The sequence below is a fragment of the Flammeovirga sp. SubArs3 genome (genome assembly GCF_947387565.1).
GTDB classification, from domain to species: domain Bacteria; phylum Bacteroidota; class Bacteroidia; order Cytophagales; family Flammeovirgaceae; genus Flammeovirga; species Flammeovirga agarivorans.
In genome coordinates, this window is record NZ_CANDOA010000008.1 from 173,014 (window position 1) to 220,539 (window position 47,526).

Below are 47,526 nucleotides of genomic sequence, written 5' to 3' on the forward strand. Positions count from 1 at the left end.
ACCAAAATTAATGGACAACCTAATCATCTGTGCTACCAATGCTAGACATTCTGCATGGGGTATCGCTTTCAATGAAGCACAGAGAATGGCTATCGAAGCAGATCCTACATGGGGAGATAATGATGAAAATGCTGGTATTAACGGCCTAAAAGCGGCTAGAGCTGTTGCTATGCTTTCATACAGAAATTATAGCACTTACGAGGCTACTCAGACAGATAAAGACGATAACATTACTGATAATTATAGAGCCTCTACTTACCAACAATATCAGGGAGACAAGCTGACCAAACGATTTAATGCCTACTCATACTGGACACTTTCCAAAGCCATGGATTCTCATAACATGGGTAGAAATCGAAAGTCTTTAGAAGAAGCATTACAATCTATTGAAGCTTACACTCAAGTAATCGGAATTACAAGCGATGTTTTATTCCCAGTTTCGGAGCAAAGATACATCACTCAACACATTCCAAATGTAACTTACGAAGAGATTACATCCCTGTATGGACATGATGGTTTTTTAGTAGAAACACATAAAATTGCTGGTGCAATTAGCTCATTCTTTAAGCAAAAGAGTAAAAAAAGAATTCTGTTATCAAATTAGGCACGCCTTTTGTTTTTTAGTAAATTGTAATAATCGAACTCCGATTTAACATTCTACTTAAAAGACAGAAGCAAAATGAACAATATTAAGAATAGATTCTTCACGACATTAGCATTGATCACTTTGGGTGCATTAGTTTTTTCATGTTCAAGCAGCTCAGGAAATGCATCTTCTTCTTACTTCCAAAAAGAAAGAAAAAAATACGAGGTGATGGATATGCACTCAGATTGCCCACAACTTGTAAAATCTAGAAGATAAGCTAGAACAAATACTTTATATTCAATCCTTTTTTCGTATTTAAATGAAAAAAGGATTTTTTCGTATTTATCATCAGGCTTTATTTAAACAAGAAATTTTTTTATCTAACACTTTTTATAGAAATCCCATTACGTATTTTCAATATGCAAAGAGACATTGAAATCGCAGAGCTAAGAAGGCTAACCCAATATATTGATGATAATTTTGACTATGATTTCAAAAACTACGCAATGTCTTCTTTTACAAGAAGAGTAAGAAGAGTTGTGGAGTTATATAAATTCAGTTCAGTAGATGCATTAATCCGTAAGTTCAAAGACAACCCTGGATTCTTTCAAGATTTTGTCTCAGAAATTACCGTCAATGTTACTGAGATGTTTAGAGATCCTACATTTTGGATTTCACTTCGTGATGAAATCATTCCTGAAATCTTAAACGAGCATCAAAAGATCAATATTTGGCATGCTGGATGTTCTTCTGGGGAAGAAGTTATTTCTATGTGTATTATGCTAGAGGAAATGGGAACTCTAGACAAAGCTACCATCATTGCTACAGACATAGATAAATCAATAATTAGTAAAGCCAAGAAAGCTGCTTTCAACGCAAAAAATATGGAACTTAACCAATCCAACTATGAAAGGTTTGGTGGAAAAAGTTCTATTTATGACTATTTCATCGAAAGGGACGGTTTTTACCATGTAAAACCAGAACTACTTGATAGAGTCTCATTCAGAGTGCAAGATTTAGTCAAAGGAAACCCCTTCTCAAAGTTCGATCTCATTCTATGTAGAAATGTAATGATATACTTCAATCAGACATTACAAAACGAAGTATTGAAAAAACTACACGGAAGTTTATTCAAATATGGCAATCTAGCTATTGGCTCAAAGGAGTCATTAATTTGGTGTGATATCGCTAATAAATTCGTTGTAGTTAATAACGAGGAGAAGGTTTATAAAAAAATTAAAGAGTAAAACAGAACCGGATGAGCAATTTAATTGACAAATCTGTTTTCGAGAAAAAATACAAATGTATTGTCATCGGGGGTTCTGCAGGAAGTTTTAAGCCAATTACTCAACTTTTAGCTGACATACCAAAGGATTTTCCGATACCAATAATTTTATGTCTACATCGTTTAAAACATGTTAGGCATGGTTTTATCGAAGCATTATCTATAAGAAGTTCTAAAACAATTGTAGAACCTCAAGATAAAGAAACGATCCGACCAGGAATGGTCTACCTCGCTCCTGCCAATTATCATTTATGTGTAGAGCTTGGTAATTCAATTTCACTTTCTACTGAAGGTTTAATTAATAATTCCAGGCCGGCCATTGATTTAACATTTCAAACTGCTGCATATACTTTTAAAGAAAAACTCATTGGTATTTTATATTCAGGAGCCAATAAGGATGGAGCACTTGGAATGAAATCAGTCAAAGACAAAGGTGGTGTAACCATCATTCAAGACCCTGAAGAGAGTATGATGAACACGATGCCAATGTCTGCGAAAAATGTAACTGAGATTGATTTTTGCCTTGAAGCAGAAAAAATTAAAAATTTTCTACTCCAATTATACAAGGCTTATCAAAAATAAACGTTAGTTAATAAACTCTTGTCTTTTTTCAAGCAACCTTCATAATATTTTGAAAACAACGCAGAAAAAAACAAATATTCGAAGAAAAGGCTCACGCTCTGATGTACGTAAATATGGAATCATATTTAACGGGGTTTTTACAGCCATTTTTACAACAATTATTTTGTTGGAAATTCAATTCCCGAATATTTTATCTCTTGTAGGTATCTTAGATACCAAGGAGTTTAATAGAGAAACATATCTATTAACGCTAAGATTTTTGGATCTAATATTTATTACTGGTACGGTTTACTTCTATCTAGATAAATCTAAACCTTTCAATATTTATTTAGGTATTCTATTCCTTTTCTTGTGTATTTATTCCATTTGGGGTATTCATGACCTTCCAAATGTAATTCTTACTAGCTTGGAAATCACCGATGATAAAATCATTGGACAGATTAGAGAAGTGAGTAACCCAACATTTTATTCGATTGGATTTACATTTGCCATATTAATTTTCTTCTTATTCCGCTTGATCTCAGACTTAATGAAAGACCCTGAGGATCAAATCATTTATGTTCCTAAATATTACAACAAGGAAAATAAAAGCAACGAAGAAGAACGTATCGATGCTATTAAGGAAAGAGCTCAGCTTATTAGAAAAAACATTCGATCTTCTGTTCTAACGGTAGAAGACCAAGAAGATAGAGAACAAAAATTACTCAATGCTATCTGTAAAGAGTTCAAAGTCTGTACAGGTATTTATTATAAGGTAAATAAGAAAGAAAATATTGATATCATTCAGTATTCAAAAGGTTTCTCTTTCTTCTTACCTGATTCACAGGTTTTAACTTATGAATTTGGCGAAGGGCTTCCAGGACAGGTAGCAAAAACGAAAACTTCGATTATTTCAAATTCAATTCCTGAAAGATACATTAATGTAGTTTCAGGACTAGGTGACGCCTCTCCTAACTCCCTAATGATATCTCCAATCCTTAATGATGACGATGTTTTAACCGGAGTAGTCGAACTAGCATCTTTCAATAATTTCACTAAAGATGATAGAGAAATCCTTGACAATGTAACCAAATGGTTCACTGAAAATTAATTGATGAGCTCTTGAAGTAAATTATAATATATGTTCTTCCAAGATTTAAAGATACGTACCAAAATTACAATCATAATGCTACTCGTAGTAACAATTACGGTAGCCATTATATCATTCCTTTCCTATATTCAGACAGAGGATTCTGTTGAACGTAGATACTCGGAAACTTTTGACGTTATCAGTACTCTGAAGTCTGAACAGATTGATCAGAAGTTCAAGTATATCGAACAAAACTTAAAGTATATGGCCAAATCAGCTTTGATTGTATCCAATACTACAAAGTTGAAATACTTGTTCAAGACAAAATCAAGATCATATAAAGACTCAACATACTACGCGATCAAGAGAACACTTGATAATGAACTTTTCCCTAAACAAATTGTAAATGGTTATTCCAATATCATTATTACAGACAACAAGGGTAATGTTTTGTATACTTCCTATACTTTTCCTGCATCAGTAATTGTTGGTGATAGAAACAAGAAGTTCGAGAAAATAATCAAGCAAGCGAAAACAAAAACATATTTCTCTGAGCCATTTAATACTGAGAAAGGTGTTCATATGTACATTGTTTCTCCAAGAATGAAATCAAGGTATGGAGAACTTGGGCATGTCATTATTCTATATTCACTTCAGAAAAACATCTACCCTATTGTTGAAAATAGGACTGGATTAGGAGACACCGGTGAAATTTTATTATCTAGGATGTCTGAAGGAGCATCTAAAAATGTCACTATTATCTCACCTCTAAAAGGCTCACAAAACCTTCTAACTGAAGTAATTTCCGAAGGAGACCCAAAAAATGTTGCCATACAAAAAGCAGCAAAAGGCGACTCTAAGGATTTTGGTTATGATACAGACTGGAGAGACAAGAAAACAATATCCTACTGGAACTACATTCCAACAACTAAATGGGGTCTCGTTGTAAAAATTGATTACGATGAGATTAAAAGTGGCCTTAATGGCTTAATCTTAACCTTCGTATATACAGCCATCATTATCATTCTTATAGTAATGTTGATTGCTGTCATCTTCTCAAAATTCTTAACTAGTCCTATCATCCGACTAAAGAACCGATTAAATTATATCGCAAAAGGTATCCTGCCGCATGAAGTAGCTGACGATATCCAGAACGATGAAATTGGTGAAATGTCGATGGCTGTTCAAGAAGTAGTAAATGGTATGAAGAGAACTGCCAACTTTGCTGAGCAGATTGGTGAAGGGAATTATGATGCTGTATACTCTGCCTTATCAGAAGATGATACACTAGGTAATGCACTTCTTTCAATGAGAGATAGTATCCAAAAAGCGGAGAAAAGAGATCATGAAAGAAACTGGATTATTACGGGTGAAGCTGAGATAGGTCAAATCCTTCGTAACCACAACGATCTAATTGAATTAGGAGACGAAGTAGTAGCATATACAACTGAGAAAATCAACGCCGTACAAGGTGCTTTCTATGTAGTTGAGGGTGCTACAGATGAACTTCCAATAGAAGAACAAAGTATTGAGCTTATCAGTACTTATGCATATAACAAAAAGCGTTTCTTAAAAAAGAAATTCCATTTTACAGAAGGTCTTGTAGGACAAGCTGCTATTGAAATGGAGATGATATTAAGAACAGAGATTCCAAGTAATTATCTTTCAATTACTTCTGGTTTATTAGGTGAAACAAAACCAAAATCAATCCTTATCATGCCATTGATTGCCAATGAAAAGGTATACGGTTTATTAGAGTTCGCCTCATTAGAAGACTTCTCTACTATGACTCTAGAGTTTGTTAAGGAGATTTCACAAATCATTGCCAGAACGATCTTCAACATTAAGATTAACGAAAGAACAGTTCGATTACTGAAGGAGTCTCAACAAATGTCTTCTGAACTTTCTGTCCAACAAGAAATCTTAAGACAGAACGCTGAAGAAATGGAGTCTACACAAGAAGAATTACAACGCACTAACCACAGACTGGAAGAGCAAGTGGAAGAAGTGAAAAATTCTCAAAACAGACTTCAATCATTATTAGAAAACGCTTCTGAGGTGATTACAATTTTTGATAGTAACGCAAAAATCAAATTTGTATCTCCATCATCTAAACGAATTTTAGGATATAAACCAACTGATTTAATTGACTCATCTTACCTTTCAAACTTACATAAAGAAAGTATTGAACCAGTTAAGAAGTTTATCAATGATTTAGTCGAGTCTGAAGATAAAGCGACATTACAATTAGAGTATCGCTACAAACTTCAAGATGGTAGATATATTTGGTTGGAAGCTACAGGTATTAACCTTAGTCATGTTCCTGCAATAGAAGGTATTGTAATAAACGCACAAGATATTACGGAAAGAAGAAGAGCAGAGACGGAAAGACGTATGAGAACGCAAATGCAAGCACTTTCTGAAAACTCACTTGATCTTATCCAAAGGTTAAACACTGAAGGACAAATCTTCTACACCAACCCTATAATTGAAGAATTGACAGGTCTATCCGCTGATCTTTTCGTGAATCAGAAACTTGACGACACCTCTCTTCCAAAAACAATAATTGATGAATGGAAGAACTTATTGATTGAGGTATCTTCTACTTCAGAAAAGTCTACGAAAGAAGTCGAATTCCCAACGGCAAGTGGAAATAGATTTATGACCGTAACTGCAATCCCTGAATTCAATGAATCGAATGAGTTCGAAAGTGCTCTGTTTGTTTCACATGATATCACTGAAAGGAAAAAGGTTGAACTTGACATCTTATTAAAGAACAAGAAAATTACAGAGTCTATTAATTATGCCAAACGTATCCAAGGTGCAATCATCCCAGATACTGACCTAATTAAGAGAGACTTAACAGATTGCTTTATCTTCTACAAACCTAGAGATGTTGTTAGTGGCGACTTCCCTTGGTATTTCAAAAAAGGTAAAGACATATATATTGCAGCCGTTGACTGTACAGGTCATGGTGTACCAGGTGCATTAATTTCATTAATTGGTTACTTTATCTTAAACGATATCGTTCAGAACAATGAACACATTACTCCTGGCAATATGCTTGACCTTCTACACCAAGGTGTTACTAAAACTTTAAGACAGGATTCAAACAGTAGTACAAGAGATGGAATGGATATTGCACTAGCAAAAATAGATCTTGAAAGTAAGGTCGTTGAATATGCAGGTGCTCATCGTCCATTGTATGTCTACAAGACTGCTACCGAAGAATTTACCCAAGTTAAAGGTGACAAATTCCCTGTAGGAGGAGAATACAAGACTAGAACTTCATTTACGACACATCAGATTACCTTAGATGAAGGTGACGAAATTTTCATGTTCTCAGATGGATACCCTGATCAATTTGGTGGTGATGAGAACAGAAAATTCGGTGCAAAACGTATTCGTGAATTAATTATGAATACAGAACATTCATCTATGCAAGAGATTGCCAAAACATTTAGTGAAACATTTATTAACTGGAAAGGCAATGCAAAGCAGACTGATGACGTTATTATGATAGGCATCAGATTCTAAGTTCAGAATTTGTTGTTAGTTATAAAGGTTTGATTATATTTGAAAAACATTTTTTTAACTCTATTTTTTTCCTAGGGTTAAAAGAACATCTCGGTAGTATGACTACTGAATTAAATTGTGTTCGGAAATATGAAATACATCTACGAACTCCATAGGACTATGCTAGACAAAGATCTCATTCTAATTTATGAAGGTGAGATCACCCAAGACATTACTAAATCTGTACTATCCATGGCAGAAAGAAACATGGATTCTTACGGAGAACAATCCAAAATCAAAAGGAAAGTTTTTAATGTTATGGTAGAGTGTCTTCAAAACATAAGCAAGTACGCTGTACCTATGGAGGAAACTTCTGACAAGAAAAACAGTGCTGTTTTTATGATTGGTAAAGAGGACAACTCTTACTTTATCACTTCTGGCAACCCCATTCTTTCTAAAAATGTGAAAGATATTGCTGGCAGATTAGACAGAATTAATGATTTAGACAAAGACGGTCTAAAGAATTTATATAAGGACATTATCAAAAATGGCAAGATTTCCGCGAAAGGTGGAGCAGGTCTTGGATTTATTGATATGGCCAGAAAATCAGGCGAAAAACTTCGCTTTGATTTTGAACCCATCAATGATGAGTTCACATTTTTTTCTCTTAAAACGACAATTCCAAGGAAACTAAAATAACTTTTTTACATGAAAATCCTTAATCTAGCCGGAACGGAGGATACACCGAAAGTCATCTTAGATAAAGAAAATGAACTATTCGAAATCTCGGGTAGATCACTTCCTGAAGATTCAGCAGAATTCTTTGCCCCAATTCTTAATTGGATTGAAGAATACGCTGATGACAAAAATGATGAGACAAGATTTCTTTTTAAACTTGAATACTTCAACACTGCTTCTTCTAAATTAATCTTAGATGTATTATCTAAACTTGAAGAAATTGAAGGTGTAACAGTTGTATGGTACTATCATGAAGATGATGAGGACATGCAGGAAGCTGGAGAAGAATTTGAAGAATTAGTTGAATTAGAATTTGAATTCGAAACTTACTAATTCATGGTTTATCACCACCACAAGCACTTGATTTAGAGAAAATAAATCAAGTGTTTTTCATTTACATGCAGAAATAATCATTGCTACACAATATTTTATTATTTAAATGCATTAAATAAATGTATACTTTTTGCTAGATATAGGTTTATTTAGAAGAATTGAATTTCCGTACTATTTGACGGTCATCTATGAGTGAAGAAATATTAAAAGCACTGACGCAACTATTTGCCATAATTTCTACACAAGACGAAGGGCTAACAGAAACTGAAAGAAACTTTGTAATTAAATTTCTTAAACAGGAACTTGAAAAGCGCTCAGTAGAAGAATATATCCAACTTTACGATCAATTAGTAAAGGATGAAGAAGAACGTATTGCGAAACGTAAGGCTAAAGCTGCTAAGAAAAGAGCTGCCAAAGGAGAAGTAGAACAAGCAGATACCCCACTTGCTGACGCTGTTTCTGTCCGTAACTCAGTACGTACACTTTCTATTTGTAGAAAAATCAACAAAACGCTAGACCAAAAGCAGAAAACCATTGTGATGGTAAAACTGCTAGAAGTTGTAGCATCAGATAAATCATATACACCTCAGCGTATGGATATTATTCATACAGTTGCTGATGTATTTAATATCCCATCAAACGAATACAAATTATTAGAGCGTTTCATTATTGAACAGCATTCTTCTAAAATTGATAATGAAGACATTCTAATATTTGATGATGAAATGCCTCCAGAAGGATCTAAAATCAAATTTATTGATTCAGGTCTATTAGACGGAGAAATCATTTTCATCAGAATGAAAAGTGTTTCATTGTATTTCACTAAATACACTGGAAACGAAATGGTTTATCTTAACGGTCAACCAGTTCAGGCACATAATGTCTATTTATTTAGCCCTGGTAGTATTTTCAAAACACCGAAAGGTGCACCACTTTACTACTCAGATTTAGTAAATAAATATAACTCTGATGAAATTGGCGGAAACATTTCATTTGTTGTTGAAGACCTTGAATTTAAATTCCCTAATGGTCAATTAGGCTTAAGAGATATCAATTTCGGTGAAAACACTGGTCAATTAATTGGTATTATGGGTGCTTCAGGTGCAGGTAAAACTACTTTACTAAATGTACTTGCAGGTTTAGAAAAGCCATCTCAAGGTGAAGTAAGAATTAATGGATATAATATCCATACAGAAAAAGATAAAATAGAAGGTGTTATTGGTTATATCGCCCAAGATGACCTTCTTATCGAAGAGCTTACTGTTTTCCAAAACTTATACTACAATGCAAAGCTCTGTTTTAAAGATATGAACGAAGAAGAACTCACTTCAAAAGTAAATGAAGTTCTTCAAAGTTTAGGTCTAGACAGAATTGCAAACCTAGTTGTTGGTAATGTTCTTAATAAAAAGATTTCCGGTGGTCAACGTAAACGTCTAAACATTGCTTTAGAATTAATTCGTGAACCAGCAGTAATGTTTGTTGATGAGCCAACATCAGGTTTATCATCAAGAGATTCAGAAAACGTAATTGACCTTTTAAAAGAACTTTCATTAAAAGGTAAATTAATTTTCGTAGTAATTCACCAGCCTTCTTCAGATATATATAAGATGTTTGATAAAATGTGGTTACTAGACACTGGTGGATATCCTGTCTTCTATGGCAACCCTATTGAAGCAATTACACACTTTAAAGGAGCAGCTGGACAAGTAGACAGTGATCAAGGACAATGTAATACCTGTGGTAACGTCAATCCAGAACAACTTTTCAATATAATTGAAGCTCAAGTTGTGGATGAATACGGTGAATTTACCAATAAGCGTAAAGCTACACCAGAAGACTGGCACAGAGTATATAAAGATACTTTCACTAAACCTGAAGTTGAAGAAGTACATGTAGATCCGCCGAAAACATTGAATATTCCTTCGATGTTTAAACAAACTGTCATCTTTACAATACGTGACTTCTTAGCTAAATTCAGTAATAAGCAATATTTATCCATCAACCTTTTAGAAGCTCCTTTCTTGGCACTTCTACTTTCATGGGTAATTTATTACATCAAAGATGGTGACGGTGAATATGTTTTCAGACACAATGAGAATGTACCTCCATATATCCTAATTGCTATTTTAGTAGCACTATTTATGGGTATGACGGTGAGTGCTGAGGAAATTATAAAAGATAGAAAGATCAAAAAAAGGGAATCCTTCCTAAACTTGAGTCGAAGTAGTTACCTCTACTCAAAACTTTTAATTCTATTTGGCTTCTCTGCTGTACAGACATTAACATTTGTGTTTATAGGTAATACAATTCTTGAAATACATGATATGACATGGCAATATTGGTTAGTTCTATTTACCGTTTCTTGTCATGCTAACTTGATAGGATTAAATATTTCATCTGCATTTAACTCTGCGATTACTGTATATATTTTGATTCCGATTCTATTAATTCCTCAAATGATTTTGAGTGGATTGATCTTTGACTTTTCAAAATTAAACAACACTATTAGTCAACATGGTAAAACGCCACTAATCGCTGATATTATGGCCTCACGTTGGGCATATGAAGGATTATCGGTAGAGCAATTCAAAAACAACAAGTTTGAAAAGCCATTCTTTGACATTGATATGGTGTTAAGCCAAAGTAATTATAAGAGTGCATATTGGGAACCAAGAATGGAAGAGATTTTATTCAGTGCCCAAATGAATAGTAAAAATACTAATGATAGTACAGGTTTAATTTTAGCGAATGATATCCTTACACTTCAAAATGAGATCAATTCTGACGAATACTTCTCTACTCATGAAGACAAAAAGAATGAAGCTTTAGCTTTCCTAAGTGATGGAAAGGTTTCTTCTCAAGAAGGAAATCAGTTAAGAAAAATCTTATACGAATCTTCTATATTCTACAACGACAAGTTGATCAAGGCAGAAGAAGAAAGAGATAAAAGAATCTATGCTATGAAAAAAGAAGTTGGAGACAGCTTCAACTTATCAGAAGCAAGAGATTTATACTATAATGACCAACTTGAAATCTTTGTAAAAAATAAAAATGTATTAAATAGAACTGTAGTTGACCATAACAGAATCATTCAATTAATAGACCCTATTTTCTATGTAAAAGAAAATACTTCCGGTCCATTAGACTACAGAACTCATTTATTTGCTCCAAAGAAGAAAGTATTTGGCACATATATTGACACGTTTACATTTAATGTGTTGATGATTTGGATGATGTCGGTTTTACTATATTTTTCACTTTATTTTGAATGGTTAAAGAAAATCATCGAAGGAACGGAATCAATTGTAAGTAAAATCTTCTCCAAAGAACAATAAAATATATTTTCAACATCGTAATAAAAGCGATCAAAACTATCTTTGAAAACCAAAGTAAGATGAAGACCAAATATCTGAATACATTGGCGGCGTCAGTTTTGCTAGCATCATCTGCAGCAGTGGCAAGTGATTTACCAAAAAATAATGATCCTGCAACTCATACAGTTACCATAGCCCCGGATAAAGTTACTCAAGAAGTATTACCAGTTAGTGAAGTTTTGGAATCGATTCCTTCACCGTTGGAGATATCAGTACTTATTAAGGAAAGTGGTACAATCTATAATAAAGCAGATTTAAATGCTCCTGAAGCTGTATCGCGCTATAATACAACCTTCCAAAAAGCCATTAACTTAGGTATTTACGGAACAGACTTAGGGTTCGCAAATATTTATGGCAAAAATCAAGATGCCATTTCATACCTAAATTCAGTGAAAGATTTAGCTGATGGTTTAGGAATTGGTGCATTCTTTGATTATGAAACAATAAAAGAATTAGCTGAAAGTTCAAATCGTTTGGATGAATTGATTCAACAGACTACATTGAACTTTGAGAAAATTAATAACAACCTTAGAGAAAGAAAGCGTGAAAATGTTTCCGTTTTAATTCTTACAGGGGGTTGGATTGAAGCTGTATACCTAACTACTGTAATCAACCAAAGAGAACCTAACGATTTATTGAAAGATAAAATTGGTGATCAAAAAGTTGTATTAGACCAACTATTGTTAGTATTGGATATCTATAAGTCTTCTCCAGGTTTTGAAGATCTTATTAATGACTTAACTGCTTTACAAGAGATCTATGATCAAATTGAAGTAGAAGTTATTGTAGGTGAACCTACTATGGAAGAGATTGATGGTGTTCTAGTGGTAACTGACGGTACTCGTAGTGTTGTTCATGTTACGGACAGTGATATCCAGAAAATTACAAGTTTATTAAAATCAATCAGAAACAAGGTTATTAGATAATAGCTCATTTTTCTAAGGACTTAAATCTCAGAACGATGAAAAAAATATTCTTAGCATTCACAATTATATTCGCTCTTTTCGCTATCAATGAAGAAGCATCTGCTCAATGTAACGCTGAACTTTATGTTACAAAAAGTATGAAGGAGCTGAATCCAGGTTTTCAATTCTCTAAAAGTTATAGAATTGACGGACGTAATGGTACAAGACGTAAAATTGAGTACACTTGCGTATTAGCAAAAGACACTAGTTACCAAATTACTATCTCTGGTAAAGATGGTGGTGCTCAAGGTCTAATCAGTACTCTATATAATGCAAAGAGACGTAAAATCATCTCTAGCTTTTATAACAATAGATTCTTAAATACTTGGACGTACAAGTGTACTTCTACTGGTATTTACTATTTGAGCTTTACTTTTAAAGATTCAAAAAGCTATTGTGGAGCAGCCGTTTTAGGCTTCAAGAGATAACAAATTATATTTCTTATTAAAAAAAGGACAGTTGTTTCATACTTCTGTCCTTTTTTTATTCTCCCCTCCAAAAAAAACAATAGTTTTGTAAATCAGGAACACTACTCCTGAATAAAATTATTTGCAACAATACTAATGTGCGCGGTTTAAAATGGACTTACTATCACTTAGAAATCAAATAGACGCGATAGATAATCAATTATTAAGATTACTCAACGAACGTATGAACGTTGTTAAAAATGTTGGTGAACTTAAAAAACATGAGAAATCAGTTATTTATCGTCCAGAAAGGGAAAAATCAATTATTGATAGACTTACTGTATTATCACAAGATGATAAGGGTACGCTAAATCATTCTGCAATTGAAGCCATCTTTTTGGAAATATTTGCTGTAAGTCGTAACCTAGAATTACCTGAAAAAGTAGCTTTTCTTGGCCCTGAAGGAAGTTATACTCACCAAGCTGCCGAAAACAGGTTTGGTGCGATGAGTGAATATATTCCATTAAAAACAATCAAATCAGTATTCGATAATGTAGAAACTGAAAGGGTTCGTTTTGGAGTTGTTCCTATCGAAAACAATCAAGAAGGTACTGTAGCAGAAACAATTGATCAATTGTGCTATAGAGATGTAAAAATTGTTGCTGAACTTCCCCTATCTATTAGCTTCAGTTTAGCATCAAACCATGATGATCTCACAAAAATCAAAAAGATTTATTCTAAAGATATTGCGTTTAGACAATGTCGTAATTTCATTGAAGATTACTTTGATGAGGACATTCGTTTAATCCAAGTTTCATCAACTTCACGAGCAGCAGAAATGGCTGCAAATGAAGAGGGTGCTGCTGCTATTTGTTCTCATATTGCTGCAAAATTATTCCAATTACCTATCCGTTACAATAATATTGAAGATAGCCAAGACAATACTACAAGGTTCTTGATTATTGCAAAAGACTTCATTAACCAAACAAGCGGTAAAGATAAAACGTCCATTTTAGCGAAAATTGGTAATCATCCTGGTGATTTGGCAAACTTCTTGGAAGAATTTAGACAAAGGGACATTAACCTCACTAAAATTGAAAGTAGACCAGCAAAAATGAAAGATAATTTCAATTACTGGTTTGTAATCGATTTTGACGGACATTACAAAGACGACAAAGTACAAGATGTTATGCGTGTTTATAAAGACACAATTACTTTCCTTGGAAGCTATGTAAAAATGGTTTGATAAAATAACTTTCAATTTTGGTCGTTCAATAATTAGATAACACTATTCGACCTATATATAAAAGGAATGAAGCAATTTTTTTTCACAGCACTTTTATGTGTGATTAATCTTTTCGTTTACGCAGACAACTCACCTGCAAAAGTTTTATCCACTTTTAATAAAAAATTAGGAGGTGGTAAATATGACATTGGCAAGTCAATTGTCAAAGCGCATGATGGTGGGTATGTCATTGCAGGAAGATCTGTTGGCACTAGCGGAAACATGGACATGAGTCTATGGAAAGTTGACGAAAGTGGTAATGTGAAGTGGAATTTCAAATTTGGGGACACCGAAACTGAAGAAGTTTATCAAATCATTGCAACAAAAGATGGAGGTTATATAACCGTAGGAAGTTCTGATTCTTATGGCCTAAGTAGAGATATTAAAGATACTTGGGTTGTAAAAGTAAATGCACAAGGCAAGCAACTTTGGATGCAAAACTATGGTGACGAACTTTCTATTGAGGAAGGCACTTGTATCTCTCAGACAGCTGATGGTGGTTTTCTAATTGGTGGTGGTATTATCCATCTAGACAAAGAAGACCCTTCAGAAATGGGTTTCCTTTTTAAAATTGATGAAAAGGGGACTGTTCTTTGGAGAAAAGATTATGGTGGAGCAAAAAATGATAAAATTATCGATTTAATTGTTAATGAAGATAGCTATATCGTTGTAGGTAACACTGAATCATTAGGAAAAGGAAAATGGGATATCTGGATGTTCAAAACAGACCTAAATGGAAATAAACTTTGGGAAAGAACATACGGAGGCGGTGATACTGAAAAAGTAAATAAATTCGTTAAAACCAACGATGGAGGTTACTGTATTGCTGGATACTCATATACATTTGCTGAAGCTAGTTTAGATGCATGGATTGTTAGGACTGATGCTGATGGTCAACAATTATGGCATAAATCTTTTGGCGGACTTAGTTATGATGAAGCCTGTGGAATCACTAAAACAAAAGATGGTGGATATGCTGTTGTAGGTTACACAGAAGTATATGTTCCTGATGAATATGGTGATAACACTAGTATCGAAGGATTTAATATGTTACTTGTCAAAATCAATGATAAGGGACAAAAACAATGGGAGAAATCTATTGGTGGAACAAAAGAACAAAGAGGCCAAGCTGTACTAGAGACAGAAAATGGTGATTTCCTAATTGTTGGTTCTATTCAGACTAGTGAACAAAATAACTTTGGTATATTGTTAGTCAGAACAAATTCACAAGGTTCAATCTAACCTAAAATTAAATTTCAACTGAACTACACAAAATATTATATAGCCTATTTACTAATTATCGTACTTTCTATATCAGTTAAGTCTTACGCTCAACAAGGCCTAACAGATATAGAAAGCGGTGATTTAGCCTTCCAAAAAGGGAATTACCTTGAAGCACTTAATTATTATCAAAAAGCAGAACTTAAAGACATTGACGCTTGCGATATTAAATATAAGGTAGCTCTATGCTATTTACATTCTCCTTTTAAAGTTAAAGAAGCTTTACCCTACCTTAAATTTGTCATCAAACATGAATGTCCTGCAGTTGGCAATGATGCACTTTATCACTATGCGTCACTTTTACAACTCAAAGGAAAGTTTATTGAAGCAATCAATTATTACAATGAATATCTAGAATACACAGAAGGAACATCTAGAAGTTTTAGTAATGTCAATCTTAAAATTCGTCAATGTGAAAATGGGACTAAACTAGGTGGTCATTCCAAAACATCAACAGAGACTACTGCGATTTTAGAGATTCCTATCAATACTTCATATGACGAGTATGCTCCAATAATTTCTAAGTTAGATAACTTCCTTGTTTTCAGCTCTCAACGACAAATTAATAGCTTTAATTATGTCTATGGGGATCAATATGCTTTCTTACCTGAAAACTTAAAAAGCAACGAAAAAGATGTTTACCTTTCTTATAGAAAAGGTGTACAATTCTCACATCCCTACCCGCAATTTGATGGTGAATACAAAGAAATATATCCTCTTTATGTACAAGATGGATCATATATGCTTTTGTATATAGAATATCCAAATGATGAAAGTGGCAAAGGAAATATTTATGAAACTAAAGTCAAAAAAGGGCGCTGGCAAAAACCCAAGAAATTAAATAGCAAAATAAACTCCTCATACGAAGAAAAAGGAGCATTTATAGCTAATAATGGAACGACTATCTATTTTGCATCCAACAGACCAGGTGGATATGGTGGTTTTGATATTTACAAAGCTATTAGAGTTGGAAAAGATGATTGGTCAAAACCTATTAATTTAGGTTCAACAATTAATAGTGAAAATGATGAAATCTTCCCATTCTTACATAACGACAATAAGACCCTGTATTACAGTACAAATGGAGAACTTTCCATGGGTGGTTATGATATTGTCGTTTCTTTAAAAGAAGGAGCTTCATGGGTAACACCTACTAATTTAGGCACCGACGTTAATAGCCCATTCAATGAATATCAATTTTCACAGATACCAAGTAAGCGTTATTCATATTTCACATCAGATCGCCAAGATGCACACTCTGTAGGTGGAAAAGATATTTACACGGTGTTCAAACCTGTTCATAAAATGAAAAGAGCCATTGTTACTGGTAATTTCAAAGTAATGAAAAATGATGTCAGTGTTCCTATTTCTTTAGTCGTAAAAGACAATTCCAATACTACTTACAAGAAATACGTTTATGATCCATCTCCTGAACAAGGTAAGTTCTTTATGATACTTCCTCCAGGAAAAAACTATACCATTACAATAGTTTATGATGATGTAGAATTATACAATGTAACCATAGACCTTCCAAAAGATACTTACAGATATCAACTAGACAAAGAACTCACTTTAGAAGATATCTCAGTATTTAATAAAGTAGTTGGCTTTGACATTGTCCCTTCAGAAACTCACTTTGAAATCACCACTTTTGATGATCTAAAAGAGAAAAAAGAAGAAGAAGCAACAGATGCTCGTTATGATGCATTATTGATGCTGATGGAAATGATTGTAGACCGAACAGACAAAGAAGGATTGGCATCATTAAACGCACTTGATGACCCTACCTTTGATGTTATTGCGTTGGACAATAGTTCTTCTTCGAATAGTCCTGACCCCTATTACACACCTTTATTAGATCTTATTGAGAAAGCATTTAATGAGGCAAATCCTGATCTTCTAACATCTTTAGATAGTGTTAGAGGTGATATAGGTGATAAAATCGTAAAACTACCTTCTGATTATCTAAATGATGATATTATGGTAGAAGAACGATACTATTTCCCCGAAGAAGAATTTGATATATCAACAGAAAATAAATCTAGCTTAAATGAATTGGTCTCTTTCTTAAAATCACGAGATAATGTAATGTTAGACATTGTGTGGTTTAGCAAAGAAGAAGAACAAAGTATCAGTAGTATCGATCAGATAAATGAAATGAGAATGAATTCTATTCTTAATTATTTATCGGCTAAAGGTATAGCTAGGTGGCAATATAAAATCAAAAAAGAAAAATATAAGACATCGGCTGATAATTCATGTATCATGCTTTCAGTAAGAATAAAATAGCATTGAACTCACAAAAACAGAACATATCGCCCCTTATTAAAGCCATTATTATTGGTTGTTGTCTGTTCTTTCTTAACCCCATCAAATCCAATGCTCAGTTTGATGAATACGAAAGAAAAGCTGCAATGATCAATACATTTGCAAAATTTGTCAATTGGCCATCACAAGCCTTTAAAGAAAATAATAAACTAGTTTTAGGTATTTTAGGTGATGACCCATTTGGTGAAGTTATTGATAACATGTTTAGAAATAGATATGTAAATGGCAGAGCATGGGAAATTAGACGAGGGCAAAGCATTAAAGACCTAAAAGGGTCACATATTGTATTTATGACTCAAGGTTATTCCAATGATGAAGTAAAATCGTTATTGGGTGAAATCTATGAAAAGAACAACTCCTTTGTGTTGACCATTGGTGATAATATTCCTAACTTCTGTAAAAATGGAGGTATTATCAACCTGACTCCAAATGGGTTGTATACATTAAATATTGTGTCAGCAAATAAAGCACAATTAACCATTGATGTAAAACTTCTTAACCTTGCTAGTGATATAATACCATATGACCCAGATTAAAACCATATTTCAGCAGTCATTACGAGTTAAACTGATAAGTATTATCCTATTAGTAAGTTTATTAGCTTCTTCCCTATCAACAATACTTTTCTGTGCTTACGACTTCCAACAATACAAAGAAAAGTTCATCAATGATACAAAACGGCTAGCCAAACTTATTGGTGACAATAATGATGCTTCAGTAGAATTACAGCAAGTAAATGCCGCTCAGAATAACCTTACAGAACTTCTATTCAACAATTCTCATATTCTAACAGGGGTAATTTTTGATAAAGAGCAACGTCTCTTCGCCTATTATAATCAAAGTGCTGTAAAAATAGCTCAAACTGATTCAATAGAATCCATAAGATCCATTTTATTAGATAAAGATTGGCAATTATCACATGCTGACTTTATCCCATCATATACTCAAAATGAAACTAACTTCTCTCTAATTGACAATCACTTAGATATTTATGTCAGTACTTTTGATGAAAACGGAAGAATCAACACCGTATTTCTACGTTCTGATTTAGATACTATACATGAAAGAATTACAACCTACATCATCATGTTTATTGTCATTGTAGGGTTAGTTGTATTTCTGGTATCTTTCCTATCTCTTCCTTTCCAAAGATCAATTTCAAAGCCTATTTTGGAATTGGAGAAAAAGGCAAATATTATTTCTAAGAAAAAAGATTTTTCAATACGAATAGAAGAGAAAAGGCAGGATGAAATTGGTCTATTAATCAATGCATTCAATGAGATGCTTTCAAAGATTGAAGCACAAAATGAATCGTTGATTTCGGCAAAAGATGTCGCAGAAACTTCAGCAAGAGCAAAACAAGAATTCTTAGCCAATATGTCTCATGAAATCAGAACACCTATTAATGGTGTAATGGGGATGGCTGATTTATTACAAGACACTCCATTAAGTTCTGATCAAAGTCAATTATTAAAAGTATTAAAAGGCTCAGCGGATCACCTTCTAGTAGTCATTAATGACATTCTAGATATTTCTAAAATTGAATCTGGTAAACTAACATTAGAGTACAAAAAGATTGATTTATTTGAGCTAATGGATAATATTCTTGCCTCACATAAACCTCAAACAGATCAAAAAGGACTGAATAGTATATTAGATATTTCTCAAAAAGTACCACAGTATGTGATTGGTGATCCGGTACGTTTGAAGCAAATTCTTATTAATTTATACTCGAATGCTATAAAGTTTACTTTTGAGGGAAGTATTATTATAACAGTCCGATGTTTAGAAGAAATTGATGAACAAATCAAATTACAATTCTCTGTAAAAGATTCTGGAATCGGTATTGAACAAAGTAAAATAGATCAAATTTTTGATAGTTTTACTCAAGCTTCCAACGCAACAACACGAAAATTTGGAGGAACAGGTTTAGGATTAAGTATCTCAAAACAATTAGTTGAGATTCAAGGCGGTACAATGCAAGTAGAAAGTAAGCCTAATTTTGGTAGTACTTTCTATTTTGATATTACATTCAAAAAATATATTGAACAAGAAACACAAAAGACAGTAGTTCCTTCACCAAAAGTGATTGATGAACCTCCAATTTTATCTAACAGAACAAAAAAGATACTTTTAGTGGAAGATAACGAGGTAAACCAGATGTTGGTTTTACGACTTCTAAAAAAATGGGGATACGCCACTGAGGTAGCAGATAATGGCCTAATTGCTTTAGATAAATTAAAAGCTGATAGTTTTGACCTGATATTAATGGATGTTCATATGCCTGAGATGGATGGATATTCGGCAACAAAAAAAATAAGAGAAGAGTTTGAAGATCCAGTATCTGCCATTCCAATTATAGCAATGACCGCCTCTGCTTTAAAAGGTGAATTTGAAAGGTGTAAAGAAGCAGGCATGGATGATTATATCTCAAAACCATTCAAAAAAGATATTCTAGAAGAAAAAGTTAGAACTCACACAAATAAAAATTAATAGCAAAGCCGAAATAAGCGAATAATTATTCACTTATTTCAGCTTTTTGGCTTATTTTTCAATAAAATATTTCACTCCTAGTTCGTAACCTTTAAGACCTAAACCAGCAATTGTACCTACACAATTTTTGGCCATATAACTATGGTGTCTAAAAGCTTCTCTTGCATGAACATTTGAAATATGCACTTCAATCACAGGGGTTTCTACACCTGCAATTGCATCTGCTATTGCTACTGACGTATGTGTGTAAGCACCTGCATTAAAGACAATTCCATCATACGAAAAGCCTACTTCATGAATATAATCTACTAAAGACCCTTCGTGGTTAGACTGTCGGTATTCTAGCTCTACATTAGGAAAAATCTCCTTTAATTGCTCAAAATATTCTTCAAAAGAAGTATTGCCGTAGATAGTTGGTTCTCTCTTACCTAAAAGGTTAAGGTTTGGTCCGTTTAGTATTAAAATCTTCATTTTGACAAATTATTAATTAAATTAGAGAATCGATGTAAAAACACATTGATAGACTCTAAACTATATTTTATACCTTATATATAATAATCTAAAATTATGTTTATCCCAAGTATGCTACTCAAGCAGCTATATACTAGAGGTAGCTTAAACAACACTGACACTGGAATTTCATTTTCTTTAAAAAATAGACTTAAAGATGCCGAAATTAAAGAAATTCTCCACATAAAGATAGATGGCAAAGAAGTAAATATCGACCAAGTCTTTATGAACACTTCTGAAGAAGAAAATATCCCTGCCACATCTATTAATAAAGATAATCGTATTGATTTTCCACTGCGTAAGGTAATAAATATTGAAGTAAAAGGACATGATTCATTGGCTATAGAAAGACATGAATTGGAAATTTCTGTAAAGGCATCTCCTTTTGGAAATTTGAAGTTCTCTGTCAATGATTCTATTCCTGACCCAAAAAATCAAGATGTAAGAGTTCCTAGAGATGAAATGGATGATTTTGGTGAGAATATTATCAAAAAACGTCAAGAATTTGTCTCTGAATTTACAGGAAAACCAATAGATCATATTGGCAAGTACTCAATTGATCCACATGAACTAAGTGGCAATATAGAGCACTTCACTGGTGTTGCACAGATACCAATGGGATTTGCAGGTCCTATAAAAGTAAACGGTGAACATGCGATTGGTGAGTTTATGATACCAATGGCCACAACCGAAGGTACTCTAGTTGCATCATACAACAGAGGAATGAAAGTAGCCAATATGTGTGGTGGTATTAAAGTATCTGTTGTTGACGATGCCATGCAAAGGGCTCCAGTGTTTGAATTCGAAGATGCTAGAGGAGCTAGAGACTTTGTGCAATGGGTAAAATTAAATTTTGATACCATCAAAGCAGAGGCGGAAACAACTTCTTCAATAGCTGATCTCGTATATATTGACCATTTCTTATCAAATAAGTTTGCCTTTTTACGCTTCAACTTTAAAACTGGTGATGCAGCAGGGCAAAATATGGTAGGTAGAGCTACATTCGCTGCCTGTAGTTGGATACTGGATCAGTATTCTGGAATTAAAAACTTCTTCCTTGAATCTAATTTTGCCACTGATAAAAAAGCTTCTCAGATTAATATCATGAGAACTCGTGGTAAACGAGTAACGGCTGAAGTAACCCTAAAAAAAGAGGTATTACAACAATATATGAGAGTTGACCCTGAACAACTAGATCACCACTCTAGAATTGCTGCTATTGGCTCTTTCCTTTCTGGAGTTAACAATACAGGTCTACACTCTCCAAATGGCATTACAGCCATGTTTATAGCCACTGGCCAAGATGTTGCCAATGTATCTGAATCCTCAGCTGGGATTATCTATACAGAATTAACATCAAATGGAGATTTATATATTTCTATTACTATACCTTCATTAATTATTGCCACATATGGTGGTGGTACTGGTATTGGTACACAGAAAGAATCCCTTGAATTATTAGATTGCTATGGTAAAGGCAAGGCTCATAAATTTGCTGAAATTGTAGCTGCTGTTGTTCTAGCTGGAGAAATCTCTCTCGCATCTGCTATCTCATCTTCTGATTGGGTAAGTAGTCATGAACAGTACGGAAGAAACCGATAATATTCTACATCGAACAGTCATATTTTTTAATAAAAAAGGAGTTGCTATAATTAATATCGCAACTCCTTTTTTTATTGGTATGATCTCCTTAGAATAACCTTAGAGAATCATGGCCATTATTATCATCATCCTTTTTAGGAGATTCCTCTTTATTTTGACTTTCTGTTTCTTCGATTGGATCGTCTTTGCTTAAAAGCTTCGCATCAGTAACTCTATCATGAGGGATTTTGTTACCTAGTGCTTTCCAACCTTTTACTTCAACAAACTCTTTTAGATTAACTTGTTCTTTTTCTCTCTTTCTACCATTCGTATATTTTAATTCAACCAATGGTGACATCTGAGTTGTTACAAGCAATAATCTTGATGCATTTGCCTCATTAATAAACTTAAAGCGTTTATTCATGGTAGACGTCTCGATATGGAAACGTTTAATATAGTATTGGCGATTATTTGTATCGTAATGTACAGCTGAAATTGCTTTGTAAGGTAAAAACTTCTCAATAAGAACTACCTTCTTCGCATCATATCTATTTGTGATTTCAAAGTTGGTTAACTCATATTCTCCATCTTCATAGAAAATGATAATACGGTCTTCATCTTTGAATTTACCAAGATACTTCCCGTTTTCATCTTTATTAAGGACTCCAACAGCTTCATCATACCACAAATCAATAGCCGGTAATGTAGAAACACCTTCGCGTTTCAAGGTTACTCTACGAACAGGATATTTTGTCAGTATATTACCTTGTGATCCTCTTCCTTTGATTTCTAAATCTGCAAAGTCATACTCAAATGATTTTACTTTTGCTGAGCAATTTGGTGATAATGATACTCCAACCACTTCCGCTTCTCCGTTAGGGTTTGAAGAGAAATAGGTTACTTTCGATTTAGGAGACCCTTTAGTTACGTTATATTCTTTATCCCTAGTAAAGCTTGGAACTTGGAAACGTTTCACTCTTGTAACACCAGTAGATCCATCTAAATATACCGCATTGTAGACCTTACGTTCATCGCCTTTAACATAAACTTCAGCATGAAGAATATTCTTACCAACGAACTTCTTATCACCAATCTTGGTAATCTTATATTCACCAGTAGCTCTGAAAACGATAATATCATCTATATCGGAACAATCCATTACTTCTTCTACCCCATCTTCTTTCTTTAAGTTGTAACCGATAAAGCCTTCTTTTTTATTTACATAAAGCTTGGCATTATTGGCTGCCACTTTAGAAGCTTGGATAGTATCAAAAGTAGTTAATTCTGTTTTTCTTTCATGATCCTTACCATACTTCTTCAACAAGTTAGTGAAGTAGTTGATAGTGTAATCAATAATATTCGCAAGGTTATATCTCACCTCTTCAAGGTCTTCTAAAAGAGATTTTAATAACTCATCTGCTTTAAAACTATCAAACTTAGAGATTCTCTTAATTTTAATCTCTGTAAGTCTAACAATATCATCTTCTTTGATCTCTCTGTAGAAACTTGGTTTATAAGGTTCCAGACCTTTATCGATGGTCTCAAGTACGGCCTCCCAAGTTTCACATTCTTCAATGTCTCTGTATATTCTATTCTCAATAAAGATTTTCTCTAATGAGCTAAAAAGAATTTTTTCCTGAAGCTCACCTTCTCTAATCTTTAATTCCGTTTCAAGTAACTCTACGGTATAGTCTGTATCTCTTTGCAGGATATCTTCTACACCCATAAAGACAGGCTTGTCATCAATAATAACACAAGCATTTGGTGAGATAGACACTTCACAATCTGTAAATGCATACAGTGCAGCAATAGTCACATCTGGAGACTGACCACTCGCAAGTTGAATTTCAATTTCTACATGCTGAGCCGTATTATCAATAACTTTCTTGATCTTGATCTTACCCTGATCATTCGCTTTGATAATAGAGTCAATAAGACTGGAAGTAGTGCATGTGTAAGGAATCTCTTTGATCAATAAAGTCTTATTATCTGGAGATTCTATTTTTGCTCTAAGGCGGATTTTACCTCCCTTTAAACCATTCCCATAGTTTGAGCTATCCATTAATCCACCCGTTGGAAAATCTGGTACAATATGTACTTTCTTTCCTTTTAGGATATCAATTGACCCTTTTATTAACTCTTTAACATTGTGAGGCATAATCTTCGTGGCTAAACCAACAGCGATACCTTCAACACCTTGTGCTAATAATAAAGGGAATTTAACTGGCAGATTGATAGGTTCTTTCTTTCTACCATCATAAGAAAGTTGCCAGTCTGTAGTTTTAGGATTAAAAACTACCTCTAGAGCAAATTTGGATAATCTTGCTTCAATATAACGTGGAGCGGCAGCACTATCCCCCGTACGGATATCCCCCCAGTTACCTTGTGTTTCAATTAGAAGTTCCTTTTGCCCTAAGTTGACTATCGCGTCTCCAATTGCAGCATCACCATGAGGGTGGTATTGCATCGTTGATCCGATAATGTTTGCTACCTTATTAAATCTGCCGTCATCCATTTCTTTCATTGAATGCAGGATACGACGTTGTACAGGCTTCAGTCCATCATAAATGCTGGGCACCGCTCTTTCTAAGATTACATATGAAGCGTAATCTAAGAACCAGTTTTGGTACATACCATCGATGTGAACTACATTATTTTCTGAATTTTGTCCGTTCTCCACGTTAACTCTCAAAAATTGGTCGTCTAAAAAAATTGCCTAGATCACAAAAATATAGATTTGTTGATCACATGCAAATGAATTTGCTCAATCTCAATCGAAAGTTTTATATAAAATCACAAATTTTTAAACAATGAGTGATATTTAGTCATTTTTCAGTTCAATATTCCATCAAAAGTGAAAAAATGATCAAATAAAAAACCTCTAAAAGAAATTCATCTTCTAGAGGTTTTAGTAGATATATTTTTAGTCCTGATTATACAGAAACATTATTATCTCTTAAAGCATCGTTAAGTGATGTTTTCTTATCAGTACTTTCTTTACGTTGACCGATAATCAAAGCACAACCTACTGAGAATTCACCTGCTGGGAATTTTTTAGTGTAGCTACCTGGAATTACTACTGATCTTGGAGGAACATAACCTTTATATTCTACAGGCTCGTCACCAGTTACATCAATAATTTTTGATGATGCTGTTAAAGTAACGTTAGCTCCAAGTACAGCCTCTTTACCAATATGAACACCTTCTACCAAGATACATCTTGAACCAACGAAAGCACCATCTTCGATAATTACTGGAGATGCTTGAACAGGCTCAAGTACACCACCAACACCAACACCACCAGAAAGGTGAACATCTTTTCCGATTTGCGCACAGCTACCTACTGTTGCCCAAGTATCTACCATTGTACCTGAATCAACATAAGCACCAATATTTACATAAGAAGGCATCATGATTACTCCTTTGTTCACAAATGAACCATAACGAGCAATAGCGTGAGGTACAACACGAACACCTTTATCTGCGTAATCTCCTTTTAATGGAATTTTATCATGGAACTCAAATGGACCAACTTTAATAGTTTCCATTTCAGCTAATGGGAAAAACATAATTACTGCTTTCTTTACCCATTCGTTTACCTGCCAACCGTCTTCAACTGGTTCAGCAGTTCTTAAAACACCTTTATCTAGATCTTCAACAGTAGCTTTTACTGCATCAATATATTCTTGTTCTTTTAACAAAGCACGGTCATCCCATGCTGCTTCGATTAATTGTTGTCTAGTCATAATTTTACAGTATTTACTGTATTTTATAAGATAATAAAATCGTATATTTTTCTATTTAACAGCCGGTTGATTGAGGGCTATTAGAAAACAGGGCAAACATAAGGAATCTGTTGGAAGTTTCCACCAAAGTGATAAAAATAAACAAATGCAACATCCTGTGTTAAATATAAAACAAAACCACTTTAAGTTTACCTCAAAGTGGTTATCGTAGATTCCAAAACTGGAATAACTTACTCTATTCAAATATATATTTAGTAGTATCTAATCATACTGTTTCGTTTTTACTTTCCTGTAATACTTTCCAGTCTTTTTCAAATTTCTCAACTACCTCATCTGTAAAAGTATAGCAATGCATCATTTCTGAAGTAGGTTTTAATAAGACTTTCACTTCATCCACCCAATCTTCATCAGCAACAGCAACAATAGCAGAAGTTCCCGGACTAATCGATTCTTTTATATCTTTTAATAAATCATTAGGAATATCTAGAGCGTCACTCTTTAGCCATCCTGCGATAGCTCCTACACCTAAACCGGCTGCAACAGAACCTGCAAATACTTCTGCAGCAAATATAGCAGCTCCATATATTGCACCAATTGGTCCAACTAACATACCTACTAAACCGCCAATTATTGCTCCCCAAAATGCATCTCTTCCTTCAGTATCATGCAGTGTAGTTTTGCCATCTTTGGATTTTGTGATTACAGTATATGCACAGAGATCTAATTCATCACGCTTTTCTTTTTTTGCTAAAAGCTTAAATTCTTGCTCTGCTTTTTGTTCTTCATTATATACCGCTACTATTAATCTTTTATTATTTTTCATAATGGTAAAGTTTTAATTTAAGTAGAAAAACAGATATCTGTGAGATATTAATTGTAATTATTACACATACAATATCATCAATTGAATCTACCTTTCTGATGATCATCATCACCTATTTTAAATCTTTACTCATTGTAATTCCCTGATTATCAATTATACTATTTACAAGCTCCCAAGTCGATTTTAAGACAGCTTGGTTCACCTCTACGATAATATCTTCATTTAAAGGATCTGGTAAAATAACATTCTGATCTTTCGGGTAGATTGGAAGAACCGCCTCACTTTCATTCTGAAATCTATCTAATGAGGATATCAGATAGGTGTACGTTTCTATGTTAGAAGTGCGTTGATCTACGAAGCTTGTCTCTCCATTTTTTAGAATTTTCAGAATCTGCCTAGGATCATTTATATCAGGAAGCACACCTTTATCTGCAGAATAAATCACAAAAGTTGTTGGAATATCTCCATCCTCAGCTTTTTCAGGAGTCTCCCATTTCAAAGTTACTCCAATTGGCATTTCTTTGATTGTTGGACTTTGAGGAGGTAATGGAACGGTACCATCAATCCATGGCATAGTTGGAAGTAATGCAGGATATTTATAAAATGTTTTTAATGTATCTCCTATCCCTCCTTGGTTATTCCAGACTGCTGTCGAATTATATAAAATAGACCCTTCTACTGCCTGATTATCCCTTGCTGCATATAATTGGTCGGGCATTTCTGTTTTATCTTGCCACCCTCTTTCTAATGAACGATCGACCCTATACACAGCATGCCCTGCATATAAGTGTTTACCAAATGTATTTTCTCCCCACCAATCTAAAAGCTTTTTAAACGGAATATTTTTATGCTTTGTACTTTGATAAAGTTGAGGTGCAACATAGTCAATCCACCCATTCTGTAACCAAAGACGAACATCAGCATATAAATGGTCATACGATGTATAACCTGACCTTGTAGGTGACCCATCATAATCTTCTCTTTCATTCCTCCATACACCATATGGGCTCACCCCAAATTTCAATGATGGTCTTTTATCTAAAATCAACTGGTGTACTCCTTCAATAAAAGTATTGATATTCGATCTTCGCCAGTCTCTTATACTTTCATTGGCTGTTCTGTATTTTCGCCAAGTAGCTCTATCGCCTTTAATTTCTCCATGATCTGGATAAGGATAGAAGTAATCGTCAAAATGAAGAGCATCAATGTTATAATTAGATATTAATTCTTCTATTACTGAATTGACATATTGATGTACTTCCGGAATACCCGGATTTAATATTTTCAAATTGTGATATTTCAACATCCACTCCGGATGAGTCTTTGATATATGGTCATTACAAACTTTTACATATTGGGTGTTGGTTACTGCCCTAAAAGGATTTACCCAAGCATGAAATTCCATACCTCTTTTATGTGTTTCCTCAATCATAAATTTCAAAGGATCATAAAAAGGCTTTGGAGGCATCCCCTGTTGACCACTTATAGACAAGGCCCAAGGTTCAATATTACTCGGGTAGATAACATCTGCACTTGACCTCACTTGAACAATAAGTGCATTAGCACCTCTCTTCTGATGAAAATTAAGTAAAGAAATAAAATCTCTCCTCTGCTGTTCCGCAGAATCCTTCTCACTAAAAGGCCAATCGATGGCATTGAGTGTCGCCACCCATACCCCTCTAAATTCTCTTTTAGGATAATTCTCTTGACCAAAAGTGAAAGAGATTGAAAATAATAACAGTATATGTAAAAAAATCGCCTTCATTGTACTTATGTTCTATTGGAAAGCAGAGAGAAAAAAAAGTTTTTATAAATTTGTCTCATTCTCAAAATTACTAAGATGCAGCAATTCTTTAAAGAAAAAACACCATATATCATCATAATCGCCTCAATTTTACTAGGAGGATGTAGTTTCTTTGGACTAGATAAGGAACTCAAAGATCTCACCATAAATGATTTATTGATCACAACTGCTAGTGAAATTTACATCCCTTCTTTGGCTGATGAATGGACAGAAGGCAATCCAGTATTATATTCTGATACTAGAGACAGTGTTATTCAGAAGAATTTTATTGATATCAATCAAATTAGAAATGGATCTTTCAGTAGAATACAAATCAGTGCTATTTACCCATCAGACTCAACATTATATATTTTAGATTCTGTGGATGTCTATCTAGAAGACCTCCATGATAAAAAGGTAAAAATTGGGTATTTATATGATATCACAACAACTTCTACTCCCAAAACATTAGATATGGATCTAGAAAGTGCTTCATCAGGATTAATTGGTGAAATTTTCAGATCAGATACTGTGATTATCACTTCAAGGTTTCACCTGAGAAATAATGTCCGTACAGATACCATGACATTCAATGTTGAAGCCACTTATCAATTAACCAACTAGTATATTACCCTTTCGAAATCACCACCAATTCAAGAAAATAATCTCAAAGAACCCTGAGAGTTTACATAAAGCAATAAATCTAAACTTAATAGACCCCTTAAATATATTATGAACAAACATTTCATCTTATTATTTATTTTTTCAACTCTTTATATTTCATCCATCGCTCAGGAAAATCAGAGTGTATTACAATTGGATGATATAATGGGAGGCGAAAATTTCATTGGAAAAACTCCACACAGTCCGTTCTGGGCTAAAGACTCAAAGACAGTCTATTTCTATTGGGATAAAGAAAACAAGTCTTTCGATCAACTTTATAAATTCGATATCAAGTCAAAAAAATATTCAAAAGTTGATAATGAAGAAGCAAAAGACCTTCCAAGTAATAACGGTGTTTGGAATAAAAGCCGAACAAAGAAATTATATACGAAAGGTGGAAACATCTTTATTTATGATTTGAAAAAAGAGACATCATTCCAGCTTACAGCAACCTCTTCGAAAGAGAAAAATGCCACTTTCTTAGATGATGAATCAAAAATTGCCTATCAAAATGATATAAATATTTTTGTATGGGATAAAGAGACTGGAGCAACCAAACAAATCACAAACTTTGTAAGAGGTAATGCCCCTAAAAAAGGTCGCTTAACCGAACAAAACCAATTTCTTCATGATCAACAATTAGAGCTTTTTGAAATTGTCAGAGAAAGAGAAGAAAGAAAGGCTGCCAAAAGTGATTATCAAAAAAGCACAACAAAAGCGTCCAATAAGAAAGTCTACTTTGGTAAAAAATACCTTTGGAATGCAAGAATCAGTGGTGACGTCCACTTTGTAGTATATTCATTAGGTACTTCTGTAGGTAATTACAATACAGAAATGCCTGTTTGGGTTGAAGGTACAGGTTACGTTAAGATGCAAAATGCAAGAGCAAAAGTAGGTAGCCCAGAAGATACATATGAGAATTACATCTACAATGTAACAACTGATTCTGTAATTAAAATTGATCTTTCTACATTAGAAGGCATCTATGATGTACCTGCCTACTACAATGACTATGATCGAAAAGTAGATAGTAAAAAGATGAGAGATGTAGTGATGCATCCTCCTCATTTTTCTCCTAATACAAATCATGCAATTGTAGACATAAGGGCTTATGACAATAAAGATAGATGGATTGCTTTAATCAACTTAAATGATGGTTCTGTAGCACAAATTGACAGACAACATGATGAAGCTTGGATTGGTGGACCTGGTATTAGTGGTTGGAATTTCTGGATCAAACCTATCGAATGGATTAATGAAAACACTTTCTGGTATCAATCTGAAAAGACAGGATTTTCTCATGTATATACTTACAATGTAGACACAAAAGAGAAAAAGCAGATCACAAAAGGCAATTATGAAATCTATGACACAAAGGTTTCAAAAGACAAGAAAAACTTCTATCTAACTGCGAATAAGGAACGACCTGCAGAAAGACATTTATATAAAGTTGCTATTGAAGGAGGAGAATTGGTTAAAATTACAAATGCTGTTGGTAACCATGAAACATTATTATCTCCAGATGAAAAATACATTGTGGACCACTTCTCCTATTCGAATAAACCTTGGGAATTATATCTTCAACAAAATAAGATAGGAGCAGAAAGTACTCAAATTACAAAATCTACATCTGAGGCTTTCGATAGTTACTCTTGGAGAGATCCTGAAGTAATTACTTTCCCAGCTTCAGATGGTGAGTCTGTTCATGCAAGATTGTATAGACCAACAAAAGAAAAAGACCTGCATAAAGCAGTAATCTTTGTTCATGGTGCTGGTTATTTACAAAATGCTCATAAATGGTGGAGTGCATATCATAGAGAATTTATGTTCCACAATATGTTGGTTGATAACGGGTATACTGTATTAGATATTGATTACAGAGCTTCTGAAGGTTATGGTAGAGACTGGAGAACTGGAATTTATAGACATATGGGAGGCAAAGACCTTTCTGATCATGTTGATGGAGCAAAGTACCTTATTAAAGAACAAGGTATTGATGCCAATAAAGTTGGTATTTACGGAGGGTCATATGGTGGCTTTATCACATTAATGGCCTTATTCAATGAAAGTGAAACATTTAAAGTTGGTGCTGCCATACGTTCTGTTACCGATTGGGCACATTACAACCATCCTTATACTTCTAACATTCTAAATACTCCTGCACTTGACCCTAAAGCTTATAAACAATCCTCTCCCATTTACTTTGTAGAAGGCTTAGAGGGAGATTTACTGATTTTACATGGCATGGTAGATAACAATGTTCAAGTATCTGATGTAATTAGATTGTCTCAACGTTTAATTGAGTTGAAGAAGGAAAATTGGGAAATGGCTTTATACCCCATCGAACCACATGGCTTCAAAGAAACCACAAGTTGGATTGATGAGTACAAAAGAATATTTAAGTTATTTCAAGAAAAGTTATAATTAAAATCTGAAAATAATTTTTCTTTAAACGAGCTAGATAAAAGTTACCAACTTGATTTTTATCTAGCTCTTTTTTTATTTTCAGTCCAATGAAATGATCGTTGTAACATTAGTTTTAAATCCAATTTTATAGCATAAAAAACTTTTAATTCCTTTGCACATAGTCTTCTAAATCTCCACTTTTTTATATAAATTCGTTATATACTCTTGAATTTTTTAATCTATTAATAACAAATCACGATTTTATGAGTGAATCTCAAATTACAAAGCTTGACTGTAGAGCTTTGAATTGCCCAATGCCGATTGTGAAAATTGCTAAAGCAATAAGGACTCTATCTGATGGTGACAAAATAGAGGTTGTAGCGACTGACCCTGCTTTCAAAGCGGATGTTGAAGCTTGGATCCGTAAAACCGGACAGCGTTTAATTTCGTTTACAGAAGAAGGAAAAGAAAAAACAGCTATCATAGAAAAAATAAAATAAAGAATTATCTAATTTCTCAACGTATGCAACTTAACGACCCACAACTTAAAGAGTACATAGATCAATTAGTAGAAGCAAAAGTTGAAGAGAAGACAAAAGGATTTCAAGAACAATTAGAATCTCTACAAAACTCTTTAACTACAATAAATAAACAGCCTACCGAAAAAATCACCATGTTAGTCACAAGTTTTGAGCTAGACCAAGTGATTCCTGCATTTATTATTGCTAATGGAGCTGCTAGTTTTGGTATGGATGTTACTATTTTCTTCACTTTATGGGGTATTAACGCTCTTAAAGAGAAAAGTATTTACAAAGGGAAAAACATCAAAGAAAAACTAATTACAATGATGTTACCTGATACTCCTAAAACCACTACAATCTCAAGGTTGAACATGATGGGTATAGGAACAGAGATGATGAAAATGATGATGAGAGAAAACAACATTGAATCATTACCTGACCTTATTGATTTATCCGTTGAGATGGGCGCTAAATTAATCGCATGTCAGATGACTATGGGAATGATGGGTATTTCTACAGATGAAGTAAGAAAAGATGTTGAGTTTGGTGGTGTAGCCTTATATATCGAAGAGGCTTCTGAATCAAATGTCACACTAACTTTCTAATAAATAAACTCGCTGAATGAATAACGATGAGCTAAGAAAAAAAATCATCGAACTTGAGAACATCATTAAGGACAAGGACCAAGAAATTCATCAATTAAAAGAAAGTGAAATGGCCTTGGCTGATGCCAATGTACGTATTGCTGAACTCTTCATGGACTTAGAAGAAGCCCAAGAGCAGATAATTGACCAGAAAAATGAGATCCTTCAACAAAATGAGGAACTAAGTGAGCACATTGAAGAACTTTCGTTGATCAATGAACAGCTAAATATTGCCCAAACTTTAAATGAGAACCTTCATAAACAGCAAATTCAAGCTGATATAATCAAGAAGGCTCACCAGCGAATCTTAAGCAGTATTCATTATGCTCAGAATATTCAGAAGTCCATTTTTCCTAGTTCTCATCGATTAAAGGATAATATCAAATCCTATTTCAAGTTCTTTTCACCTAAAGATCTCGTTGGAGGAGATTTTTATTGGACAACTCATGTCAATAAAAAAAGCTTCTTAATCGTTGGAGATTGTACAGGACATGGTGTGCCCGGAGCATTTATGACTTTAATTGGTATTGCTTTATTGGAAAGGACCATCAATGTTTTAAAAGTTCATGACCCTGCAAAGATTCTAAAAACTATGGATGCTTTGATCATCCGATTACTTCGTCAAAATAGAACCGAAAGTCATAGAGACAGCATTGATATGACAATTTTCCTAGAAGATAGAGAAAGAGATGAGGTAATAATTTCTAGTGCGAAGAGATGTTTTATCCGAAGTAATTATAACAAAGAATTAGAATCGCTTAAAGGTGATCGGAATCCTGTTGGTGATACAAGTATTGCAGAAAAGATTTTTAGTAACCATCACTTTCCAAGACGTCAAGGTGATCGCTACTATATGTATTCAGATGGTATTACAGATCAATTTGGTGGACCAAGAGATAAGAAATTAGGTAATAAACGTCTAATTCAGTTTTTATCTTCCATACAAGATCAACAATTATTTCAACAACAAATTCAATTTGAAGAATTTCTTAAAGATTGGATGAAAGATCAACACCAAATAGATGATATGGTCTTCTTTGGTGTTGAAATTACTTAGTGCTTATTTCAGAAGATCCATAGAAATTTTATACAATCCATATTGACCTCTTTTATCTTCAGGTAGATGTATTTGTGAAGTTGTAAAATATATTTCTCTATCTAGGTTTTTTGCAAAAGAATCTGCCCATCGAATCTCAGAGCCCTTCAAAACTGTTTTCAATTCACCTTTTGCTGTGAAAACGTTAATACTATTACTTTCTAATCCACCTAACCATAAATTCCCGTTTCTATCAAATAACATTCCGTCAGTAGCAGGTATTTTTGCCACTTTTTCAATATGCTTTTCTACTTCCGCTTTTGTTAATTTTTCGTCCCACAAATAATTAGTATTTATTCTATATAGTGTATGTCCTGTTAGGGCAATATAATAGAGGAACTGATTATCCGGACTTAAAGCAATTCCATCAGAGTTCACCTTATTTTCCCATTTGATACCATCACAAATCAAATGGTTCGTCTCATATTTTACAGCCTTATTATTTTCAAAGAATAATTTAGCCTCTCCTGTAATCAAATTTAAAGTGATAATGCCTCCATGGCCAGAATCAGTAATATAAGCCACTTCTTTTGTGATATCTATTCTGACATCATTAAAATAAGAATCTTCAAAATAAGTTTCCTTTGGAAAAGAATAAGACCTCAGTAATTCATTCGTATTCAAATCAAATTCATACAACACAGGTCCACCTTCTAATACACCTCTAAATTGAGGATTATTGGTATCCAACACCCACAACCTACTTCTACCATCACATACCACGCTTTGTACTGCTGTGAACGATGTCACACCTCCAGCAGTGTTCCACATTTCAGATGGGTAAGGCACAGGTTTACCATTTATTATTTCAGCCACAGCAACGGGTACATTCTCGGACCACTTCGGGTAATTAACAAAAATCCTATTTTTTTTACTTACGGCAACTCCTGTCCATTGTGCAGAGGAACTACTTACTAATTCCAAGGATTTAGATGTCTCAGTTTCATTATTCTTTTTTTCATTTTGAGGAGAAGAACAAGAATATAATAGGGTTAATAAGGAAATGATATATAATCTTAAAATGAACATTTAACTTAAATAATTATTTAAAATTGTAAGGTTACTAAAACAACGAAAGTACAAAAAATACTTATTGAAAACGTGGTATTTATAATTATTCATCTTTGAATAAATCACTTGCTATTTGATCGGCAAATAATTTTCCTTTTTCAGATAAGACAAGATAATTAGCTTTCCACAGTAACCATCCATTATCATCCATCTGTTTAAGGATTGATTCTCTTTCCTTTTTTAAATCGAATCGATACACCTCTTTCAAATGTTGTAAATCACAACCCCAACTTGTGCGTAATGTTGTTAATAGGTATTCATTAATACCATCAGCCCTACTCAGCGTTTCTTTTTCATAATTCAATTTGCCTTCTTCTAAAATTGACTTTATGTATTTAGGATTATTACTTACATTAAACTGTCTTGATTGCTTTCCATCAAAAGAGTGGGCACTTGGTCCTATACCAACATATGGTTTTCCTTTCCAATATGCACTGTTATGCTTTGAATAATACCCTTGCTTTGCAAAATTTGATATTTCATAGTGTTCAAAACCTTCTTTTTTGAGTGTATCAACCAAATATTCAAATTGTTCAGCGGCGTATTCATCTTCTGCTGGTTTAAATTTACCTCTCTTTGCCCAGTTCCCTAAAGCTGTTTTATCTTCTACAGTAAGGCAATAAGAGGATATATGAGAAACATTCAGAGTGATTGCTGTAGCTAGGTCGTCATACCAGACTGAATGGTCTTTATAGGGTATTCCATATATAAGATCAATTGTAAGATTATCAAAACCATGATCTTGAGCTAACTTCACACACTTTTGACTTTCTTCGGCATTATGAGCCCTATTCATCAACCTAAGATGTTCTTCATGAAAAGACTGTAGCCCTATACTTAACCTATTTATACCAATATTTTTCAGTTCTTTTAATTTACTTGAGTTGATATCATCAGGGTTTGCCTCTAAAGTAACCTCAAGAGTCTTATCTGATATTGAATAGTTTTTATAAATCACCTCCATTAATTTATTCAATTCCCGTTCTGATAAAAGAGATGGAGTCCCACCTCCAAAATATATAGTTTCAATTGGTTCATCACAATATTGTTTTTGCCATTCCAATTCTATTAACATTGCTTCAACCAACCTAGATTTTAAGTATAAAGATGTACTAAAATGGAAATCACAATAATGACATGCTTGCTTACAAAAAGGGATATGGAGGTATATTCCACTCATTTGAAAATATTTTTAATTTTTTCGAATATTTTTTGTCCACTACTTAATATGAGTTGTCATACTACTGAACAATGCAAAAGAAATAAAAATATTATATATACACACTCTATTCATTTGACGATAATGTTGTTTAGAAACGCTTATTAGTAATGAGCGTTTCTTTTTGTATAAAACCTGACCTATTTTTTATGGTATCATTATAACAAAGGTTCTCCTTTCTGTTCCATAGAATTAACCCATCATAAAGTTATATAAAGTTTCAAGACCCTCATAAAAAAAAAAAACTACTAAAATAGTAGTTTTTATTTATTAGAAATTTGTTTTAGTTTTTAGCTAAGTTTATCATATTTTCATGCTTAAAATTGAAAATTAAGTTCCATTTAAGATATGGCAACTGAAAACTCAGCTGCCATATACACCAAATGTGCACTTACTTATTTATGAATCGTGAAGCACATACAGAAAACCCATTAGTATAAATCATCAACCTAATAAAAGGCAATAATAATACATACTCATATAAAATAATGAGACTATAGAACGCAAAAGGAGCGTTTTCCATACGACAATTTAGAATTACGTTTGCTTCTAGTAATAGGAAATAATCCTATCTATTTTCTTTATATTATTCTTTGACCTTAATTACATTTAAGGTTAAATAAATAATAATAAACTTGAAGCTAAAGGGAATTGTAAGCAATGCAAATAACGGACACTTAATCCTGTTTGGTTTTAATTCTTAGTTTATAATAGTTTCATTTTAAGTTTGTAAAAAAAGTAATAGTTTTTAAAACAAGTTAGTTTTCAGTTCCTTGTTCAACAATACAATAATAAAGGTTGATTTTAATATTTACAAATATTTGATAACTATTTTATAAAAAAACAGAAAATAATTCTTCTAACATTGATCACTTTTATTTCACTATAGTTACAATAAACTATCTATACCTATAAAGCAGCAAAAACTAATTTTTATCTTCAGAAAAACTTCTAAAAAAACAAAAGCCTATGAATTATCTTCATAGGCTTTTGTTAATAAGTACTTAGATAAATACTATCTCATAAATCTTCTACCTGGAATACGATACGCTACACCAATTGTACCTGTAGCATATAAGTCTACAGGAAGCGGTTGAGCCGAAAGACCATCTAGACCATTAGTTGTAGACATTCTAAACAACATATCCATATTTAGGATCCACTTTTCTTTCATAGCATAGCGAACTCCTAAACCGCCATTTAAGGTTCCTCCTACTTTAGTACTTGATGTACCACCAACATAATTATTTACATCAGCAGCAAACAATCCTGTACCTGCCATTAAGTACCAATTCCAATGATTTGATTTTTTACCTCTATAGGCTCCTTTTGACTTTGCTTTTTTATCCACCCCTAAATCTAATACCATCATAGGTGAAAATTCAAAAAGTAATGTTCTAAATGCTTTCTGTCCCTGAGTATCAGAAGTATTTCTATTATCCTTTGAGCCTAACATGGCAAATGTTCCTTGAAAACGAAAATGCCACTTTCTAGCAAATTTATGTTGAATATAACCGTTAATCTGTGGTTTTAAACTTGTGATATCAATTGTGCTTAAACCTTGGTTAGCATAACCTCCAGAGTAATAGGCTCCACCAACACTACCACCAATCAAAGTGTAATTAGTCTTTTCAATTAAATTTAGAGTTCTATGATTTTGACCATAGCTTAATTGAAAGAAGAATAGTATTGATAAAAGTAAAAAAAATTTTTTCATGACCGCTTATTTTTGTAAACAGAGCAATAACCCGTTATTTATTTGTAGTTAAATTCAAAAAACAACTTTGCTATAGCTTAGATTATTAAAAGTATAGCAAAGTTATTAAAATATATCGCAATATGTTATTTTTCTAAGTAAGAAATGTAATCTTTTCCATAATAAGAGTACTGATAACCACCCTTCTTATGCATATTAACATCTGTCATAAATAATGCCAACTTTACATCATCCATCTTAGTTAATGGTAGTATTGTTTTCTCTAATTGTGCTTTTGGTGTATATCCTTGGCGTACTCCAAAACAAACTAGATCAGTATATTGCATTAGGTTACGACTATCTGAAACTATTCCGATCGGTGCAGAGTCATAAATCACTACATCATAAATTTCTTGTAGTCTCTCTGACAACTCTTTCATCTTTTTCCCTTGCAACAATTCAGTAGGGTTTGGTGGAATAGAGCCTGACAATAATACATCCAAAGCTTCGTTTTCTGTTTTTTGGATATAATCTTCAATATTTTTCCCTGAACTTAAATAATTGGATAAACCAACATTTTCGTTTTGTCTCGGGAAATACTGTTTTAAAACCGGTTTACGTAAATCGGCTCCTACTAATAATACTTTTTTATCTAATGAAGTATAGAACTGAGCTAAATTACTTGATGTAATCGACTTTCCTTCTCCAGAAATTGAAGATGTAAATGTTACAGAAAATTTTTCTTTATCTCCAATTAAGAACTGAAGATTGGTACGTAGGTTTCTATAACTCTCCGCTACTAATGATCGTGTTAATGGATCTATTAAGCTTTTAGTATTCTCTATACTGGCTAAGCTACCTAAATAAGGAACATCTACAATGTCTTCAATATCTGACTCTTCTCTAATTTTAGTATCAAATAATACTTTAACATATAATATCCCTAGTGGCAAAGACAATCCTAAGATCAACCCAATTAATACATTTAACTTACGTTTTGGAAAAATTGGAAGTTCACTTGGCTCAGGTACAGATAACATAGTATAATCGGAAATTGTACTAGCCGCTCTAATATTATACTCTGCCTGCTTCTCTAAAAGAAGTTTATACAATTGCTCATGAGTTTCAAAAAGCCTTTGGTAATCATTTAATGTCTTTTCTTCTGAAAGTAATGTATTTGTCGATCTTATTGATTTCTTCAGTTCCTTATTCAATTCATCCAACTGAATTTTTAAAGCTTTCTTTGTACTTCCAACTGCTTCAGCAATTTTATCTTGTAAAGAAACTAATGCTTTTTCTCTTTCAACAGCTTCTTCTTGATAAAGAATTGATTTTTTTAAACGTTGGTTGGATAGTTCATCCTCTAATTTTAATTCAGAGTATTTACTTAACATCTCAGTTAATTGTGTCCCTGAGATGCCATAGGCTTCTGGCATAAGTACTTCTTCATCCATACTCTGATCAGCCATTTGTTCTAATAGATAATCACAGTAACGAATACTTAGCTCTAATTCATTCCTTTTTTCATCTAACTTATAGATTTTTTCGAAAACCAACTCAGCTCCACCAGATAATTCTGTATTCGATGTCTTAAGTTTATATACTTCCGATGCAATCAACTGCATCGAATCAGAAATGATAGCTAATTGGTCCTTAATAAATTGTGAAGATTGTTTGGTTGCAAAGTTTTTGTCAAGAATATCTTTTTCTTGTACAGTAGTGACCAATTCCTCTAACAAATCAATTTCTTTTGCAGGAATATGTCCTTCTGTTTTAATTTGAATTAATGGAAGATCTGTATTTTTTTCACCTAAAATACTAAACTTAAATTTACGTCTTAAGTTTTTCACCTCAGCCAATGGCTGCTTCACCATAATATATGGAGCAGAAAAAGAACTTAATGATACATCTTCTTTTTTCAGCGTAAAATAAAAGCCTTTTACCTCTTGAGACTTATTAAATGTAAATACTTTATCATTTAAATAGTGAGCTATAGAATCTTCTGAAGCATGGATTTTAAATTGAGTATTATTTATTTCTTCAATTTCTAAAATACCATCAAAGGGCCCCCAACTAGACTTTTTTTCATCATATGAAAAGGTATAGGGTCTTAGGTTATACAAAGAAACCGACTTTAACCATGTTTTATCATAATAATGGATATTTAAATCCATATTATGGACAAGGTCTAATAGAACTTCTCTAGAAGTGAAATACCTCTGTTCATACTCTAAATTTAATTTACTAAACTCTGCTCCCATAGCATCAATAGGTAGCATAGACATAAAATCTGCTTGAGAGCTTCCCTTTCCTTCTGTAGACTTTTTAACAAGTTCCGCTGACACCGACCAGCGATTTGTTTGCCAAATACTAATACCTACTGATATAAAAAGACCTATACCTACAGAAAGTGCTATCCACTTCCAGTTTTCTAAACATAAATAAAACCACTTCTTAAAGTCTTTAATCGCTTTATCTTCTGGGTCTTGTTGGAATTGTGTTTGATTATTTTGAGTAAAATTTTCCATTTTAACGATTGACTGTAATAAGGGTAACGATTGACACAAGAGCTGCAGTAATAGAAGCTACAATAGAAACATTCCTCTGAACATATTCTAAAGTTGGTCTTCTTTCAATTGGAAGAACTACAATCACATCCTCTTGTTGTAAATAGTAGTATGGGCTTTGCATAAAATTTTCATCATTAAGATTTAAGTAGACGGTCTCTGTTATATTACCATTCTTTCTTAAAAGTTTAATTTTGGCTCTATTACCAAATTCTTTGACTCCTCCAGCTCTTGCTATACCTTCTAATACGGATATTTCTCTTGAATAAGTACCATAAGTCCCAGGTCTTTCAGCCTCTCCTAGTACTGTAAATCTAAAGTTTAATAGTTTTATTCTCACTGAAGGCTCATCCATCATATTTTTTAAAATGCCTCGTAATTTTGCTTCACCTTCTGTAAATGTAAGCCCTCCTAACTCTACAGATCCTATTAGAGGTAAATCAACAAATCCCTTTTCATCTACTGTATATCCTAATACACTTCCTTGATCTGGATTTTGAATATTTGCAATACTACTACCTCCAATAGCTTCAACATATGCAAATGGGTTATACTCAGGAGGAGTAACCGTTTTTACTTCTACAAGTATCTGATCAAAAGGTCTTATTTTGTTCAATGCTACTGGAACACTTTCTACACTTCTATATACGGAGTCATAGGTAATTTCTTCCTTAATCTCACCTTCATGTTTTAAATAAGATATTTTTTTATTGGATACACAGCCTCCTAGTATTAAGGAAAAGAATAGAAAATTTAAAAGTCTTATATATTTCAAAACTATTTAAGTTACGAGCAAAAAAAGCTCAGATCAAAAAATCTAATACAGTAGCATAAAACTTATGCATTTCAAACAAATGGTAAAATAAGGCCTAATATGAGAGAAAAACAACTGTATCTTTAAATAATAAAATTTATGTAACATTAATCGATGAATAAAAATTCATAATTGATATACTTCTAAACATATTAATGTTATCATTAGCAAAAAACACACTCTATTAAGTAATAGAAATGCAAAATGGGTAAATAGGTATAAATTGAATAAGCATAAAAAATTAGGTAGAATAAATTGATTTCGAGCCAAAACGCTCAATTTAAAATACTTATTAGGTTGTCTTTTGGTTGGATCTATTAAGGGTTATTTTGAATTACAATAGATTGAAAATCTTTAACTAGACAATAAATCAACAACATATAAACATAATCTGAAGTACATTTATGGTATTTTCCATTCTTGAGGAATGATAACCCTTTTCATCATATTAAACAAAATGGTTTTCATGACAGAATCAATTGCTTATTAAATACTAGATTAATATTATTTCAGTTTAACTATCTTTACTTAAACAACCCACTTCAATTCGTGAGAAACTTATTTTTTTTTAGTCTATTTTTTTTAAGTGCCAAATTAATGGCTCAAAACACCTCTTATAAGGAAAAGTGGGTTCCTGCTTATGGGTTTATTTTTGATCATGAAATCATCATTCCTGAGAGTATTCAGGTGTTAACTAGTTCTATTAAGAATATTCAACCAAAAATCACTAAGACTAATAAATTGATATTTATTGATTATGCTTCAAAAGACACCTTATCTAATGATGAACTAATAAAAATAGCTTATAGAACATTACCTTCTTCTCTAAAACAGACGGAACACCGTTCATTTGAAACTTATCAACAAGGTGGATATGGGATAAATAATTACCAAGACTCATATATTCAAAAAGTAGAGAAGAAAAACCAAAAGCAAGAGTTGTTTTATGCTCCAAACATAGAAAAAACAGGTTCCTTGACTCGTGGACTTTCTATGGGCAACAATCAAGATGTATTTGTCAACTCTGCCATGAATTTACAGCTACAAGGCAATATTACTGAAGACGTACGTTTAACTGCAACATTAACGGATCAAGACATACCTTTTCAACCAGAAGGAAATACACAACAAATACAAGATTTTGATAAAGTATATATCGCATTAGAACATAAACATGCTAAAGTAGAAGCTGGTGATATTGTCATGAAAAATGATGAAAACACATTCTTGAGATACAATAAGAATGTACAAGGGGTTCAAGCTTCGATATATACTGGAAATGACAGTAGTAAAATACAATCCTCGACTAAAGTGGGACTATCAGTAGCAAAAGGTCAATTTTATTCTGCAAATATTCCTCCTATTGATGGTGTAATTGGTCCATATCGACTTTCAGGGCCAAATGGAGAAACAAATATTGTGATTATTGCCAACTCTGAAAGAGTTTTCATAGATGGACAACTTTTAGAAAGAGGATTTGACAAAGACTATACTATTGATTATAACCTATCTGAAATCACCTTTACTGAAAAAATTGTAATCACTCAATATTCAAGAATACGTATTGATTACGAATATGCTGTTCAATATTACAGCCGAAGTATTTTAGAAGCTTCAAATCACATAAAGGGCAAAAATTGGGAAACCCTGTTTCAATATTATCAAGAAAAAGATGATAGAAATAGCAGTCTTTTTTACAGTTTATCAGATGAAGACAAACAAATACTCTCTTCAATTGGCGATAGTTTACAATATGCATATGCACCATCATATGATACTGTTTCCTTTTTTGATCCTAATAGAGTGTTGTATACAAAAGTAGACACGGTAACAGCAAATGGTTCTCCTGCAATTTGTTTCAGATTGGCTAATTCAAGTGACAACTCCTTCTATCAAGTTGGTTTTACTGATGTGGGGCAAGGAAAAGGCGACTATATTTTAGATGAAGTCACAGCCTTTGGTAGAGTGTACCAATGGGTTTCTCCTATCAATGGCATTCCGCAAGGACGTTATCTACCAATAAGAAAACTTGTTGCCCCCAATCAAAAAAGAATGATAACAATGGGCGGAAAACTCCACCTTTCTACACATGAAGAAATAAAAATTGAAGGTGCGTTCTCTCATCAAGATAATAATCTATTTTCAGATCTAAATGATGAGGATGATTTTGGTGCAGCTGCTAATATTGGCATTAAATCAACTGATAGAGTTTTAAATAAGAATTGGAAAATTTCTTCTTTTGCTGAATTAATGTATTTAGATGAGAATTTTAAAAGTATTGACCGTTTTAGGCCTATTGAATTTGATAGGAATTGGTCAATATACTACGATAGCATCCCATCATCTGAAGAAATCTATATCACTTCAGGTTTTGAAATCTATCAAAATAAAGATAGAAAAATAGCTTATTCCATTGCATTACGAGATAAAGACAGTGTTGTGAATGGTCAACAACATAACTTTCAACTCAAGTACAACCTTAATCAACTTCATTTTAATACGAATGCTTATTTAATGAATGCCCAATTACTCATGAGTAATGAACATTCCGATTGGAAAAAACTATCAAGTGAAGTTTTTTATAAATCACCATACATTACACCGGGATATCAATATAACTTAGATCAACAGTCAACCAAAGTACAGGCAACAGATTCGGTGGCTACCACATGGATAAATTATACCGAACATTTTGCCTACCTGAAACAGGGAGATAGTTTACATTGGAATTACCAATTAGGTTATAAACACAGAGAAGATAAAGCTCCACAAAATGGTGAACTAAAAATAAAAACGATTACAGACACGTATAATTTCTCTATTGGGCAAAAAGGGCGAAAGGGAAATATTTCGACTGATATCACATATAGAAAATGGAAAGACTATTTTAATACTACTCCTCAAAATGAAGAAAGTCTACAAGGAAGAATGAATGGCAGTCTAAAATTTGGTAATGGAATAGGTAAATTTAATGGTACTTATACTGTTTCGTCCTCAAGGGAACTTGAAAAGGAATTTGTTTACATTCGCGTTGAAGATGGAAAAGGAACTCATACCTGGAGAGATCTTAACGGAGATGGAATAAAAGATTTAAATGAGTTTTTCTTAGCTCAAAACCCAGACGAAAGACAATATGCTCGCTTTTATACTCCAACCGATGAATACGTACCCGCCTATCGCTCTTCTTTAAATTTACGACTTAATTTAGCCTCCCCGAGAAAATGGAAAAAATTGAATGGGTTTCGACATTTAGTGTCGAGGTTTTCAAACAATAGCTCTATCCTAGTGGAAAAAAAATCTACGTCAGATGATATTTCTGGTAGGTACTTACCATTTCTAAGTACGACAACAACTGAAGACTTATTAACCTACAAGTATTCTCTTCGTAATACATTATTCTTTAATCGAAGCAACCCCATTTATGGTGCTGACTTTAGAGTTGTTATCCTTGAAAACCAACAACTATTAACTCAAGGACGAGAAAATAGGCAAGATCAAAGATATACATTAAGTGGTAGAGTTAATTTAGGACGAAAAGTCACCTGTAAATTAGAGGGAACTCAAAGAAATATAAATTCAGGCTCTGACTACCTAGATGACAGAAACTATAAAATTACAGAGCAAATTGCTACTCCTATCATAGCCTTTCAACCTTCTGTTTTTATGAGATTTAATCTTTCTTATTCATTAAAAAAGAAACTGGGTGAAGAAAACAACTCAGAGTCTATTCAACAAACTTCCAATATTCAAGAAGTCGCATTTGAAGGAAAGTGGAGTAAGGCAGCATTATTTACTATTAGTAGTAAGTTTTCTATGATTTATCAAGACTATTCAGGTGAAGAAAACTCAGCCTTAGGCTACGAAATGCTTGATGCCTTATCTGTAGGACAAAATCTCAAATGGAATATTAGTTTGATTCAAACTTTATTCAATGGCCTTCAACTAAAAGTAAATTATGATTGGAGAAAATCAAACGATAATAAATCTGTACATATTGGCAGTATGAATCTCACAGCACTTTTTTAGAATTAGCAGAAAAAAGTAGAACGTATTTAGTAACTTGCAAATGAAATCAAGACGATTCTCAAACTTTACTAATTAATTTTCATCAAGGTTACTCTAAACACATGCAGACTTCAGAACACAAAAAAGTATGGTTAGCTATTTACACCAAACCTAGAGCAGAAAAAAAGGTTGCTGACCGACTAGAAAAAAATGGATTCGAAGTGTATTGCCCTACCTATACAACCATTCGTCAATGGAGCGACCGTAAAAAGAAAGTCGTTATTCCTGCAATCCCCTCCTATTGCTTTATTAAGATAGAAGAACATAAACGTTGGGATGCCTTAAAAGACCCTGGTGCTGTGAGGTATATTTTTTGGCAAGGGAAACCTGCAGTTATTAAAGAACCGCAAATACTAGCTTTTAAGCGATTTATGGGAGAAATCGGTGAAAATGAAGAAATATTCAGTTCTCCATTAAGTGAAGGAGACAAAGTACTTGTTCGTTCTGGTTCATTTACTGGAATAGAAGCTGATATTCTTAAAATCAGAAAAAAAGAAGTTCAATTAATATTACCAGAATTAGAGTTAAAATTGGTATGTCAAAGAAAAGATATTGACAAAATTGGATAATAGTGTTATTAAGGATTTTAGAATACACCTTTCGGAAGGATCACAAACTCCATCTATTTATTGAGTTCAACAACAATCAAACTCCAAAATTACTTTTGCATACTACAGAATCAATATATCGTAACATTTACACATATTATACAAATAATTCATTTTCAATCATTTACAAATTTGAGTAAAAATAATACTCATTAATGATTGTGTAAAATTTTTACTCATTACATCTTTGTAAGGCAAAGAAAGGTGCAGCAGTCATAAAATTAATATTGTGACTGACGTGGCGAAGCCATGTTTAATTGAGTATATCATCAATCTAAATCACTTCTTATCTTTCTTCATTCCCTTTTTCAAAGTATTTACAAAAAACATAGAATCTAGAAGTAAACTCTACCTTCTATATACTAGAATCAATATTATCGTGCTAGACGCATTAATTACATCCAAAACTCGTCTCAAGCTTCTTCTAAAGTTTTTTCTGAACCCGGCAAACACCTCCTACCTAAGAGGTCTTGCCTCTGAATTTTCAGAATCGACAAATGCCGTTCGTGTTGAACTAAACCGATTAGAAGAAGCTAATATGTTAGAATCTTTCTTTGAAGGAAATAAAAAGTTCTTTAAAGTAAACACTCAACATCCATTATTTGGAGATATTCAAGCGATAATGCTTAAATATATTGGGCTAGATACAATCATTGATAAAGTCCTTAGTAATATTGGAAACTTAGAAGAGGTTCACCTTATTGGAGATCTAGCTGAAGGAAAAAATGCAAATAGTATCGATTTATTAATCAAAGGTGATATTAATGAAGAGTATCTACAGAAGGCAATAAAAAGTGTTGAGAATACTATAGATAGAACGATTAATTATACACTCATTAGTAATAAAATAAATGATTTACCAAATAAAAACCTTTCTCTAAAAATTTTTAGTAATAACAGATAAAATAAACTTCAATTATAAAATTACAATGAAAGAAATCAAAAACATTTGCTGTATAGGTGCTGGATATGTAGGAGGACCTACAATGGCTGTGATTGCATTAAAAAACCCAAATATTAAAGTAAACATAGTAGATATTAACGCTCAAAGAATAGCTGATTGGAACCATGAAGATTTAGATAAATTACCAATTTATGAACCAGGTTTAGCCGAAGTAGTAGGGCAGACAAGAGGGAAAAATTTATTTTTCTCTACCGATGTTGAGCAAGGTATTAAGGATGCAGATATGATCTTTATTTCTGTAAATACACCTACAAAAACTTATGGTAAAGGAAAAGGTCAAGCGGCTGATTTAAAATATATTGAGCTTTGTGCTCGTCAGATTGCTGAAGTTGCTGTTAATGATAAAATTGTTGTTGAAAAATCTACTTTACCTGTTAGAACTGCTGAAGCATTAAAAGATATCTTATCAAATTCTGAAAGTAAATTTAAGTTTGAAATACTTTCTAATCCAGAGTTTTTAGCTGAAGGTACAGCAATAGATGACTTAATGAACCCTGACAGAGTTCT

Annotated in this window: 35 protein-coding genes and 1 pseudogene (1 of these 36 only partly in view); 26 read left to right on the top strand and 10 right to left on the bottom strand. The window is 33.1% G+C overall.

Annotation, left to right across the window (positions count from 1 at the left end):
* The 16 genes from metX to QL232_RS21180 form a co-directional block, all read left to right on the top strand.
* A protein-coding gene (gene metX / locus QL232_RS21105) for a homoserine O-acetyltransferase (RefSeq protein ID WP_281615664.1) crosses the window boundary here: on the top strand, window positions 1-604 show its 3' portion. It extends 443 nt beyond the left edge of the window; the window shows 604 of its 1,047 coding nt (coding positions 444-1,047); the start codon falls outside the window, past its left edge; it ends in the stop codon at window positions 602-604.
* Window positions 605-679: 75 nt separating this feature from the next.
* Window positions 680-862, top strand: coding sequence for a hypothetical protein (locus tag QL232_RS21110; protein ID WP_168884953.1), 183 nt, complete (start codon window positions 680-682; stop codon window positions 860-862).
* Window positions 863-1,005: 143 nt separating this feature from the next.
* Window positions 1,006-1,833, top strand: a complete 828-nt coding sequence (locus QL232_RS21115; protein WP_168884954.1) for a protein-glutamate O-methyltransferase CheR — start codon at window positions 1,006-1,008, stop codon at window positions 1,831-1,833.
* An 11-nt stretch (window positions 1,834-1,844) separates the two neighbouring features.
* Window positions 1,845-2,453 carry a chemotaxis protein CheB gene (locus QL232_RS21120; RefSeq protein ID WP_168884955.1) on the top strand — a complete coding sequence of 203 codons (609 nt, stop codon included), beginning with the start codon at window positions 1,845-1,847 and terminating at the stop codon, window positions 2,451-2,453.
* Between the two features lie 49 nt (window positions 2,454-2,502).
* The gene (locus tag QL232_RS21125; protein WP_281615665.1) at window positions 2,503-3,543 is read left to right on the top strand and encodes a GAF domain-containing protein; all 1,041 of its coding nucleotides are present in this window, start codon (window positions 2,503-2,505) and stop codon (window positions 3,541-3,543) included.
* Window positions 3,544-3,618: 75 nt separating this feature from the next.
* Window positions 3,619-7,059 (top strand): PAS domain S-box protein, encoded by a 3,441-nt coding sequence (locus tag QL232_RS21130; RefSeq protein ID WP_235958340.1) that lies wholly within the window; start codon window positions 3,619-3,621, stop codon window positions 7,057-7,059.
* Between the two features lie 129 nt (window positions 7,060-7,188).
* Window positions 7,189-7,737, top strand: coding sequence for a SiaB family protein kinase (locus QL232_RS21135; protein WP_168884958.1), 549 nt, complete (start codon window positions 7,189-7,191; stop codon window positions 7,735-7,737).
* Between the two features lie 9 nt (window positions 7,738-7,746).
* A complete protein-coding gene (locus QL232_RS21140; RefSeq protein ID WP_168884959.1) occupies window positions 7,747-8,109 on the top strand; it encodes a DUF1987 domain-containing protein in 363 nt (120 codons plus the stop codon).
* 188 nt (window positions 8,110-8,297) lie between these two features.
* A complete protein-coding gene (locus QL232_RS21145; RefSeq protein WP_168884960.1) occupies window positions 8,298-11,444 on the top strand; it encodes an ATP-binding cassette domain-containing protein in 3,147 nt (1,048 codons plus the stop codon).
* Between the two features lie 59 nt (window positions 11,445-11,503).
* Window positions 11,504-12,409 carry a hypothetical protein gene (locus QL232_RS21150; protein ID WP_168884961.1) on the top strand — a complete coding sequence of 302 codons (906 nt, stop codon included), beginning with the start codon at window positions 11,504-11,506 and terminating at the stop codon, window positions 12,407-12,409.
* Between the two features lie 35 nt (window positions 12,410-12,444).
* Window positions 12,445-12,876 carry a hypothetical protein gene (locus QL232_RS21155; protein ID WP_168884962.1) on the top strand — a complete coding sequence of 144 codons (432 nt, stop codon included), beginning with the start codon at window positions 12,445-12,447 and terminating at the stop codon, window positions 12,874-12,876.
* A gap of 151 nt (window positions 12,877-13,027) precedes the next feature.
* On the top strand, window positions 13,028-14,101 hold the full coding sequence (gene pheA / locus QL232_RS21160; RefSeq protein WP_281615666.1) for a prephenate dehydratase: 1,074 nt from the start codon (window positions 13,028-13,030) through the stop codon (window positions 14,099-14,101).
* Window positions 14,102-14,167: 66 nt separating this feature from the next.
* The gene (locus QL232_RS21165; protein ID WP_168884964.1) at window positions 14,168-15,382 is read left to right on the top strand and encodes a hypothetical protein; all 1,215 of its coding nucleotides are present in this window, start codon (window positions 14,168-14,170) and stop codon (window positions 15,380-15,382) included.
* A 780-nt stretch (window positions 15,383-16,162) separates the two neighbouring features.
* Window positions 16,163-17,710 (top strand): hypothetical protein, encoded by a 1,548-nt coding sequence (locus QL232_RS21170; protein WP_281615667.1) that lies wholly within the window; start codon window positions 16,163-16,165, stop codon window positions 17,708-17,710.
* 2 nt (window positions 17,711-17,712) lie between these two features.
* Window positions 17,713-18,285, top strand: a complete 573-nt coding sequence (locus tag QL232_RS21175; RefSeq protein WP_168884966.1) for a YfiR family protein — start codon at window positions 17,713-17,715, stop codon at window positions 18,283-18,285.
* Entirely contained in the window at window positions 18,272-20,242 is a 1,971-nt protein-coding gene (locus QL232_RS21180) for a response regulator (RefSeq protein ID WP_281615668.1), read from the top strand. The genes QL232_RS21175 and QL232_RS21180 overlap by 14 nt, the downstream gene beginning before the upstream one ends.
* Before the next feature lie 51 nt (window positions 20,243-20,293).
* Here QL232_RS21180 and aroQ read toward each other — a convergent pair whose 3' ends face one another.
* Complete coding sequence (gene aroQ / locus QL232_RS21185) at window positions 20,294-20,713, bottom strand: type II 3-dehydroquinate dehydratase (RefSeq protein ID WP_168884968.1); 420 nt, start codon at window positions 20,711-20,713, stop codon at window positions 20,294-20,296.
* Window positions 20,714-20,824: 111 nt separating this feature from the next.
* On the opposite strand from aroQ, the gene QL232_RS21190 reads away from it, so the two are divergent.
* A complete protein-coding gene (locus QL232_RS21190) occupies window positions 20,825-22,354 on the top strand; it encodes a hydroxymethylglutaryl-CoA reductase (protein ID WP_281615669.1) in 1,530 nt (509 codons plus the stop codon).
* 88 nt (window positions 22,355-22,442) lie between these two features.
* Here the strand turns inward: QL232_RS21190 and QL232_RS21195 are convergent, their stop codons facing one another.
* From QL232_RS21195 to QL232_RS21210, 4 genes are all read right to left on the bottom strand, one after another.
* Window positions 22,443-25,013 carry a DNA gyrase/topoisomerase IV subunit A gene (locus QL232_RS21195; protein WP_281615670.1) on the bottom strand — a complete coding sequence of 857 codons (2,571 nt, stop codon included), beginning with the start codon at window positions 25,011-25,013 and terminating at the stop codon, window positions 22,443-22,445.
* Between the two features lie 253 nt (window positions 25,014-25,266).
* Window positions 25,267-26,079: a 2,3,4,5-tetrahydropyridine-2,6-dicarboxylate N-succinyltransferase gene (locus tag QL232_RS21200; RefSeq protein WP_168884971.1), complete on the bottom strand. Its 813-nt coding sequence runs from the start codon at window positions 26,077-26,079 to the stop codon at window positions 25,267-25,269.
* Between the two features lie 265 nt (window positions 26,080-26,344).
* Window positions 26,345-26,902, bottom strand: a complete 558-nt coding sequence (locus QL232_RS21205) for a DUF1269 domain-containing protein (RefSeq protein WP_168884972.1) — start codon at window positions 26,900-26,902, stop codon at window positions 26,345-26,347.
* A gap of 112 nt (window positions 26,903-27,014) precedes the next feature.
* Complete coding sequence (locus QL232_RS21210) at window positions 27,015-28,667, bottom strand: family 10 glycosylhydrolase (protein WP_281615671.1); 1,653 nt, start codon at window positions 28,665-28,667, stop codon at window positions 27,015-27,017.
* 75 nt (window positions 28,668-28,742) lie between these two features.
* Between QL232_RS21210 and QL232_RS21215 the strand changes: the two genes are divergently transcribed.
* The 5 genes from QL232_RS21215 to QL232_RS21235 all read left to right on the top strand — a co-directional run bounded on the left by QL232_RS21215 (window position 28,743) and on the right by QL232_RS21235 (window position 33,976).
* Complete coding sequence (locus tag QL232_RS21215) at window positions 28,743-29,309, top strand: hypothetical protein (protein ID WP_281615672.1); 567 nt, start codon at window positions 28,743-28,745, stop codon at window positions 29,307-29,309.
* Window positions 29,310-29,417: 108 nt separating this feature from the next.
* Window positions 29,418-31,772 carry a prolyl oligopeptidase family serine peptidase gene (locus tag QL232_RS21220; protein ID WP_281615673.1) on the top strand — a complete coding sequence of 785 codons (2,355 nt, stop codon included), beginning with the start codon at window positions 29,418-29,420 and terminating at the stop codon, window positions 31,770-31,772.
* Between the two features lie 245 nt (window positions 31,773-32,017).
* Window positions 32,018-32,254, top strand: a complete 237-nt coding sequence (locus QL232_RS21225) for a sulfurtransferase TusA family protein (RefSeq protein WP_168884976.1) — start codon at window positions 32,018-32,020, stop codon at window positions 32,252-32,254.
* A 23-nt stretch (window positions 32,255-32,277) separates the two neighbouring features.
* The gene (locus QL232_RS21230) at window positions 32,278-32,880 is read left to right on the top strand and encodes a DsrE/DsrF/DrsH-like family protein (protein WP_168884977.1); all 603 of its coding nucleotides are present in this window, start codon (window positions 32,278-32,280) and stop codon (window positions 32,878-32,880) included.
* 16 nt (window positions 32,881-32,896) lie between these two features.
* The gene (locus QL232_RS21235; RefSeq protein ID WP_281615674.1) at window positions 32,897-33,976 is read left to right on the top strand and encodes a SpoIIE family protein phosphatase; all 1,080 of its coding nucleotides are present in this window, start codon (window positions 32,897-32,899) and stop codon (window positions 33,974-33,976) included.
* A 3-nt stretch (window positions 33,977-33,979) separates the two neighbouring features.
* Here QL232_RS21235 and QL232_RS21240 read toward each other — a convergent pair whose 3' ends face one another.
* From QL232_RS21240 to QL232_RS21260, 5 genes are all read right to left on the bottom strand, one after another.
* Window positions 33,980-35,044 (bottom strand): L-dopachrome tautomerase-related protein, encoded by a 1,065-nt coding sequence (locus tag QL232_RS21240; RefSeq protein WP_281615675.1) that lies wholly within the window; start codon window positions 35,042-35,044, stop codon window positions 33,980-33,982.
* Window positions 35,045-35,129: 85 nt separating this feature from the next.
* Complete coding sequence (hemW, locus tag QL232_RS21245) at window positions 35,130-36,266, bottom strand: radical SAM family heme chaperone HemW (protein ID WP_281615676.1); 1,137 nt, start codon at window positions 36,264-36,266, stop codon at window positions 35,130-35,132.
* A gap of 1,054 nt (window positions 36,267-37,320) precedes the next feature.
* Window positions 37,321-38,022 (bottom strand): hypothetical protein, encoded by a 702-nt coding sequence (locus tag QL232_RS21250; protein ID WP_168884981.1) that lies wholly within the window; start codon window positions 38,020-38,022, stop codon window positions 37,321-37,323.
* A gap of 125 nt (window positions 38,023-38,147) precedes the next feature.
* Window positions 38,148-40,529, bottom strand: a complete 2,382-nt coding sequence (locus QL232_RS21255) for a polysaccharide biosynthesis tyrosine autokinase (RefSeq protein ID WP_281615677.1) — start codon at window positions 40,527-40,529, stop codon at window positions 38,148-38,150.
* A 1-nt stretch (window position 40,530) separates the two neighbouring features.
* A complete protein-coding gene (locus QL232_RS21260; protein ID WP_281615678.1) occupies window positions 40,531-41,343 on the bottom strand; it encodes a polysaccharide biosynthesis/export family protein in 813 nt (270 codons plus the stop codon).
* A 636-nt stretch (window positions 41,344-41,979) separates the two neighbouring features.
* On the opposite strand from QL232_RS21260, the gene QL232_RS21265 reads away from it, so the two are divergent.
* The 4 genes and pseudogenes from QL232_RS21265 to QL232_RS21280 all read left to right on the top strand — a co-directional run.
* Window positions 41,980-45,408, top strand: a complete 3,429-nt coding sequence (locus QL232_RS21265) for a hypothetical protein (RefSeq protein ID WP_281615679.1) — start codon at window positions 41,980-41,982, stop codon at window positions 45,406-45,408.
* A 101-nt stretch (window positions 45,409-45,509) separates the two neighbouring features.
* On the top strand, window positions 45,510-46,016 hold the full coding sequence (locus QL232_RS21270) for a UpxY family transcription antiterminator (RefSeq protein WP_281615680.1): 507 nt from the start codon (window positions 45,510-45,512) through the stop codon (window positions 46,014-46,016).
* Window positions 46,017-46,434: 418 nt separating this feature from the next.
* Complete coding sequence (locus tag QL232_RS21275; RefSeq protein ID WP_281615681.1) at window positions 46,435-46,959, top strand: ArsR family transcriptional regulator; 525 nt, start codon at window positions 46,435-46,437, stop codon at window positions 46,957-46,959.
* A gap of 25 nt (window positions 46,960-46,984) precedes the next feature.
* Window positions 46,985-47,526 (top strand): annotated as a pseudogene (locus QL232_RS21280) (nucleotide sugar dehydrogenase); the annotation flags it as partial.

Coding starts and splice junctions, on each gene's coding strand:
- QL232_RS21110 (WP_168884953.1), top strand. CDS start 680: ATGAACAATATTAAGAATAGATTCTTCACGACATTAGCATTGATCACT.
- QL232_RS21115 (WP_168884954.1), top strand. CDS start 1,006: ATGCAAAGAGACATTGAAATCGCAGAGCTAAGAAGGCTAACCCAATAT.
- QL232_RS21120 (WP_168884955.1), top strand. CDS start 1,845: ATGAGCAATTTAATTGACAAATCTGTTTTCGAGAAAAAATACAAATGT.
- QL232_RS21130 (WP_235958340.1), top strand. CDS start 3,619: ATGCTACTCGTAGTAACAATTACGGTAGCCATTATATCATTCCTTTCC.
- QL232_RS21135 (WP_168884958.1), top strand. CDS start 7,189: ATGAAATACATCTACGAACTCCATAGGACTATGCTAGACAAAGATCTC.
- QL232_RS21140 (WP_168884959.1), top strand. CDS start 7,747: ATGAAAATCCTTAATCTAGCCGGAACGGAGGATACACCGAAAGTCATC.
- QL232_RS21145 (WP_168884960.1), top strand. CDS start 8,298: ATGAGTGAAGAAATATTAAAAGCACTGACGCAACTATTTGCCATAATT.
- QL232_RS21150 (WP_168884961.1), top strand. CDS start 11,504: ATGAAGACCAAATATCTGAATACATTGGCGGCGTCAGTTTTGCTAGCA.
- QL232_RS21155 (WP_168884962.1), top strand. CDS start 12,445: ATGAAAAAAATATTCTTAGCATTCACAATTATATTCGCTCTTTTCGCT.
- pheA (WP_281615666.1), top strand. CDS start 13,028: ATGGACTTACTATCACTTAGAAATCAAATAGACGCGATAGATAATCAA.
- QL232_RS21165 (WP_168884964.1), top strand. CDS start 14,168: ATGAAGCAATTTTTTTTCACAGCACTTTTATGTGTGATTAATCTTTTC.
- QL232_RS21170 (WP_281615667.1), top strand. CDS start 16,163: ATGCTTTTGTATATAGAATATCCAAATGATGAAAGTGGCAAAGGAAAT.
- QL232_RS21180 (WP_281615668.1), top strand. CDS start 18,272: ATGACCCAGATTAAAACCATATTTCAGCAGTCATTACGAGTTAAACTG.
- aroQ (WP_168884968.1), bottom strand. CDS start 20,713: ATGAAGATTTTAATACTAAACGGACCAAACCTTAACCTTTTAGGTAAG.
- QL232_RS21190 (WP_281615669.1), top strand. CDS start 20,825: ATGCTACTCAAGCAGCTATATACTAGAGGTAGCTTAAACAACACTGAC.
- QL232_RS21200 (WP_168884971.1), bottom strand. CDS start 26,079: ATGACTAGACAACAATTAATCGAAGCAGCATGGGATGACCGTGCTTTG.
- QL232_RS21205 (WP_168884972.1), bottom strand. CDS start 26,902: ATGAAAAATAATAAAAGATTAATAGTAGCGGTATATAATGAAGAACAA.
- QL232_RS21210 (WP_281615671.1), bottom strand. CDS start 28,667: ATGAAGGCGATTTTTTTACATATACTGTTATTATTTTCAATCTCTTTC.
- QL232_RS21215 (WP_281615672.1), top strand. CDS start 28,743: ATGCAGCAATTCTTTAAAGAAAAAACACCATATATCATCATAATCGCC.
- QL232_RS21220 (WP_281615673.1), top strand. CDS start 29,418: ATGAACAAACATTTCATCTTATTATTTATTTTTTCAACTCTTTATATT.
- QL232_RS21225 (WP_168884976.1), top strand. CDS start 32,018: ATGAGTGAATCTCAAATTACAAAGCTTGACTGTAGAGCTTTGAATTGC.
- QL232_RS21230 (WP_168884977.1), top strand. CDS start 32,278: ATGCAACTTAACGACCCACAACTTAAAGAGTACATAGATCAATTAGTA.
- QL232_RS21235 (WP_281615674.1), top strand. CDS start 32,897: ATGAATAACGATGAGCTAAGAAAAAAAATCATCGAACTTGAGAACATC.
- QL232_RS21240 (WP_281615675.1), bottom strand. CDS start 35,044: ATGTTCATTTTAAGATTATATATCATTTCCTTATTAACCCTATTATAT.
- hemW (WP_281615676.1), bottom strand. CDS start 36,266: ATGAGTGGAATATACCTCCATATCCCTTTTTGTAAGCAAGCATGTCAT.
- QL232_RS21250 (WP_168884981.1), bottom strand. CDS start 38,022: ATGAAAAAATTTTTTTTACTTTTATCAATACTATTCTTCTTTCAATTA.
- QL232_RS21255 (WP_281615677.1), bottom strand. CDS start 40,529: ATGGAAAATTTTACTCAAAATAATCAAACACAATTCCAACAAGACCCA.
- QL232_RS21265 (WP_281615679.1), top strand. CDS start 41,980: ATGGCTCAAAACACCTCTTATAAGGAAAAGTGGGTTCCTGCTTATGGG.
- QL232_RS21270 (WP_281615680.1), top strand. CDS start 45,510: ATGCAGACTTCAGAACACAAAAAAGTATGGTTAGCTATTTACACCAAA.